Source organism: Rhizobium sp. SVR5-2C, assembly GCF_056755115.1.
Genome location: NZ_JBNDHT010000005.1, coordinates 1 through 55,971, shown reverse-complemented (window position 1 = coordinate 55,971; position 55,971 = coordinate 1). Strand labels below are relative to the sequence as shown.

The 55,971-nt window shown below is 61.2% G+C and carries 49 protein-coding genes and 4 pseudogenes; 27 read left to right on the top strand and 26 right to left on the bottom strand.

All coding sequences use genetic code 11. From position 1 onward, the window contains the following. Nucleotides 1-70: 70 nt before the first annotated feature. Nucleotides 71-1,027 carry a choline ABC transporter substrate-binding protein gene (locus ACPYOI_RS02620; protein WP_481422513.1) on the bottom strand — a complete coding sequence of 319 codons (957 nt, stop codon included), beginning with the start codon at nt 1,025-1,027 and terminating at the stop codon, nt 71-73. A gap of 237 nt (nt 1,028-1,264) precedes the next feature. Between ACPYOI_RS02620 and ACPYOI_RS02615 the strand changes: the two genes are divergently transcribed. The 3 genes from ACPYOI_RS02615 (at nt 1,265) to ACPYOI_RS02605 (ending at nt 4,313) form a co-directional block, all read left to right on the top strand. Then, a complete protein-coding gene (locus tag ACPYOI_RS02615; protein ID WP_481419111.1) occupies nt 1,265-1,867 on the top strand; it encodes a thymidine kinase in 603 nt (200 codons plus the stop codon). A 51-nt stretch (nt 1,868-1,918) separates the two neighbouring features. Then, the gene (locus ACPYOI_RS02610; protein WP_481419112.1) at nt 1,919-2,992 is read left to right on the top strand and encodes a hypothetical protein; all 1,074 of its coding nucleotides are present in this window, start codon (nt 1,919-1,921) and stop codon (nt 2,990-2,992) included. 190 nt (nt 2,993-3,182) lie between these two features. Continuing rightward, nucleotides 3,183-4,313, top strand: a complete 1,131-nt coding sequence (locus ACPYOI_RS02605) for a DUF2333 family protein (RefSeq protein WP_481419113.1) — start codon at nt 3,183-3,185, stop codon at nt 4,311-4,313. Nucleotides 4,314-4,380: 67 nt separating this feature from the next. Here ACPYOI_RS02605 and ACPYOI_RS02600 read toward each other — a convergent pair whose 3' ends face one another. Continuing rightward, a complete protein-coding gene (locus ACPYOI_RS02600; RefSeq protein ID WP_481419114.1) occupies nt 4,381-5,106 on the bottom strand; it encodes a helix-turn-helix transcriptional regulator in 726 nt (241 codons plus the stop codon). Between the two features lie 144 nt (nt 5,107-5,250). Further along, nucleotides 5,251-5,712, bottom strand: coding sequence for an Lrp/AsnC ligand binding domain-containing protein (locus ACPYOI_RS02595; RefSeq protein WP_481419115.1), 462 nt, complete (start codon nt 5,710-5,712; stop codon nt 5,251-5,253). A 112-nt stretch (nt 5,713-5,824) separates the two neighbouring features. Here ACPYOI_RS02595 and putA point away from each other — a divergent pair, with 112 nt between their 5' ends. Together putA and ACPYOI_RS02585 are read left to right on the top strand one after the other, a co-directional pair. After that, nucleotides 5,825-8,944, top strand: a complete 3,120-nt coding sequence (gene putA / locus ACPYOI_RS02590; protein WP_481422512.1) for a bifunctional proline dehydrogenase/L-glutamate gamma-semialdehyde dehydrogenase PutA — start codon at nt 5,825-5,827, stop codon at nt 8,942-8,944. A gap of 250 nt (nt 8,945-9,194) precedes the next feature. Beyond that, nucleotides 9,195-10,865, top strand: coding sequence for a formate--tetrahydrofolate ligase (locus tag ACPYOI_RS02585; RefSeq protein WP_481419129.1), 1,671 nt, complete (start codon nt 9,195-9,197; stop codon nt 10,863-10,865). An 83-nt stretch (nt 10,866-10,948) separates the two neighbouring features. Here the strand turns inward: ACPYOI_RS02585 and ACPYOI_RS02580 are convergent, their stop codons facing one another. Next, nucleotides 10,949-11,827, bottom strand: a complete 879-nt coding sequence (locus ACPYOI_RS02580) for an extensin-like domain-containing protein (RefSeq protein WP_481419117.1) — start codon at nt 11,825-11,827, stop codon at nt 10,949-10,951. A 291-nt stretch (nt 11,828-12,118) separates the two neighbouring features. Here ACPYOI_RS02580 and ACPYOI_RS02575 point away from each other — a divergent pair, with 291 nt between their 5' ends. The 3 genes from ACPYOI_RS02575 to ACPYOI_RS02565 all read left to right on the top strand — a co-directional run bounded on the left by ACPYOI_RS02575 (nt 12,119) and on the right by ACPYOI_RS02565 (nt 15,502). Beyond that, nucleotides 12,119-14,308: an anthranilate synthase gene (locus ACPYOI_RS02575; RefSeq protein WP_481419118.1), complete on the top strand. Its 2,190-nt coding sequence runs from the start codon at nt 12,119-12,121 to the stop codon at nt 14,306-14,308. Between the two features lie 261 nt (nt 14,309-14,569). Then, nucleotides 14,570-14,809 carry a hypothetical protein gene (locus ACPYOI_RS02570; protein WP_481419119.1) on the top strand — a complete coding sequence of 80 codons (240 nt, stop codon included), beginning with the start codon at nt 14,570-14,572 and terminating at the stop codon, nt 14,807-14,809. Between the two features lie 3 nt (nt 14,810-14,812). Next, nucleotides 14,813-15,502: a DUF2161 domain-containing phosphodiesterase gene (locus ACPYOI_RS02565; protein WP_481419120.1), complete on the top strand. Its 690-nt coding sequence runs from the start codon at nt 14,813-14,815 to the stop codon at nt 15,500-15,502. Nucleotides 15,503-15,524: 22 nt separating this feature from the next. On the opposite strand, the gene ACPYOI_RS02560 is transcribed toward ACPYOI_RS02565, so the two are convergent. Together ACPYOI_RS02560 and ACPYOI_RS02555 are read right to left on the bottom strand one after the other, a co-directional pair. Next, nucleotides 15,525-16,205, bottom strand: coding sequence for a GNAT family N-acetyltransferase (locus ACPYOI_RS02560; RefSeq protein ID WP_481419121.1), 681 nt, complete (start codon nt 16,203-16,205; stop codon nt 15,525-15,527). Further along, nucleotides 16,202-16,687 (bottom strand): MarR family winged helix-turn-helix transcriptional regulator, encoded by a 486-nt coding sequence (locus tag ACPYOI_RS02555; RefSeq protein ID WP_481419122.1) that lies wholly within the window; start codon nt 16,685-16,687, stop codon nt 16,202-16,204. Before ACPYOI_RS02555 ends, ACPYOI_RS02560 begins: the two co-directional genes overlap by 4 nt. A gap of 199 nt (nt 16,688-16,886) precedes the next feature. On the opposite strand from ACPYOI_RS02555, the gene emfA reads away from it, so the two are divergent. The 3 genes from emfA to ACPYOI_RS02540 all read left to right on the top strand — a co-directional run bounded on the left by emfA (nt 16,887) and on the right by ACPYOI_RS02540 (nt 18,783). Next, the gene (emfA, locus tag ACPYOI_RS02550; protein WP_481419130.1) at nt 16,887-17,801 is read left to right on the top strand and encodes a CDF family cation efflux transporter EmfA; all 915 of its coding nucleotides are present in this window, start codon (nt 16,887-16,889) and stop codon (nt 17,799-17,801) included. Beyond that, complete coding sequence (queF, locus tag ACPYOI_RS02545) at nt 17,802-18,266, top strand: preQ(1) synthase (RefSeq protein WP_168830449.1); 465 nt, start codon at nt 17,802-17,804, stop codon at nt 18,264-18,266. A gap of 64 nt (nt 18,267-18,330) precedes the next feature. After that, on the top strand, nt 18,331-18,783 hold the full coding sequence (locus ACPYOI_RS02540) for a hypothetical protein (protein ID WP_481419123.1): 453 nt from the start codon (nt 18,331-18,333) through the stop codon (nt 18,781-18,783). Nucleotides 18,784-18,786: 3 nt separating this feature from the next. Here the strand turns inward: ACPYOI_RS02540 and ACPYOI_RS02535 are convergent, their stop codons facing one another. Both ACPYOI_RS02535 and ACPYOI_RS02530 read right to left on the bottom strand, forming a co-directional pair. Next, nucleotides 18,787-19,551 carry a DUF2076 domain-containing protein gene (locus ACPYOI_RS02535; protein ID WP_481419124.1) on the bottom strand — a complete coding sequence of 255 codons (765 nt, stop codon included), beginning with the start codon at nt 19,549-19,551 and terminating at the stop codon, nt 18,787-18,789. A gap of 101 nt (nt 19,552-19,652) precedes the next feature. Next, on the bottom strand, nt 19,653-20,375 hold the full coding sequence (locus ACPYOI_RS02530; RefSeq protein WP_481419125.1) for a hypothetical protein: 723 nt from the start codon (nt 20,373-20,375) through the stop codon (nt 19,653-19,655). 159 nt (nt 20,376-20,534) lie between these two features. Here ACPYOI_RS02530 and ACPYOI_RS02525 point away from each other — a divergent pair, with 159 nt between their 5' ends. Continuing rightward, nucleotides 20,535-21,122, top strand: a complete 588-nt coding sequence (locus ACPYOI_RS02525; RefSeq protein WP_168830452.1) for an ATP-dependent Clp protease proteolytic subunit — start codon at nt 20,535-20,537, stop codon at nt 21,120-21,122. A 295-nt stretch (nt 21,123-21,417) separates the two neighbouring features. Continuing rightward, nucleotides 21,418-22,437 (top strand): hypothetical protein, encoded by a 1,020-nt coding sequence (locus tag ACPYOI_RS02520; protein ID WP_481419126.1) that lies wholly within the window; start codon nt 21,418-21,420, stop codon nt 22,435-22,437. 120 nt (nt 22,438-22,557) lie between these two features. Here ACPYOI_RS02520 and ACPYOI_RS02515 read toward each other — a convergent pair. Beyond that, nucleotides 22,558-23,975: pseudogene (locus ACPYOI_RS02515) on the bottom strand (pyridoxal phosphate-dependent decarboxylase family protein). 183 nt (nt 23,976-24,158) lie between these two features. On the opposite strand from ACPYOI_RS02515, the gene ACPYOI_RS02510 reads away from it, so the two are divergent. Continuing rightward, the gene (locus ACPYOI_RS02510; protein ID WP_481419128.1) at nt 24,159-25,343 is read left to right on the top strand and encodes a benzoate/H(+) symporter BenE family transporter; all 1,185 of its coding nucleotides are present in this window, start codon (nt 24,159-24,161) and stop codon (nt 25,341-25,343) included. 324 nt (nt 25,344-25,667) lie between these two features. After that, on the top strand, nt 25,668-27,383 hold the full coding sequence (gene leuA / locus ACPYOI_RS02505) for a 2-isopropylmalate synthase (protein WP_481420067.1): 1,716 nt from the start codon (nt 25,668-25,670) through the stop codon (nt 27,381-27,383). Nucleotides 27,384-27,431: 48 nt separating this feature from the next. Here leuA and ACPYOI_RS02500 read toward each other — a convergent pair. Further along, nucleotides 27,432-27,918, bottom strand: a pseudogene (locus ACPYOI_RS02500) (winged helix-turn-helix transcriptional regulator). Here ACPYOI_RS02500 and ACPYOI_RS02495 point away from each other — a divergent pair. Beyond that, nucleotides 27,917-28,882, top strand: coding sequence for a quinone oxidoreductase family protein (locus ACPYOI_RS02495; RefSeq protein ID WP_481420066.1), 966 nt, complete (start codon nt 27,917-27,919; stop codon nt 28,880-28,882). The pseudogene ACPYOI_RS02500 and the gene ACPYOI_RS02495 overlap by 2 nt on opposite strands. A gap of 5 nt (nt 28,883-28,887) precedes the next feature. Here ACPYOI_RS02495 and ACPYOI_RS02490 read toward each other — a convergent pair whose 3' ends face one another. The 3 genes from ACPYOI_RS02490 to ACPYOI_RS02480 all read right to left on the bottom strand — a co-directional run bounded on the left by ACPYOI_RS02490 (nt 28,888) and on the right by ACPYOI_RS02480 (nt 31,466). Next, nucleotides 28,888-29,733, bottom strand: coding sequence for an anti-sigma factor family protein (locus ACPYOI_RS02490; protein ID WP_481420065.1), 846 nt, complete (start codon nt 29,731-29,733; stop codon nt 28,888-28,890). A 2-nt stretch (nt 29,734-29,735) separates the two neighbouring features. After that, the gene (locus ACPYOI_RS02485; protein WP_481420064.1) at nt 29,736-30,239 is read right to left on the bottom strand and encodes an RNA polymerase sigma factor; all 504 of its coding nucleotides are present in this window, start codon (nt 30,237-30,239) and stop codon (nt 29,736-29,738) included. Between the two features lie 318 nt (nt 30,240-30,557). Beyond that, complete coding sequence (locus ACPYOI_RS02480; RefSeq protein WP_481420063.1) at nt 30,558-31,466, bottom strand: metallophosphoesterase family protein; 909 nt, start codon at nt 31,464-31,466, stop codon at nt 30,558-30,560. An 86-nt stretch (nt 31,467-31,552) separates the two neighbouring features. Between ACPYOI_RS02480 and ACPYOI_RS02475 the strand changes: the two genes are divergently transcribed. Further along, nucleotides 31,553-32,014, top strand: a complete 462-nt coding sequence (locus ACPYOI_RS02475) for an NUDIX domain-containing protein (RefSeq protein WP_481420062.1) — start codon at nt 31,553-31,555, stop codon at nt 32,012-32,014. Nucleotides 32,015-32,017: 3 nt separating this feature from the next. On the opposite strand, the gene ACPYOI_RS02470 is transcribed toward ACPYOI_RS02475, so the two are convergent. After that, complete coding sequence (locus ACPYOI_RS02470) at nt 32,018-33,007, bottom strand: glutathione S-transferase family protein (RefSeq protein WP_481422511.1); 990 nt, start codon at nt 33,005-33,007, stop codon at nt 32,018-32,020. Between the two features lie 208 nt (nt 33,008-33,215). Between ACPYOI_RS02470 and ACPYOI_RS02465 the strand changes: the two are divergent. Beyond that, nucleotides 33,216-33,784 (top strand): annotated as a pseudogene (locus ACPYOI_RS02465) (GNAT family N-acetyltransferase). A gap of 81 nt (nt 33,785-33,865) precedes the next feature. After that, entirely contained in the window at nt 33,866-35,179 is a 1,314-nt protein-coding gene (locus ACPYOI_RS02460; protein ID WP_481420027.1) for an MFS transporter, read from the top strand. A gap of 10 nt (nt 35,180-35,189) precedes the next feature. On the opposite strand, the gene ACPYOI_RS02455 is transcribed toward ACPYOI_RS02460, so the two are convergent. From ACPYOI_RS02455 to ACPYOI_RS02435, 5 genes are read right to left on the bottom strand one after another with little or no spacing between them, the layout of a single operon-like run. Next, nucleotides 35,190-35,609 (bottom strand): GNAT family N-acetyltransferase, encoded by a 420-nt coding sequence (locus ACPYOI_RS02455; protein WP_481420026.1) that lies wholly within the window; start codon nt 35,607-35,609, stop codon nt 35,190-35,192. A gap of 4 nt (nt 35,610-35,613) precedes the next feature. Next, entirely contained in the window at nt 35,614-37,683 is a 2,070-nt protein-coding gene (locus ACPYOI_RS02450; RefSeq protein ID WP_481420025.1) for a hypothetical protein, read from the bottom strand. A gap of 1 nt (nt 37,684) precedes the next feature. After that, nucleotides 37,685-40,498, bottom strand: coding sequence for a DUF4159 domain-containing protein (locus ACPYOI_RS02445; protein WP_481422510.1), 2,814 nt, complete (start codon nt 40,496-40,498; stop codon nt 37,685-37,687). After that, nucleotides 40,495-41,415: a DUF58 domain-containing protein gene (locus ACPYOI_RS02440; protein WP_168830468.1), complete on the bottom strand. Its 921-nt coding sequence runs from the start codon at nt 41,413-41,415 to the stop codon at nt 40,495-40,497. The genes ACPYOI_RS02445 and ACPYOI_RS02440 overlap by 4 nt, the downstream gene beginning before the upstream one ends. Before the next feature lie 13 nt (nt 41,416-41,428). Beyond that, nucleotides 41,429-42,439, bottom strand: a complete 1,011-nt coding sequence (locus ACPYOI_RS02435; protein WP_481422509.1) for an AAA family ATPase — start codon at nt 42,437-42,439, stop codon at nt 41,429-41,431. A gap of 161 nt (nt 42,440-42,600) precedes the next feature. Between ACPYOI_RS02435 and ACPYOI_RS02430 the strand changes: the two genes are divergently transcribed. The 3 genes from ACPYOI_RS02430 to ACPYOI_RS02420 are packed head-to-tail and all read left to right on the top strand — an operon-like array spanning nt 42,601 to nt 45,118. Continuing rightward, nucleotides 42,601-43,221 (top strand): DUF1285 domain-containing protein, encoded by a 621-nt coding sequence (locus ACPYOI_RS02430; protein ID WP_481417744.1) that lies wholly within the window; start codon nt 42,601-42,603, stop codon nt 43,219-43,221. Beyond that, entirely contained in the window at nt 43,218-43,868 is a 651-nt protein-coding gene (locus tag ACPYOI_RS02425) for a CoA pyrophosphatase (RefSeq protein ID WP_481417743.1), read from the top strand. The genes ACPYOI_RS02430 and ACPYOI_RS02425 overlap by 4 nt, the downstream gene beginning before the upstream one ends. Further along, a complete protein-coding gene (locus tag ACPYOI_RS02420) occupies nt 43,865-45,118 on the top strand; it encodes a CCA tRNA nucleotidyltransferase (protein ID WP_481417742.1) in 1,254 nt (417 codons plus the stop codon). The genes ACPYOI_RS02425 and ACPYOI_RS02420 overlap by 4 nt, the downstream gene beginning before the upstream one ends. On the opposite strand, the gene ACPYOI_RS02415 is transcribed toward ACPYOI_RS02420, so the two are convergent. The 3 genes from ACPYOI_RS02415 to hemF all read right to left on the bottom strand — a co-directional run bounded on the left by ACPYOI_RS02415 (nt 45,119) and on the right by hemF (nt 46,704). Further along, nucleotides 45,119-45,304 (bottom strand): DUF1059 domain-containing protein, encoded by a 186-nt coding sequence (locus ACPYOI_RS02415; RefSeq protein WP_168830473.1) that lies wholly within the window; start codon nt 45,302-45,304, stop codon nt 45,119-45,121. Nucleotides 45,305-45,413: 109 nt separating this feature from the next. Further along, nucleotides 45,414-45,686 carry a hypothetical protein gene (locus ACPYOI_RS02410; protein ID WP_168830474.1) on the bottom strand — a complete coding sequence of 91 codons (273 nt, stop codon included), beginning with the start codon at nt 45,684-45,686 and terminating at the stop codon, nt 45,414-45,416. A 103-nt stretch (nt 45,687-45,789) separates the two neighbouring features. Continuing rightward, nucleotides 45,790-46,704 (bottom strand): oxygen-dependent coproporphyrinogen oxidase, encoded by a 915-nt coding sequence (hemF, locus tag ACPYOI_RS02405; RefSeq protein WP_481422508.1) that lies wholly within the window; start codon nt 46,702-46,704, stop codon nt 45,790-45,792. A 175-nt stretch (nt 46,705-46,879) separates the two neighbouring features. Here hemF and ACPYOI_RS02400 point away from each other — a divergent pair, with 175 nt between their 5' ends. Next, nucleotides 46,880-47,140, top strand: a complete 261-nt coding sequence (locus ACPYOI_RS02400; protein WP_168830476.1) for a hypothetical protein — start codon at nt 46,880-46,882, stop codon at nt 47,138-47,140. A gap of 3 nt (nt 47,141-47,143) precedes the next feature. Here ACPYOI_RS02400 and ACPYOI_RS02395 read toward each other — a convergent pair whose 3' ends face one another. The 3 genes from ACPYOI_RS02395 to ACPYOI_RS02385 all read right to left on the bottom strand — a co-directional run bounded on the left by ACPYOI_RS02395 (nt 47,144) and on the right by ACPYOI_RS02385 (nt 50,350). Continuing rightward, nucleotides 47,144-48,790: a Na/Pi cotransporter family protein gene (locus ACPYOI_RS02395; RefSeq protein WP_481417740.1), complete on the bottom strand. Its 1,647-nt coding sequence runs from the start codon at nt 48,788-48,790 to the stop codon at nt 47,144-47,146. A gap of 206 nt (nt 48,791-48,996) precedes the next feature. Beyond that, nucleotides 48,997-49,458, bottom strand: a complete 462-nt coding sequence (locus tag ACPYOI_RS02390) for a tRNA (cytidine(34)-2'-O)-methyltransferase (protein WP_481417739.1) — start codon at nt 49,456-49,458, stop codon at nt 48,997-48,999. A gap of 118 nt (nt 49,459-49,576) precedes the next feature. Further along, a complete protein-coding gene (locus ACPYOI_RS02385; protein ID WP_481417738.1) occupies nt 49,577-50,350 on the bottom strand; it encodes an adenylate/guanylate cyclase domain-containing protein in 774 nt (257 codons plus the stop codon). Between the two features lie 384 nt (nt 50,351-50,734). Here ACPYOI_RS02385 and ACPYOI_RS02380 point away from each other — a divergent pair, with 384 nt between their 5' ends. Then, a complete protein-coding gene (locus ACPYOI_RS02380; RefSeq protein ID WP_481417737.1) occupies nt 50,735-52,591 on the top strand; it encodes an ABC transporter ATP-binding protein in 1,857 nt (618 codons plus the stop codon). A gap of 66 nt (nt 52,592-52,657) precedes the next feature. Here the strand turns inward: ACPYOI_RS02380 and ACPYOI_RS02375 are convergent, their stop codons facing one another. After that, on the bottom strand, nt 52,658-52,888 hold the full coding sequence (locus tag ACPYOI_RS02375; protein ID WP_168830483.1) for a CopG family ribbon-helix-helix protein: 231 nt from the start codon (nt 52,886-52,888) through the stop codon (nt 52,658-52,660). A gap of 162 nt (nt 52,889-53,050) precedes the next feature. Between ACPYOI_RS02375 and ACPYOI_RS02370 the strand changes: the two genes are divergently transcribed. The 3 genes and pseudogenes from ACPYOI_RS02370 to ACPYOI_RS02360 all read left to right on the top strand — a co-directional run. After that, nucleotides 53,051-54,940 (top strand): ABC transporter ATP-binding protein, encoded by a 1,890-nt coding sequence (locus ACPYOI_RS02370; RefSeq protein WP_481417748.1) that lies wholly within the window; start codon nt 53,051-53,053, stop codon nt 54,938-54,940. Nucleotides 54,941-55,186: 246 nt separating this feature from the next. Then, entirely contained in the window at nt 55,187-55,765 is a 579-nt protein-coding gene (gene petA, locus ACPYOI_RS02365; protein WP_481417736.1) for a ubiquinol-cytochrome c reductase iron-sulfur subunit, read from the top strand. A 14-nt stretch (nt 55,766-55,779) separates the two neighbouring features. Next, nucleotides 55,780-55,971, top strand: a pseudogene (locus tag ACPYOI_RS02360) (cytochrome b); the annotation flags it as partial.

Here is a 55,971-nt window from a genome sequence, read left to right as displayed (position 1 = left end):
TCCAAAAAGAGCAACAGATCGCAATGAGGATGGAAACGGGGCAGAATCCGCTGCCCCGTTTGCGTCATCGTCAGAGACCGAGGCTTTTCTTGACGGCCGCAAGGCCATCACCGCTGCCATCGCGCGTCTTGACACCAGAGAGCCAGGGCTCCAGCGCCGATGGATTGGCCTTCAGCCATTCCGTCGCCGCTTTCTCCGGCTCTTCGCTGTCATTCATGATCTTGCCCATGATCTGGTTTTCCATGTCGAGCGTGAAAACCAGGTTCTTGATCAGCGCGCCGGCGTTCGGGCAGTCGCCGAAATAACCGGCCCGGACATTGGTGAAGACCTTGGCGCCGCCGAAGTCGGGGCCGAAGACGTCGTCACCGCCAGCGAGGTAGGTGAGCTTGAAGTTGCTGTTCATCGGATGGGGCTCCCAGCCGAGGAAAACCACTGGCTTGCCTTCCTTATCCGCCCGGGCGACCTGGGCCAGCATGCCCTGTTCGGAGGATTCGACCAGTTCGACGCTCTTCATGTCGAACATGTTCTTGTCGATCATGTCGAGGATGAGGCGGTTTCCGTCGTTGCCGGGCTCGATGCCGTAGATCTTGCCGTCCAGGTCATCCTTGTGGGCGGCGATATCCTTGAAGTCCTTGATGCCGAGTTCAGCGCCCTTGGCGTTGGTCGCGAGCGTGTACTTCGCGCCGACCAAGTTCGGGCCGTAGGATTCGACCGATTTGTCGTCGAGGAAGGGACGGACGTCCTTTTCCTGGGTCGGCATCCAGTTGCCGAGGAAGATGTCGATGTCCTTGTTCTTCAACGACTGGTAGGTAACCGGTACCGACAGAACGGTGACCTTTGGCTCATAGCCGAGGCCCTTCAGGACGACGGAGGCGGTTGCAGTGGTTGCCGTGATGTCCGTCCAGCCGACGTCCGAAAAACGGACGGTGGAGCAGCTTTCAGGATCGGCGGCGAATGCGGCTGTCGCGACGGAGAGGGCAGCGACGGCGGTAGCGGTAATGAGTTTGAATGCGTTTGTTGTTTTCATTTTAGACTCCCAGTCCTACGTTCCCAAGCCAAGCACCAATAGCCGACATTTACAAGCGATCTCAGCGCGTTTGCGGCGGATTGGGCACCCCGAATGCGACGTGCCGCAATTTTTCGTGAGAATGCCTGTCCTCTACGCTCTCCTGAAATTTCCGTCTCCGGATTTTCTGTGATTATCGGTTCTGCCGTCTTTCCTTTGGCGATTCGAGCACTCAAGAAGCAAGGCTCGGAGAAAACGATGGCAAAACTCTATTTCAACTACTCGACCATGAACGCCGGCAAGTCGACGATGCTGCTGCAGGCCTCCTATAATTATCAGGAACGCGGCATGCGTACCGTTCTGCTGATCGCCGCCTTCGACGAGCGTACCGGTAAGGGCATCATCGGCTCGCGTATCGGCCTGGAAGCGAGCGCCATTCCTTTCGAAGGACATACCGATCTCTTCGCCCTCATCAAGCGACTGAGCAGCGAAGGCGAGCCGATCGCCTGCATCTTCGTCGACGAAGCGAATTTCATGACGCGCGAGCATGTCTGGCAACTCGCCCGCGTGGTCGATCGGCTGAATATCCCGGTGATGGTCTACGGGCTTCGAACAGACTTCCAAGGCAAGCTGTTTCCGGCTTCCGAAGAACTGCTTGCGATCTCGGACGAGATGCGCGAGGTGCGCACCATCTGCCATTGCGGCCGTAAAGCGACGATGGTCGTGCGGCTCGACGCCGAGGGAAAAGTTGTTCGGGAAGGCGCGCAGATCGACGTCGGCGGCAATGAGAAATACGTATCGCTCTGCCGCCGGCATTGGGATGACGAAATGAACGGCGAATGGCTTGCCGAGGCCGTTTGAGTTCGGCGGGCGAGCCGCTAGACTGACAGCGGAGATTCTCTGGAGAGATTGGTGCGCAAAGCATCCTCGTTCGACAATCAACTTGAAGCAGCCGATGCGCTTGCCTCGGCGCTGCACGCTGACGCGGCCGCATGCGCAGCCTTCGTCGAAGACTTCGCGCGCAACGGAGCGCCATCGGGCGAAGAGGCGTTTCCCGAGCAGCAGAGCCGGTTTCAGGCTTTTGCCGCAACTCAGGCGAAGTTCGACGCAGGGCTCGGCGAAATCGTGGCTGGCCTCGACCGGATGGCCGCCGATGTCTTCGCGGACCTCGACAGCTTTCGCGGCCTGACCTCGCGCGAGAGGCTGATGGGCCGGTTTTCCCGGCAACGCATGTGGCGCCTGCACAGTCAGCGTGTGCGCGAAGCGCCTGTCATCGAACGGCTTCTCGATCTGCTGTCTAAATCCAATGCCGCGTCCGGATTGGCCCGCAGCCACCGTGAATTTGCCGTTACCTGCCAGAAGGCAACGGAGGACGCCCTTACCAGTATCGTCGAGCAGCGCCGGCGTCTTGTCGACGAGATCGATGTCGCGCGGTTGCGCATGAAGGACCTGAACGCGAAGGCGCTGACGACGCAGGGACGCATCGGCGTTTACGGCGGCAGGGCCGAATGGGAGCGGATGGAGGAGGAGCGGCACTCGCTCAAAGCAGAGGCTGACAGGATCTCTGAAGAAGAGCGGAAAATGCGCGACGAGAGCCAGCGCCGCCAGCGTTTCATTACGATGTTCCAGGCCTTTGCTGACACATTGAACAGCCAGATCGGCCTTTGCAATGCATTGGTCCGCAAGCTGTCGATCGATACTGAAGAGCGGCTGATCGTCTACCGCGCGCAAGTCGACACGAATGTTCCCGGATCGAAAGCTAAAATAACGCAAGAGCTGTTTCCGCATATCGCCGGGCCGATTGCTCTGTTCGAAAAAGGCATGCTCGTTCCCGAGGATATCGGACTGCGCAAGTCGGCGGCGGATGCGGCATTCAGCAAGAAGTTTGCGGCCTTTGCCGAAAGTGACGATTCGGCCCAGGCGCCGATTATCGATCTGACCCGGAAGTCCTCTTGGCCAAGATTGCGTTTCCTGCGTCCCTGGTGACTGCAGAGGAAATCTTGTTCCATGAACTTATGCAGCAGCGAGGCCATTGGACGTGGCGGGTCGAACATGATCCGATCTCGCCGGCGACGTGGTGGCCCTAAAAATTTCTCCTTCATGTTGTGCTCGAACGGGCAAACACATATGTGAATGCAGGACTTTCTGACGTTCGCCAGATTTTTGGGAGAGGGGCATGCTCGATCGGATCGCCGGTTTCTTCAGGCTTATCGGCCGCACGATCGCCCGCTGGTTCAGCCTTCTTGCCGCTTGGGCGTTCTGGCCTTTTCTTGCGGCGCACGGCTGGTACCAGCGTCGGACATGGATGATCCGGATCCCCATCATCGCGCTCGTGGCGCTGCTGGTCGCCCTTTACGGCTATTTCATCTGGCAGACCCAGGTTTGGACGAATTTCGATCCGTCCTTCGTCAATCAATACCGTCTTTCCGAGCGGAAGGTTCCGGCCGGACAGGAACTGCCGGTTGCCGACGGCGCGCCTGCGACCGGAGCTAAAACCTGCCAGCGCTCCGCTATCGTCGATGTCACGGCCGATCTTACCGACTTTAACGTCAATCAGAATGCATGGATTTCTTCCATGCTGCTCTACCGGCTTGGCTTTTTCGGCGTCGACTGGGATCACACGCCGTTTCTCGACAACAAGGCGTCTTTCCAGCGTGGCGTGAATCAGGCCGTGCGCCGGACGTCGGCCGAACTCGTCGATGCGCTGGGCCGCGTGCGGGGCACCTCCGGTATCAACAACGATCTGCAGAGCGCCCGCGGCAACCTGCAGTTCGACGAATACAGCTGGTATTTTGGTTTCAATCCGTTCGGACCGAAGACGCCGACTCCGAGCTATTACCGCTCGGCCGTCCAGAGCCTGCGGAAATTCAATACCGATCTTGCCAGCTGCAATGCAGTTTTCGACGGCCGCGCGGACAACCTCATCCAATTCATCGACCGCATTGCCAACGATATCGGCGGGACGTCCGACCTCCTCGCGGAGCGCTCGGAGAACCATAATCGCGGCTGGTTCGATACGCGTGCCGATGATCGCTTCTGGTTCGCCTACGGGCAGCTCTATGCCTATTACGCTATCCTTTCGGCGGCGCAGGCGGATTTTTCGCAAGTCGTGGCGGAACGCAATCTCGGCGCGATCTGGGCCGCCACGATGAAGCAGTTCCAGGCGGCGTTGCGCATTCAGCCGGCGATCATTTCCAATGGCAGAGAGGACGGCTGGATCATGCCGAGCCATTTGGCGACAATGGGCTTTTATATCCTGCGGGTGCGGTCGAACCTCGTGGAAATCCGTTCGGTTCTCGATCGCTGACAATGCGGATGGAGGTGCTTCTGGGCATTCGCAGGTGACGCCTGCGTCTCCCGCTGCTTGCGCCTTCTCAGTCGATGAGCTTCGACCGGATGGCCTTTGCGACCAGTTGGGTGCGGTTCACGCAATCAAGCTTCTTGATGGCATTCGTCATGTAGGCGTTTACGGTATGGTCAGAGAGCGCGAGGATCTGGCCGATTTCAACCGACGTCTTCCCCTGGGCGGTCCAGCGAACAACTTCGAGTTCGCGTGTCGAAAGGGCGACGTGAGCGTAATCTTCGTTGCGCTTGACGACGTTGTAGGCATCGAGCGCGTGGAGTGCGATCATCGCCAGTTCATTGATCTCGCTCTGGCTGAACGATGTCCGCTCGCCGGACAGCCAGAAGACCAGCCGCTTGCCATCTGCCGCATTCAACGGGAACATGATGCCCGCAGTCATTTTGTGCCGGAGCATCAGGGCGCGCAGTTCGGGCGGAAACGACTGAGTGACTACGGGATCAGAGAGATGCCAAACCTGCGGGACGGCGGATTCCCGCACCTTCGCCGCAAAAGAGCAGGCGCGCAGCATGTGACCATGATCGAAGTCTCTAAGGTACGCGCCCGGTAAAGATGTTTCTATAATCAGCGGTTTTAAAAAAAGGTCCTCGGCCGAGGGAGAATTCATCAGTGTGCAGTGCGAAAAACCGAATGCGCCGGCAATCCTGTGCAAGGCTTGGTTAAAAAGCGCACGCGTTCGCACAGCGGCCAATTCCGCTGATAAAACCGACTGCCTTTCAGAGGTAGTCATGTAAGACATAATGCGCCCTGCCTTGCCTTCATGTTACCGCTATCAAATACGTTAATTGCTATACATACTAGCCTGAATTGATCTAATAAGCTCTGATTAATTCGAAGTGTTAAGAATTAATCACAGTATTACACGTATAGGTTGTTTTTAAGATTATACAGGTAGCAGCCCTGCGGATTTTACTTCTTCCATGACCGCATAAGTATGCGTTTCCCGGACGCCGGGGAGCGGCAGAATCACTTCCGAAAGAAACTGGCGGTAGGCCTCCATGCCCGCGACGCGTGCCTTGACGAGATAATCGAAGCCGCCGGCGACCATATGGCACTCCATGACATCGTCCGAGCGTTTCACGGCGGCTGCGAAGGCGTCGAAGACATCGGGCGTCGTGCGGTCCAATTTCACCTGAACGAAGACCAGAAGGGTGCGGCCGAGTTTTTCCGGCGACAGGACGGCCATGTAGCCGGTAATATAGCCGTCACGGGTGAGACGCTTGACGCGTTCGGCCGTCGCGGTAGGCGAGAGGCTTACGCGATCGGCAAGTTCGGTGTTCGAAAGGCGGCCTTCCTTCTGCAGAGCGCGAAGAATCTTGCGGTCGAGGCGATCGAGTTCTTTCATTTTTCACCGCCTTTCGACTGGTCGGTAGCTGAATAAAATTTGCTGACCCATCTATTTAGTGAAAAACCCTGCGAATGAACAGCTATGTTGCGGATATCACGGAGAACCCCTCATGAATTTGCAGATTGCCACGGAGAATTCCCTGTTCAACGCTCCATTTGCCGGTGACGATGACCGCTTTCTGCACGCCTTCAGCGAAAGGCTGCAGTTCAGCGCCGCCGAAGACAAGGCGATCGACAAGCGCGCCAGCGACATGATCAAGGCGATCCGCAACAATGCCGGCTCGATGGGCGGCGTCGAGGATTTCCTCCGCGAATACGGCCTTTCGACGCGCGAGGGTCTGGCACTCATGGTTCTCGCCGAAGCGCTGCTGCGGGTTCCCGATGCACTGACGCAAGACAAGCTGATCGAGGACAAGCTGAAGGAAGGCGGCTGGAGCGAACACGAGGGCAAGGCCGACAGCTGGTTCGTTTCGGCCTCCGCCTGGGCGCTGGGCGTTTCCGCCCGTATCCTGCGCCCCGGCGATACACCGGAAGGGGTCGTGCGCGGTCTCGTCAAGCGCCTCGGCCTGCCCACGGTTCGCAATGCGACGAAGCAGGCGATGCGTTTCCTCGGTCATCATTTCGTACTGGGCGAGACGATCAAAGACGCGCTAAACCGCGCTGCAAAGAGCGAGGAGAAGGGCTATCGCCATTCCTTCGACATGCTGGGCGAGGGCGCGCGCACGGCGGAAGATGCCAAGCGATATTGGCAATCCTATGCGAAGGCCATCGAGGCGATCGGTACCTGGATGGCGAAGAACGCCAAGTCCAAGGAACTGCCGGACCGCATGGGCATCTCCGTCAAGCTCTCGGCGCTGCACCCGCGCTATCTTGCGACGCACCGCGATCGCGTGATGAAGGAGCTGGTGCCGGATCTTCTGAAGCTCGCGCAGATGGCCAAGGCGCATCAGTTGAATTTCACCGTCGACGCAGAGGAGGCCGACCGCCTGGAGCTTTCGCTCGACGTGATCGCTGCCGTATTCAGCGATCCCTCGCTCGACGGCTGGGATGGTTTCGGCCTCGCGATCCAGGCTTATCAGAAGCGCGCCACGGCGGTGATCGACTATATCGATGCGCTCTGCGCCAAGCTTGGCCGCCGCATGATGGTTCGTCTCGTCAAGGGCGCCTATTGGGATACGGAAATCAAGCGCGCGCAGGAACGCGGCCTCGAAGACTATCCTGTATGGACGCGCAAGCAGGCGACGGACCTTTCCTATCTCGCCTGCGCCAAGCAGATGCTCGACAAGCGCGCCCGCATCTTCCCGCAATTCGCAACGCATAACGCGCTCACCGTTTCGACCATCCTGGAGCTCGCCGGCGAGGACCGCACCGGATTCGAATTCCAGCGCCTGCACGGCATGGGCGAGACGCTTTACAATCATCTTCTGGACAGCAACGACCGCATCGCCTGCCGCATTTATGCGCCGGTCGGCGGCTATCGCGATCTGCTTGCCTATCTCGTCCGCCGTCTTCTGGAAAACGGCGCAAACTCTTCCTTTGTGGCCATGGCCGGCGACAAGAATACGCCGATCCAGGCGCTGCTCGAGCGTCCGGCCGCGAAGCTGCAGCTTGAGACCGGCGCCAGCACGCGCAACAGCAAGATCCCGATGCCGCTCGGCATATATGGCAAGCGGAAGAACAGCTCAGGCCCTGAGTTCGGCCATCGCGAGACTTTGGAGAAGCTGATGAGCAATCTTGGCAAGGAAGCCGCTGCGATCTCGGCAGCGCCGCTCATCCCCGGCGTGTCCCCGGCAGGGACGGAGACGCCGGTGATCTCGCCGTCCGATCATTCGCAAAAGGTCGGCTCGGTGCGGAATGCGACGGCGGCCGATGTGGACAAGGCCTTTGCCGTTGCCGCCAAGGCGTTCAAGAGCTGGTCGCGCACGCCGGTCGAAGCTCGCGCCGCGGCACTGGAGCGGATGGCGGACCTTTTGGAACAAAACCGCGATCGGCTGCTGACGCTGCTTGCCGCCGAAGCCGGCAAGACGCTCGATGACGGCGTCGCCGAAGTCCGTGAGGCGGTCGACTTCTGCCGCTATTATGCGGCCGAGGCCCGCCGCCAGTTCGGCGCGGTCGCGAAAATGCCGGGACCGACCGGCGAGGACAATCGCTATCTTTGGCGGGGCCGTGGCGTCTTCGCCTGCATCTCGCCGTGGAACTTCCCGCTTGCCATCTTCCTCGGCCAGGTCTCGGCGGCGCTCGTTGCCGGCAATACTGTCATCGCCAAGCCTGCGCCGCAGACGCCGCTGATCGCCTATGAGGCGGTCAAGCTCTTTCACCAGGCGGGCATCCCGCAGGATGCGCTTCTGTTCGTTCCGGGCGGCCCGGAGGTCGGCTCCGCGATCACCGCGCATCCGGCGCTCGGCGGCGTAGCCTTCACCGGCTCGACCAAGACGGCCTGGGCAATCAACCGGGCGCTTGCTGCCAAGGACGGGCCGATCGTACCGCTGATCGCGGAAACAGGCGGGCTCAACGCTATGATCGTCGATGCGACCGCGCTTTCGGAGCAGGTGGCCGACGACGTCATCCTCTCCGCCTTCCGCTCGGCCGGCCAGCGCTGCTCGGCGCTGCGCCTGCTTTTCCTGCAGGAGGACGTCGCCGAGAACATGACGCAGATGATCGAGGGTGCGGCCCGCGAGCTGGCGCTCGGTGATCCGAGCCTCGAGACGACCGATGTTGGCCCGATCATCGATGACAAGCAGAAGGCGATGCTCGAAGCGCATATCGAGGATATGAAAAAGACGCAGAAAGTGCGTTACGCAGGCAAGGCGCCTGCGGGCGGCACGTTCTTTGCGCCGCATATCGTCGAGCTCGACAAGTCTTCGGCGCTGACAAAGGAGGTTTTCGGTCCCGTTCTGCATATCGTCAGGTGGAAGGCGAAGGATTTGCCGAAGGTGCTGGAGGACATCCAGGCATCCGGCTACGGCCTGACGCTCGGCGTCCACAGCCGCATCGAGGCAACGATCCGAACCGTCACCGACGCGCTCGATACCGGCAACGTCTATGTCAACCGCAACATGATCGGCGCGGTTGTCGGGACCCAACCGTTCGGCGGCTCCGGTCTTTCCGGCACCGGCTTCAAGGCAGGCGGTCCTGCCTACCTGCAGCGCTTTGCGCAGGAGCAGGTGATCTCCGTGAACACGGCGGCAGCAGGCGGCAACGCCAGCCTGATCGCCATGGGCGACGGCTGAAGCTGAGGCGAAGACACTCCCCTGGGAGGGGAGTGTCTCCTCTGGCTTTTCATTCCGCTCTTCGACGTATTCTTGCTAATCGCGCGTGCCTCCCTGCTGCGGCAAGCGCTACGAGCACTGTCTTTCCGGAATTTTCCTGTGCTTCAACGCTGCTAGCCGCTTTTGGCCCAGCGTTGGCCTCTTGTTTCCGCTCTGCGGATAAGGTCATGCTCCGGCAGAGATAAAAGCCCTGGGGGATACCGGCGTGGCCATGAAATCCGACATCGAAATCGCTCGTGCGGCGAAGAAGAAACCGATTTTCGAGATCGGCGCGGCGCTCGGCATTCCGGCGGAGCATCTCGCCCCTTATGGTCACGACAAGGCCAAGGTCAGCGCGCAATTCATCGCGGCGCAGGCGCAGAAGGATGATGGCAAGCTGATCCTTGTGACTGCCATCAACCCGACGCCGGCAGGCGAGGGGAAGACGACGACCACGGTCGGCCTCGGCGACGGTCTCAATCGCATCGGCAAGAAAGCCATCGTCTGCATCCGCGAAGCGTCGCTCGGGCCGTGCTTCGGCGTGAAGGGTGGCGCGGCTGGCGGCGGCTATGCGCAGGTCATCCCGATGGAAGATATCAACCTCCATTTCACCGGTGACTTTCATGCGATCACGTCGGCGCACAACCTGCTCGCCGCGTTGATCGACAATCATGTCTACTGGGGCAACGAGCAGGACATCGACCTTCGCCGCGTCACCTGGCGGCGGGTGATGGACATGAACGACCGGGCGCTGCGCGAAATCGTCTCTTCGCTCGGCGGCGTTGCCAACGGTTTCCCGCGGCAGAACGGTTTTGACATCACCGTCGCATCCGAGGTGATGGCCATCCTCTGCCTCGCTACCGATCTCGAGGATCTCGAAAGGCGTCTTGGTAACATCATCGTCGCCTACCGGCGCGACAAGACGCCGGTCTATGCGCGCGATCTGAAGGCGGATGGCGCCATGGCGGTGCTTTTGAAAGACGCAATGCAGCCGAACCTCGTCCAGACGCTGGAGAACAATCCGGCCTTCGTTCACGGCGGACCGTTCGCGAACATCGCCCATGGCTGCAACTCAGTGATTGCGACGAAAACGGCGTTGAAGCTGGGGGATTATGTCGTGACCGAGGCGGGTTTCGGAGCCGATCTCGGTGCGGAGAAATTCTTCGACATCAAGTGCCGCAAGGCGGGATTGAAGCCCGACGCCGCGGTGATCGTTGCCACTGTGCGCGCGCTGAAGATGAACGGCGGCGTCAAGAAGGAGGACCTCGCGACGGAAAACGTCGCCGCACTGGTGAAGGGCTGTTCGAACCTCGGGCGGCATCTCGCGAATGTGCGGAAATTCGGTGTTCCCGTGGTGGTCGCGATCAACCATTTCGTTTCGGACACGGAGAAGGAAATCGCCGCCGTCAAGGAATATGTCTCGCGCCACGGCGCTGAAGCGATCCTCTGCCGCCATTGGGCGGAAGGCTCGGCCGGTATCGAGGAGCTTGCCGAGAAGGTGGTGGAACTGGCGGAATCCGGCCAGGCGAAGTTCGAACCGCTTTATGCCGACAGTGCCTCTCTGTTCGAAAAGATCGAGATCATCGCCTCGAAGATCTATCACGCCGGCGAGGTGACGGCGGACAAGGCAATCCGTGACCAGCTCATCGCCTGGGAAGAGCAGGGTTACGGCAGTCTGCCGGTCTGCATGGCGAAGACGCAATATTCCTTTTCGACCGACCCCAATCTTCGCGGCGCGCCGGAAGGTCACATCGTGCCGGTGCGGGAAGTGCGGCTATCGGCGGGCGCCGGTTTCGTCGTCGTCATTACCGGTGAGATCATGACGATGCCGGGTCTACCCAGATCGCCATCCGCCGAGCGGATATTCCTGAACGATAAGGGGTATGTCGAGGGGCTGTTCTAGGCTCGTCGGCGGCCCAGACAAAGACCAGCGGCTTCATCCGCTGATTCACCTTGCGGCTTCAAGCTGCTGCCATCGCTTGCGTATTAGTGGCAATAGCGAAACCCTCCCTTTCGCTGCAGCACGTCCATGTGGAAGTGCGTTTCATGCGCGGCGTCGCTTTCCGGGTCGAGCACGGTCGAAAAATAGAGACAGCCGGAGGCGCTGACCGTGCGCTGGAAGGCGCCCGCGAGGGTCGAGTCTTCACGGCGCGGTTTCACAGCGATGTCCTCGCCCTTTTTGAAACTGAAGCTTGCGATATCGATGGCGTTGCCACGCGCGTGTTCGGAGATCTTTCCGGCGAACGCACCGTTGCGGAGGCGGCAGATATATGAAGAGGCCTGGTTGATCGTGGTGATTTCGCCCTGTTCCTTTGCGGCGACGGCGGCCGCCGGAATGACGCTTTCCTTCATCCAGCGCGCAAGCGCTAGAGCCGCCTGGCAACGCAGCGTCGCCTCGGGCTTCACCTTGATGCCGGGAAGCGCCTCGGAAAGAGTGATCGGCTTGTCGATACCGCAACCGTGGCCGTCATCGATGCGGGGAATGTCCTTGAAGACGGCGCCGATCGCTTGCAGTTCCTTCATGCATTGCGAATGATCGGCATCGCTTTCCGGTTCGATGGTGAGGTTCTGGGCCTCAAGCGTTCCGGGAGCCGGCGGACCGAACTTCTCCGGCTTTTTGCCCTCCGGCTTCGCTGCCTCCCCTTGTTTTTCATCTTGAGCTGCAGATGGCTTCGCGGGCGCAGGGCTGGGCTCGTTTGCGGTGGGTGGCCTTGGTTCAGGAACGGGCGCACTCTCGCCAGGCGCCGCGGCCTCGCCTTCGACCTGTGGCTTGACTTGTGGAACGGGACCCTTTGCGGGGAGACTTGCGCCGGTCAGGGCAAACAGCGCTGCGGTTGCCGCTGCTATTGCGTTCAGGTTTTTCACGCCTTCAACCGTCCGTGGTTGCCATCGGAAAGGGGGCAACGCATGGAGGGTGGATTTCGTTGCAATCACCCAGTGTTTTCTTGAAATTAGGCCCCTTGCGCTTGGCCGGATCTCAGGCTAACAATTCCGCCCATGAAGAAGTCCTTGAACATTGCAGCATGGTGGTGGGCTCGCTGAGGCGGCCTCGACCAATCGTGTCCAAAGACGACGAGTGAGCCGCCCGGAAAACGCCAGGCGGCTTTTTTGTTTTCAGGCCGCCTGTCGTCCGGGCCCCGATAACGGAGTGGAACAATGGTAACGATCCTTCGGGATGATGGAGCGGAAATCTACGAGACGCGGGGCGGCGTCACCGTCACGCGGCAGCGCCGGGCGATCCCCTATGCCGATGCCGTGCTATCCTATGTCGACAAGCTCGACGAACGCCGCGGCGCGGTCTTTTCCTCCAATTATGAGTATCCGGGACGTTACACGCGGTGGGATACCGCCGTCGTCGATCCGCCGCTCGGCATTTCCTCGTTCGGCCGCGATGTCTGGATCGAGGCCTACAACGAGCGCGGCGAAGTGCTGCTAGGCTTCGTGACGGAGCGGCTGAAGACGGTGCGCGAGCTTGAGCTTGGCGCCTCCACCGCCCGTCGTCTCGATCTCAAAGTGAAGCTGCCCGACCGGGTGTTCACCGAGGAGGAACGCTCGAAGATGCCGACGGTCTTCACCGTTCTGCGCGCGGTGACCGATCTCTTCTATTCGCAGGCAGATGCCAGCCTCGGCCTTTACGGTGCCTTCGGCTACGATCTCGCCTTCCAGTTCGACGCGATCAACCTGAAGCTCACGCGTCCATCCGACCAGCGCGACATGGTACTTTACCTGCCGGACGAAATTCTGGTGGTGGACAATTATTCCGCCAAGGCCTGGATCGATCGCTACGATTTCGAGAAAGGCGGCGTGACGACCGAGGGCAAGAAGGGCGACATCGCGTCGGAGCCATTCAAGCAGACCGACGCGATCCCGCCGAAAAGCGATCACCGTCCGGGCGAATATGCCGAGCTCGTCGTCAAGGCGAAGGAAAGCTTCCGCAAGGGCGACCTCTTCGAGGTCGTGCCGGGACAGAAGTTCATGGAGCGCTGCGACAGTAAGCCTTCCGACATTTCCAAGCGGCTGAAGGCAATCAATCCGTCGCCCTATTCCTTCTTCATCAATCTCGGAAATCAGGAGTACCTCGTTGGCGCCTCGCCGGAAATGTTCGTGCGCGTCTCCGGCCGCCGCATCGAGACCTGCCCGATATCAGGCACGATCAAGCGCGGCGACGACCCGATCGCCGACAGCGAGCAGATCCTCAAGCTCCTGAATTCAAAGAAAGACGAATCCGAACTGACCATGTGCTCGGACGTTGATCGCAACGACAAGAGCCGCGTCTGCGAGCCGGGGTCGGTCAAGGTGATCGGCCGTCGGCAGATCGAGATGTATTCGCGGCTGATCCACACGGTCGATCATATCGAGGGACGGCTTCGTGACGACATGGATGCCTTCGATGGCTTCCTCAGCCACGCATGGGCTGTCACCGTCACCGGCGCGCCGAAGCTCTGGGCGATGCGCTTCATTGAAAGCCATGAGAAGAGCCCGCGCGCATGGTATGGCGGGGCGATCGGCATGGTCGGCTTCAACGGCGACATGAACACCGGGCTGACGCTGCGCACCGTGCGTATCAAGGACGGGATCGCCGAAGTCAGGGCAGGGGCGACCCTGCTCAACGATTCCGATCCGCATGAAGAAGAAGCAGAAACCGAACTGAAGGCCTCCGCCATGCTTTCCGCCATCCGCGATGCCAGGGCCGGCAACGCCGGCAAGGTGAGCCGCGACGTCGCTGCCGTCGGCAAGGGTGTCAACATCCTGTTGATCGACCACGAAGACAGTTTCGTTCATACGCTCGCCAACTACTTTCGCCAGACGGGCGCGACGGTCTCGACCGTGCGCACCCCCGTTCCGGACGAGATTTTCGACCGATTGAACCCCGATCTCGTCGTGCTGTCGCCGGGGCCGGGCAATCCGAAGGATTTCGACTGCAAGGCGACGATCAAGAAGGCGCGGGCGCGCAACCTGCCGATCTTCGGCGTCTGCCTGGGCCTTCAGGCTCTGGCCGAAGCCTATGGCGGGGAACTGCGCCATCTGGCGGTGCCGATGCACGGCAAGCCCTCGCGCATCCGCGTGCTCGAGCCCGGCATCGTCTTCTCCGGCCTCGCCAAGGAAGTCACCGTCGGACGCTATCACTCGATCTTTGCCGATCCCTCGACGCTGCCGCGTGAGTTTATGATCACGGCGGAAAGCGAAGACGGCACGATCATGGGCATCGAGCACACCAAGGAGCCGGTCGCGGCGGTGCAGTTCCACCCGGAATCGATCATGACGCTCGGCGGTGATGCCGGCATGCGGATGATCGAGAACGTCGTGGCGCATCTGGCGCGCAAGGTGAAGACGAAGGCGGCTTGAGGCGAGGGGCGGGGCCTTCCCGCTCTTGAAGTCCCACACCCGGAGCCCCCTCATCCGGCTGCCGCCACCTTCTCCCCCAGGGGAGAAGAGATATGCCGCGCCGCCTCGTGTTCCCTTCTCCCCAGCGGGGAGAAGGTGGCGGCAGCCGGATGAGGGGGGCTACTTGCTCTTCCTCGCAATTTCCAGCAATCCGCCGCCTAACCGGTTGACTTCCCGTCCCAAATCAGAACATTTCAGGAACGATGAATAAGGAATGTCGTCGTGGCCAATGCTGAGAAGTTTATCGTCCTTCCCTACCGCAAGACCCGGGGCAATCTGGTGCCGGGCGAGATGCGCCAGGCATCGAACGCCGTGAGTGCGGAGAAGATTGCGAACGCCATGGCCTCGCGCTTCGTCGGTGTCGCTGCCTATGCTGTCATCGTCGATGAGGAGTCCGGCGATATGTCGTCGCCGCGGCTGCTGGTCCGGCATGGCGAAATTGCCGATCTCAACCCTGCATAACCGATGGAAACGTCGCTCTATCTACCGGCCAAAGGCTTTCTCGAAGCGGCGGGCTATGTCGTCAAGGGTGAGATCGGCGGATGCGATCTCGTTGGCCTGAGCGAGGGAGAGCCGCCTGTCGTCGTGGTCTGCGAGCTGAAGCTCAGCTTCAATCTCGAGCTTGTCCTGCAGGCGGTCGATCGGGCGGCGATGAGCGACGAAGTGTGGATCGCTGCGCGCGTTTCCGCCAAAGGACGCGGGCGCGAGGCGGACAAGCGCTATCGCGATCTCTGCCGTCGGCTGGGGATCGGCATGCTCGGCGTCTCCGATGCCGGTGAGGTCAGTGTCATCGTCAGCTCCGTTTCGCCGATGCCTCGCACCAATCCGAAGCGCCGTTCGCGTCTCGTCAGGGAACATCAGCGGCGCCGCGGCGATCCTGCCGTCGGCGGCAGCACGCGTGCGCCTGTGATGACCGCCTACCGCCAGCGGGCGCTGATCTGCGCCGCTGCCCTCCAGCAGGGGTTGGTCAGGCCGCGCGATATGAAGGCGCTGGCGCCGGATGCCGGGAAGATCCTGCTCGGCAACGTCTATGGCTGGTTCGAGCGGCAGGACAAGGGCGTCTACGCCTTGACGCCCTCAGGCGAGGCGGCGCTCATCCGCTGGCCGCAGAGCGTCGGTGTCGCCGGCGGCAACGTATCGGACGCGGTAGACTAATGGCCTGAGCGTCGGATGCGGGCTAGTCCTGGCGCTTGACGATCCTGAGGTTCATCTCCGAACGCAGTTCGAAGCCAAGCTTCCGGTAGAGCCCAATGGCGCCAGTATTCGTCGCATAGGCGTGCAGATAAGCCGTCGCGCCGGTCGAGGCGATATGGCCGGCGACGAAGCGAAAGAGCAGGGTGCCGAGGCCGCCCCCTTGGAAATCAGGATGGGTACAGAGACCGCTGAGCTCGGTGAAACCCGTCTGCCGCAGCCGCTGGCCCGCCATGGCGATCAAGCGACCATCGCTTTTGATGCCCCAGAAGGTGCCGAGCCTCTGTGCACCTGATGTGAAGGGTCCGGGCTTCGTTAGCATGGCGAGCGCGAGCATCTCCTCGGCATCGGCTTCGGTAAGCGGAGCGATGCGAGGGTCGGAGACCGGTTCATGCGGCGCCTTTGCGACCATCTGCACAAGCGTGGCTTCCAGAATGATGTCGAGGCTGTCAGGAATTGCGATCGGTCCGGCTTCCACGAGCGCCATGGCATCGTCCGGTTTCGGAAGCTTCGTCAGCGCCTCGAGGCTTTCAGGGCTTGCGTCCGCTGACGCGGCAAAGGGTACGATCGTGGGCGGATAGCGCCTTGCGAGCGGGCTCCCTTCGGCAAGGCCGGCATGCGCCGTCTCCAGCGCGCTCCAGATCGGACGATCGAGAATATGTGTCATTTCCTCCCCTCGGGCGCACGGCGCGCGAGAGGCGCTTCCGCCAGCCCATCTTCGATTGCGGCCAACTGATCCAGGATCGGTCCTTCAAGGGCGCCGCAGAGATCGGTGACGGCGGCTGCGATGCGCGGCCAGACTTCAGTCTTCGAATAGTCGACGAGCCCTTGACCCTTCGCCGTCAGCGACACCAGCCTGCGGCGCTGATCGTCCGGGGCAGGCTGCATGTCGACGAAACCGAGTTCGAGGAGTTGGCTGACGGTCCGCGTCGCGCCCGGCTGGGTGATGCCGACCGACTGGGCGAGTTCGCCGACCGTCAGCGGCCCAGCCCGGTCGATCGCTGCTAGGAAAGGGTATTGCCCCGCCTGGATGCCGAGACCCGCTTCTTCGATGATCTGCTGCGTATCGGCTTGCAGGCGCTCGCCGATGCGGCGCAGCCGGCTGCCGAGAGTGAGGAATCCGGATGCTCGCACGATGTCTTCGATCACAGTCCGCTCCATTTGCATGCGCATTTATATAACGTGTTATATAAATTGCCAGTCTAAGTTTGCAAGCATTGACCTTTGACAAAACACCGATCCTTCCCCATATCACCGGCATTGGCCGCCTGCGCGATTCTCGCGCGGGCGGTTTTGCGTTTGAATGGGCTAAGTGCTGCAATTCATTCGCATCCGCAGAGGGATCGAGATGGACGGACAAGGCAATCTCACGGTACAGCGGCTGGCCTTTTGGGGCATTCCGCTGTCACTCGGCGTCATGGGCCTGAAGATGGTGGCCTGGTGGGTGACGGGGTCGGTCGCGCTGCTGTCCGACGGGCTTGAATCGACCGTCAATGTCGTTGCTGCCTGCATTGCCTACTTCGTCATCCGCTATGCGCAGAAGCCGGCGGATCACGACCATCCGTTCGGGCACCACAAGGCCGAATATCTTTCGGCGGTCACCGAAGGCGCGCTCATTGTCGTCGCGGCGCTGATGATCGTCAACGAAGCGATCGGTCATCTGGCCGCGCCGCGCATGCTCGATGCGCCGGTGCTCGGTCTTGCGATCAATTTCGGAGCCGGCGTGATCAATGCCGTATGGGCTCGTTTGCTCATCCGCACGGGCCGGAAATATCGGTCGGCGGCCCTTGTTGCCGACGGCCAGCATATCATGTCGGATGTGGTAACCTCCGTCGGCGTGCTCATTGGCCTGCTTCTGGTGATTGCGACCGGATATGCGATCTTCGACCCGGTGCTTGCGATCCTGGTCGCCATCAACATTATCTATCAGGGCTGGAAGGTGATCTCGCATTCGATCGGCGGTCTGATGGATCAGGCGGTGGAGCCAGAGGAGGAAGAGGCAATCAAGCAGGCGATCGCCACGCATGCGGCGGGATCGATCGGCGTTCACGACCTGAAGACCCGCCGGGCAGGATCTGTCACCTTCGTTGATTTTCATCTTGTGGTTCCGGCTGCAATGCCGGTAAGGCAGGCACATGATATCTGCGATCGCCTTGAAGATGCCATCCGCGCGGTGCATCCGGGCGCCAGCATTGCCATCCACGTCGAGCCCGAGGGCGAAAGGGCCCATGGAATCCGCGTCAAAGTCGTAAGGGACGCCTAAATGCCGAAGACCGATGTTTCCAGCCTTTCGATGCTGGGCACGCAAACCGAAACAGCCAAGTCGCCGGAAGAGGCGGTGCTGGAAAAGGTGCCGTCGAACCATCCCGGCACCGAGTACGTGGTGCGCTTTACTGCGCCGGAGTTCACCTCCCTATGCCCGATGACCGGGCAGCCGGATTTCGCCCATATCGTCATCGACTACATTCCGAACGAATGGCTGGTCGAGTCGAAGTCGCTGAAGCTCTTCCTGCATTCCTTCCGCAACCACGGCGCCTTCCACGAAGATTGCTCGATCTATATCGCCAAGCGTCTCGTCGAACTGCTCGATCCGAAGTGGCTCCGGATCGGTGCTTACTGGTATCCGCGCGGCGGCATTCCGATCGACGTCTTCTGGCAGACGGGCAAGCCGCCGGAAGGTGTGTGGCTGCCCGACCAGGGTGTTCCGACCTACCGCGGGCGTGGGTGAGTTTGCGCTCGGCGCTGGCCTGCTGGCGACTTGCTTACTTGCCATCGGCGGCTATGCTGTATGAATGAAATTCGCTCAGTTGAAATCCATCGGCCATAATATCGCCGACTCGCTCGCGAGTGGCGTCGGCCTTATGATTGGTCTCTACGAGGTAGATGTCTTTGGCGAAGCGGCGGATAGTTGCGAAGGTTACATCCTTGTGGATTTTATTGCTGGAACGTCTTGTGGCGCTCCCGCTTCGGCCAGTTTGGCTAAAGCGATCACCCTCTATGCACAAGCATTGGATGGGCTCTGTCTGCGGCATGGGCTGAGCGCCCACGCGTTCCAAGAGTTAACTGCGCGCTACTCACTCGGTGTTCATGGTGCCAGGTTTGTTGTAACCGTCGCAGATCAAAATGGGCGCCGCTCGACCGATGAATATCTCGGTGTTCCGGGCGCGCGCCCCAGGGAGCTAGATACAATGGGGCGAGTTCGTACAAAACGGCATCGAACGCCCGGCAGCGATGCGCAGCGCTAAGACTTAGACGTCGTAACTGTCGTCGCCGGACTGATCGTCGGCGAAGTCGTCGTCATTGTTTCCGTCGTTGTTGTAGTCAGCCTGCCGGATATCGCTGTCGTTGTTGTCGTCGGTAGCCTGCGGATTCTGGTCGCCGTAGTAGTTATTGATGGTGGTTTCCTCCGCGGGGGCACTGGCGTTGCCAAGGGGATTGCTGCCGGAAAAAGGCGAGCCCCAGCCGAGCGACGACATGTGGTTGCCGAAGATGCCGCTCAGCGAATTGGCAAGCAGCATGCCGCCCGCCACGCCGGCCGCGGTGCCGAGAGCGCCGCGAAGGAAGCTGCCGCCCGCCGAAGGCGCGCCGGGTTGCGGGTTCCATGGGCCGCTCGGCGGCGGCTGCATCGGACGGGCGTTTTCGTCATAGCCGCGATCCGCATAGGCCTGGCGGGGGGCGTTCCCCCAGGGTCCCGCGGTCTGCGCCGGCGGTTGCGCCTGGCCGGTACCGAAGATCGAGCTTAGGAAGCCGCCGCCCTGTTCGGCTTGGTGATGCTGGCTTTCCCCGGCCTCGAGCTGGCGGACACGCTCTTCGAGTTCCTTGATGTGCTTGGCGGCCGCCTCGAGACCCTTTTCCTGAACGATGACGGCCTGCGCCAGGTAGTATGGCGCATAAGGTTGCTCGCGCACTTGCTGATCAACGAGGGTCTCGGCTTCGCGGTCCCGCGGCGTCGCGGCGGCGGTGCGGACCCTATCGAACAGGCCCGTAAGCAATTGGCGTTCTTCCGGTGACATGGTTGTCTCCTTTGTGTTCGTGCGGACGTGACCGTGAGGATGAGGTAGGAACGGATTCGGGCTTTTCAAAGCCGAAGTCCCGTTACATTTCAGTAAGGTGCCTACGACCGGGCCCAGACACGCAGAGGGCCGAGCAACGCAAAGCCGAGTTCCAATGCGTCGTCCAGATCATCGCCGTGTTCGTAGCCGACGATCGGGAGACCAGGAAAGATTTCGAACGCTTTTTGCAGCAAGCCGGCCCGGATGGTTTTCTCTCTTTTCTTGAAGGCAAAGATGTTCGAATGGCCGACCACGTCCGCGTGGCGGTTGAGAATGCCACCGCCGCAAAGCGCGTCGCTTTCGAAGGCTGCGAGGAAGACGATATCCGGCTCGCTGAGCAGCGCTTCGAGGAAGATGTGCGGCGTCGGCGATGCCGCGCCGGCGCCCCAGGCTCTCTCCCAATCCTGCAACTCGTGCGCCGTGGCGATCCGTTTCCAAGTCAAAGGTTGTTCCTGGGCAACGGGGATCTGATCCGCCCCAATCCCTATCCATTCGGCCTCGAACAGAACCTCGAACCCAAGGGGTGCAAGGTCAAGCGCGGCGTAGCTGTCCTTGACGCTCCATTCACCCTTTCGCGAGCGGACGAGCACGGCGATCGCTTCTTCCTGCTCGCTCGCCGTGTCGCTGCCGGTGAGCGTGACGACGTCCGGATAAAAGGGTGGCGTGCCCTGGCGGTGGAGCCAGAGTGTAGCGGAAAACTCGCCGGGTGAGCCCCGTGCCGCGCAGATGGCATTGCACCAAAGAGCATTGTTGCGGACGGCGGCGCGTAGCAATTCGGATGTCATGTTTTCCTCCGATCGGCCCCCGTGATAGAATGCGAGGATATCGCGGGTTTGTCATAAGAATATCTTCACCCGATCCGGACCTTGTCTTTTTCCTGCATTGTTTTACCCATTGAGTCGCACTATGTGCGAGGAACCGAATTGGACGTAAGAGAGGTTCGAATGTACGAAGAAGAAGAACAGGACGAAAAGACGAAGGAACTGCCGCTCGGCAAGGAAACGGAGGCGAATCTTTTCAAGTCGCGTTCGATCTTCATCTACGGACCGATCAATCAGGAACTGGCGCAAAAGGTCTGCTCGCAGCTCGTGGCGCTCGCCGCAGCCAGCGACGATGATATCCGTATCTATGTCAGTTCGCCGGGCGGTCACGTGGAATCCGGCGATTCGATCCACGATATGGTCAAGTTCATCAAGCCGAAGGTCTGGATGATCGGCACGGGCTGGGTCGCTTCTGCGGGCGCATTGATTTATGTCGCCGCGCCAAGGGAACGCCGCCTTTGCCTGCCGAACACGCGCTTCCTGTTGCACCAGCCGTCCGGCGGCACGCGCGGCATGGCGTCCGACATCGAGATCCAGGCTCGCGAAATCATCAAGATGAACGAGCGCCTGAACAAGATCATGGCAGCGGCAACCGGCCAGCCCTATGAAAAGATCGCCGCCGACACCGACCGCGATTACTGGCTGTCGGCGGACGAAGCCAAGGGTTACGGCTTGGTTTCCCGTATCATCACATCGCAGAGCGAAATCTGATCGCAAGCTTTCATTGAAAGCAACGCCCCTGTTTGCTACCGCAGACAGGGGCGTTTTTATTGGCGGGAGAATACGCGTCCACGCTGGTCTTCTCGCGTGCAATTTCTATCGATGCAACTTCGATGCAAGTTTGGCGCAGGGTGGGCGCCGTATCGTTGCGCCTGTAAGTTGTTCATTCGATAGTTAATGCCGCGCCGTTCAGTTTCTTTTTCATTTTTTGATTTTCAGTCCGTGCCGGATGACCGGCGGAGCAAGCGCGGCAATCAACCAGGCCGGGGGCCGAAAAGGGGGTTGCATGACCAGTGCAGACGGAATTTCGACGCGACGTGATCCATACCAATTTGCGGTGCGGCCGCCCTCTCCACCGAAGATCGACGCCGAACAGGCCTCCTCCCAGGGAGCCGAAAAGCAGGAGCATACTTCTGAAAAAGATAAGGTTCCTGCGGACGTTGTGGGCGCCTCGACCCTCAGGGATGCCGCGGCGCGCTGGCAGGCGATGGCAATCCGCATCTTGCTCGGCGGCGGCGGGGACGACACGTTGAGCGGCGGTGCGAACAGCGCGGTCGATGCCGGAGGCGGTAACGACACGATTGACGTTTGGGAGCACAGCAGCGTCGACGGCGGAGACGGTGGCGACTCCATCCGAGCCTGGTCTGAGAGCAAGGTGCTCGGCGGCGCGGGCGACGACCAGATCGACGTCTGGAGCGAAGGCGACGTCGATGGCGGCGACGGTGACGACAGCATCAAGGCATGGTCGGACAGTCGTGTTTTGGGCGGCGCTGGCAATGACATGATCGACGTCTGGTCTGGCAGCTACGTGGACGGCGGAGCCGGCGACGACGATATCGCGGCATGGTCCGAAACCGACGTCTACGGCGGAGCCGGTGATGACGTTATCAGTGCCTGGTCGGACAGTCGCGTCGATGGCGGCGAGGGCAATGACGTCATTGCGGTGCATTCAGACAGCGTCGCGATCGGCGGAAAGGGCGATGATGACATCAGGTTGGGTCCGGATGCCACCATGCAGTTCTCCGCCGGCGACGGCAAGGATACGGTCCGCATGTTCGTCGGCGGCCAGATCCAGTTCGGCGAAGGCCTGTCGGCGGATAAGATGCGCGTCACCTACGAGAATGGCGATACCATCATTTCTTTCGAGGGCAACGAGACCGACAGGATTACGCTCAAATCCATGATCGGGTCGGTAACGCTGACATTCGCCGATGGAACGACGCAGGAGATCACAAGGGCCGGCGAGCCGTTGAATGCGGAGCTTCATGACGCTTCGGGGCTCGTGAGGGCCTATCACGGAAACTGAGGCCTGCCGGTTTTTCTGGTTTCCCCGATCATCACGTCGTAGAGCGAAATCTGATCCGAGCCTTCAGAAGCGCCCTTGCTTGCTCATCGCAGGCGAGGGCGCTTTTTGTGCGCGGCCTATTCAAAGTTGGAGCTGGCGGCGCGCGCTGCGATAAGCGTCGATGATGGCGTCGGCAGCTCTTGCTGCTTCCGTCAGATCGGTTTGGTAGTTGGTGACAGAAATCCGCATGACCTGCTGTCCTCGCCATAATGCTCCGCCGCAGAATGCGGTTCCATCCCGCTGAAGGGTCTTGATCGCCGCTTGAGTAAGGCTGTCGCCATGCTCCTCGTCGCCAAAGCGAACGATGAGTTGGTTGAGAACGACCTCGTTGAGAAGGGCAATCCCTGGCTCCTGCGACAGGCGGCCGGCCAGAAGGGCGGCAGACTCGCAGGCCTGGTCAACGAGTGCGCGGATACCGTCGCGGCCGAAATGCTTGATCAGGGCCCAGGTCGCGAAGCCGCGCGCTCGGCGTGACAGTTCCGGCACGTAGTGAGACGGGTCACGCTCGCCGTCATTCGTGAGAGGTAGATAGCTTGCGGCGATGGTCATCGCGCGGCGGTGAGCCAACTCGTCGCGGACGATGGCATAACCGCAATCATAGGGCGCCTGCAGCCATTTGTGGCCGTCAACCGCCCAGCTGTCCGCCCCATCAACGCTGGCGGTAAGGTGCCGTTTGTTCGGCGATGCCTGAGCCCACAAGCCGAAGGCACCATCGACATGCACCCACGCCTGCTTGCTCCGGGCAAGCTCGATCAGTTCGGCGAAGCCGTCGCAGGCGCCGGTGTTGATCTGCCCTGCCTGCAGAATCGCAATGCAGGGACCATCGACGGAGGAGATTGCTTCAGAGAAGGCTTGCGGAAGGATTTTACCCTGATTGTCCGTTGCGACGCGCAGGACGCGGTCACGGCCGAGTCCCAGGAACTGCAGCGCGGAAAAGACCGTCGTATGCGCATCGTCGCCGATCAGCACGGATATCGGCGGAGCTCCAAAAAGGCCGTTTGCCTCAACGTCCCATTTGGCGGCATGCAGGACCGCGCCGCGCGCTGCGGCAAGACATGTAAAGTTCGCGACCGTCGCGCCGGTGACAAAGCCGACCGAACTTTGACGCGGTAGGCCGAGAAGCTCGAGCAGCCATTGTGCGGCTGTCGTTTCTGCCGCCGCACTTGCCGGCGAGGCTGCGTGGTTGCCGGCATTCTGTCCCCATGCGCTGGTCAGGAAGTCGGCGGCGACACCCATCGGATGCGAACCACCGATGACCAGCCGAAGAAACGCGGGCCGGTCATGCTGTGCAATCCGGGCTCTGCCTTCAGAGCGAGCTGGTCGAGCACACCGTCCATTGCCATCGGTTGCTCCGGCAATGGCTCTGCAAAGGCCGTGACAGCAGTGGCGTAGTCGAAGGACGGCCGCTGCAGGCGAGTGCCGGCCTCATCGCGAAAGCGCGCCGCAAGCGTCGCGGCCTTCACGAAAAGCGCTTCGTTCCCTTGAGCATCTTTCGTCATGTGCCCTCCAAAATGTCGCCAAGCTGAACGATCCGAACATACACCTTCGCCGAAGAGATGTCGCTCAGGAGGGGGCAGCCTGCGGGCGAGCCACGATGCGCGACCGAATACCAGGGAACTACACTTGCGCGACTCCTGCCGATAATGCTCCATGGCCCCATCCCTGCAGCCACGAGTCTCGTCATGCTTAAAGACTTTTCCGTCCAGGCCCTGTTCATGGGCGTGCTCACCGCCTTCGTCGGTTTTGCCAGTTCGTTCGCCGTCGTGCTGCATGGATTGCAAGCGGTGGGTGCGACGGAGGCCCAGGCAGCTTCAGGTCTCATGGCGCTGTCGATTTCGATGGGGGCATGCGCGATCCTTTTGAGCGCCGTGACCAAGCTCCCGGTCAGCATAGCGTGGTCGACGCCGGGGGCAGCGCTTCTTGCCAGTACCGGGGCGATCGAGGGTGGGTTCAATGCAGCCGTCGGTGCCTTCCTGATCTGCGCGGTGCTGATCGTCATCGCCGGCCTCTTCAAGCCGCTGGGGCGGGCGGTCGCCGCAATTCCGGCGGCACTCGCCAATGCCATGCTTGCCGGGGTGCTGCTCGGGTTGTGCTTTGCGCCGGTAAAGGCCATCGGCTTCAACCCGCTGCTCGGGCTTCCCATCGTTCTGACATGGATCGTCGTGGGTGCATTCAAGCGGCTCTGGGCTGTCCCCGCCGCGCTCGTCGCTTTCGTGCTCGTGTTGACATTCGGCGTCGAGATCCCGGAGGGCGCGCTTGCTTCGCTCGGACGGTCGCTGGTGCCGACCGTCGAGATCGTTCATCCGGTCTTCAATCTTGCCGGCTTCGTTTCGATCGCGCTGCCGCTCTTCATCGTCACCATGGCCTCGCAGAATATTCCGGGCATAGCGGTGCTGAAGGTCAATCATTATGATCCGATGCCTGGCCCGCTCTTTGCCGTCACCGGTTTCTTCTCGGTTCTTTCCGCGCCCTTCGGCGGCCACGCTGTCAATCTGGCGGCGATCACCGCGGCAATGTGCGCAGGGCAGGACGCTCATCCGGATCCGAAGCGCCGCTATTGGGCTGCCCTGATCTCCGGCGCCGGTTATGTGGTGCTGGGCCTGCTTGCCGGCGTCGTGACGGCGTTCGTGGCGCTGGCGCCGCCGATCCTGATCCAGGCGGTTGCGGGTCTTGCGCTGGTCGGCGCCTTCTCGGGTTCGGCGATGGCGGCCTTCCAGGCGCCGGAATCGCGCGAGGCGGCGGCGATCACCTTCCTTGTAACGGCGTCCGGCGTTTCCTTTGGCGGCATTTCCGGCGCTTTCTGGGGGCTGGTCGCCGGCGGGCTGATGCTGGCATTGTCCCGCGCGGTGCAAGCGGCGAAAAAATAGGCGGGGGTTGCCAGCTTATTGTTCGGCGGCTATAAGCGCGGTCATGAAGATCACGGGTGCAAAGATTTCCGATACGATTGTCCAGGGGCGCGTTGCCCTGCGTGACAATACGCGCGCCCTGACGTCGCTTCTTCTCCTCGGCCTTACGCGCGGTTGCCGGGTTCGTTGAGGAGCGCCCGGCGGCCGAAAGCCCGCCAGGTAATCGCTCCTCGCGACTGATCCCTTTAGAACCAAGATAGACCAATAAGGTCCGCATTTGCTGTCGCCAAGCTCGCTACGATGGGCTAATAGGCGGGGCAAGATGCCGGGACGAGGAAGAAACGAATGGACGCGAAGACGCAAAATCCCGCAAAAGGCATGCAATCCGCCGCGGTGAAATACCGCCCCTATCCGCAGGTGAACATTCCCGACCGCACCTGGCCGACGAAGACGATCACCAAGGCCCCGGTATGGTGCTCGGTCGATCTGCGCGACGGCAACCAGGCGCTGGTCGACCCCATGGGCCACGACCGCAAGGCCCGCATGTTTCAGCTACTGCTCGACATGGGCTTCAAGGAAATCGAGATTGGTTTCCCTTCCGCCTCGCAGACCGATTTCGATTTCGCGTGCTGGTGCGTGGAGCAGGGCAATGTGCCCGACGACGTGTCGCTGCAGGTGCTGGTGCAGTGCCGTCCAGAGCTGATCACCCGTACGTTCGAGGCGCTGGAAGGCGCGAACCGTCCGATCGTCCATTTTTACAATTCCACCAGCGAGTTGCAGCGCCGCGTCGTCTTCGCCAAGGATGTTACCGGGATCAAGCAGATCGCCGTTGATGCGGCGAAGATGATCTCCGACATGGCGGCGAAGGCCGGCGGCGGCTATCGCTTCGAATATTCGCCGGAAAGCTTTACGGGCACCGAACTCGAGGTGGCGCTGGAAATCTGCAACGCCGTCATCGAGGTGATGAAGCCGACGCCTGACAACAAGCTGATCATCAACCTGCCGTCTACCGTCGAGATGGCGACGCCGAACGTCTATGCCGATCAGATCGAGTGGATGTGCCGCAATCTCGACAATCGCGAGAACCTGATCGTCTCGCTGCATCCGCACAACGACCGCGGCACCGGTATCGCGGCCGCCGAACTGGCATTGCTGGCGGGCGCCGATCGCGTCGAAGGCACGCTCTTCGGCAACGGCGAGCGCACCGGCAACGTCGACGTCGTTACCATGGCGCTGAACATGTTCACGCAGGGCGTCGACCCGGAACTCGACTGCTCGAACATCGTGCGGATGAAGGAAGTTTTCGAATATTCCAACCAGATGCCGATCGGCGAGCGCCACCCCTATGTCGGCGAACTGGTCTACACGGCCTTCTCCGGCTCGCATCAGGACGCGATCAACAAGGGGATGAAGGCGGCGCAGGTCGCCAATCATCCTGTCTGGGAAGTGCCGTACCTGCCAATCGATCCCCGCGACGTCGGCCGCTCCTACGAGGCGATCATCCGGATCAACTCGCAGTCGGGCAAGGGCGGTATCGCCTATATCCTGCAGCAGGACTATGGGCTCAATCTGCCGCGCAATCTGCAGGTCGAGTTCCGAGAAGAAATCCAGCGCATTACCGATGAAGAGGGCAAGGAGCTGCCGTCGCGCCGCATCTACGACCGCTTCATCGAGCGCTACGTGACGCAGCCGCAGGGCCGCATCAAGTTTGTCGATCACCACACCTATGCCGATCCGGAGCGCAAGGGGCAGCGCATCGTTGCCGCCGAGATCATCGACAAGGGTGAGACGAAGCGCATCGAGGGCAAGGGCAACGGCCCTGTCGATGGCTTCATCAACGCGCTCTCGCACTATCTCGGCATCGAAATGTCGGTCGAGGACTATTCGGAGCATTCGTTGCAACACGGCTCGAATGCTGCCGCTATCTCTTATGTCGAAACATCCTATCCGGGTGGCAAGCTGTTCGGCGCCGGCATCAGCACCAATATCGTCGGCGCCTCGCTCGAGGCGATCGTATCGGCGGCAAACCGCGTGCTGGATGTGAAGGCCGGTAAAAACTGATCTGAAGATGCTGCGCAGCGGGCTTTGTTCGCTGCGCATCTTTGCCGCTCAGGCGGCGATAGTTTCCGTGCGCGGGCGAACGATGCAATCGGCAATGTCCGCCATATCGTCCTGCGCTTCGGCATGGCGCTGGCCCCATTTGCAGAGCGCCAGCAGCACCGGTTCAAGCTCCAGTCCGAGATCCGTCGCGGTGTATTCCACGCGTGCGGGGACTTCCGCGAAGATCTCGCGCGTCACCAGCCCGTGCTCTTCCATTTCGCGCAGCTGCTGAATCAGTACCTTCTGGGTGATCTCCGGCATCATGCGCTTGAGCTCCGAGAGGCGCTTCGGTCCGCTGAAGATGTAATAGAGAATGACCGGTTTCCAGCGCCCGGCGATGACCTTCAGAGCGCGCTCTACCGGCAATTTCGGCAGTCTTTTGATCGGTTCCGCCATGGTCACCTCCTGGTGGGTATGGCACGAAAGAGTGTGTATTTTTCCCATCGAGCTTACGGGTAAAGCGCTGCTCACGCCATTCAAACGTGAGGTCTGTCATGAAAGCGGTGCGCTTTGACCATTTCGGTCCCCCTGAGGTTCTCAAAATTGTCGAGGTGCCGAAACCGGTGCCCCGCCGAGGTGAGGTCCTGGTTCGCGTCCATGCCGCGGGCATCAATTTTTTCGAAGTGCTGATGCGCGCGGACCGCTATGCCGTGACACCGGAATTGCCGATGATCCCCGGCGTTGAAGCCGCAGGCGTCGTCGAGGCGATAGGCGAGGGCGCCGATCTCGCTCTGCTCGGCTCGCGCGTTGCCGTGCCGCTCTTCACCCTGGGACGGGGCGAGGGATACGCGGAGTTCATCGCAGTGCCGGGTGCGTCGGTGATCAACATTCCCGACGCATTGTCGTTCGAGGCGGCGGTAGCGCTGATGGTCCAGGGGCTGACCGCTCTGCACATGATTCGCCAGGCTTCGCCGCGGGGCAAAACCGTCCTTGTCCACGCGGCGGCCGGCGGTGTCGGGTCGCTGCTGGTGCAATTGGCAAAGCGCGAGGGTGCGTCGTCGGTCATTGCGACAGCAAGCAGCGAGAAGAAGCTGTCTGTGGCTCGTAGGCTCGGGGCGGATGCCGCGGTGGACTATACCGCCGAGGGCTGGCAGAAGGCCCTCAGTGACGGCACGCCTGTCGATCTGATCTACGACACGGTCGGCGGCGAGATGACGCGCGCTTCCCTTGCAGCGCTTGCGCCGGGCGGAGAGCTTGTCTTCGCGGCACTGGGCCGCTTCAGTCTCGAGGCCGCTGACCTGAACGCCATGTTCGGCAAGAACCAGTCGCTGAGGGGATTTGCGCTGCTGCCTTTGCTGCCCGCGACGCTGGAGGGCGACCTCTCCACGCTGTTTTCGCTTGTGGTTTCGGGCGCACTGACGATCCCCGAGGGGGCGAGCTTCCCGCTTGAGAAAGCCGCCGAAGCGCATCGCGCCATAGAGGGCCGGAGCGTTAGCGGAAAGGTGGTGCTTGTGCCTTGAAAGGCTCAGATCGCGGTCGCGACCTCCATCGCGATCTGGCTGAGCGAGGCTTCTGCGGACGGGCCGACGAGGACGTAGGATGTCCCGGCATTGTGCCAGGTGACGAGGCCGATCTCGTCCCTGATCGTTTCCTTGAAGTCCTCGCTGTCCGGTGGCTGGGAATCCTTCCGGAAGCAGATCGAGATGAGGTCGCCGTCCGCGCTTGTATAGACCAGCTGACCGACCGGCCGGCCGTCACCGAGTAGCACGCGGGCGCCCTGGAACGTCCAGCCTTTGTTGGCCAGGTCCGGCACACGAAAGGCGACGCCGACCGTGGAGGTCAGCCAATTGGAGATCTCCTCGGCCTGCGTCGAGGGAATCTCGACGATATGCCGCGGCTGGCGGATCATCAGCCGCTGGTAGGCGGTGACGTCGTTCAGCCAATCCTTGGTGTTCGTGTTGTCGGCAACGGGCTGCGACCCGTCGCCGCGAACGAGGCCGGCAGGAGTCGTTCCCATGAAATAGCCTATGCCGCAGCCGACGACGAAAAGGATGATGGCGGCTGCCAGCGCCTGCGGTCCGCTCGGTGTGAGCTTCATTGCCGGGCGGGTGGCTCGCGGCGCCACGGGCGCCTTGGGCAGCTGAACGCTCTTGATCGAGCGGACGAGTGCCAGCGGAACCGGCTCCTTCAAGATATCCTCCAGGCGGCGGCGCCCGAAATCGGCACCGTGACGGAGCTTGTCGTAAAGCCGGCGCGCACCTTCGTCTGTCGCAATGCGTTGTTCCAGCTCGTGCTTCTGCTCCGGCGTCGTTTCCCCGTCGAGAAGAGCGGTCAGCTGGGCATCAAGCGGCAGTTTCTTGAAATCGGGCAAAGTCAGTACCTGTGAGGATAATTGTCGGCGAGACTCGCAAAGTGAAGCCGTGCCGCGGCAAGCTGTGCCGGAACGCTGCTTGCAGGAATGCCCATGATGTCGGCCGCCTCCTGATAGGTGTGGCCTTCGTTGACAAGCAGGAACACGCTTGAAATGCCTTCGGGCATTTCGGCGATCATTTGATGTATGGCGTCAGTATCGGCAGTGGCTGCGCGGTCTCGCACGGCATCGCGGATATCCGTGACGTTTCCCTTGGAAGCCGGCCGCGCCTTGCGCTTGCGTCCGTCATCGTTCCATTGCTGGCGGGCTAGCGTGTAAACCCAGCTTTCAAGCCTGCCTTCGCCCTTCCATTGGTGGCTCTTTGCCACCGCTCGCTGACAGACTGCCTGCACGAGGTCATCGGCAGCAGCCGCATCGCCTGCAAGTGTCATCGCGAAACGTCGCAACCGCGGCAGCAGACCCACCAAGTCGCGTCTGATATCAATGGTCGTTACAGGCTGACGCATGTCTCATTTCATGAAATGTCGGGCGAAGCACCCGGCGTGGCTAAGCTTTTTATATCGCGTATGTGATCTTTATGAAACAAATTTGCACTGCTTCGCAAGCTTAAGCCAGCGCAATCTTGGAATTCTCAAGGGGTTTCCACGCGGCCGTCGGCGATGTCGCGTTTCAATAGGTCCGATGTCCGTTCAGGCTTTGCGGGAGCTTGGTAAGCTCAGCTGCCTTCGCCGCCACGGCCACCGATTTCATGTGCGGGCTGACGGCCATAGCGGCTGCCTCAGAAAGCGAATCAAAACACTGAGAAACCGATTCCGCTCGTTCCACTAAGCCTTGAAAATATCTACACCATTTTGGAAAACGCCGTCACCCATGTCGTTTAAGCTGAAGCGCTCGCCCGTCAATTCCCATGCGCCAGGGGAACCGTCGATGCTGAAGAGATTATAGGCGGCGCGGGGTTTCAGGCCGCCGGGTCCCTGGGAAGCCGAAGCAATTCCGACGACTGGCACGGGTGCCGTCTGGCCCCGCAGCCAATGGAGCGTATTGAGATGCGTATGGCCATGGATCACCAGTTCCGCGCCGCCTGTCGAAACGACGGCAGCGAAACGCCGGATGCCGATCATGCGTTTATAGAAGGATGTGGCGCCGCGGATCGGCGGATGATGGATCATGACCACGCGAAAGAGGCCGGCCTCGCCGGCGGCGCGCAGGATGTTGACGGTTTCGCGCGCCTGCCTCTGGCTGAAAAAGCCGCTGGCAGCAAAAGGCGGTGTGGCGACGGCAGTCGAGCAGCCGATGAGCGCCACTTTGTCGCGGACACGCAAATAGGGAAAAATGTGCTTGTCTTGCCTCCATTCGGCGGGAGCCAGATCGCCGCGGACATAGTCATACCAGGCCCGCATGGATTTCTCGTAGGCGCCCGGAACATAGGCGTCGTGATTGCCCGGTACGATGGAGGTTTCAACCGGGTCGCCGAGAGCGCGCAGCCAGGCGGCGGCGGAACGGATCTCGATTGCGCTTGACAGGTTCACCAGATCGCCGGTCACGGCGAGGTGGTCCGCATGCCGGTCGCGGATGTCTTCCAGCAGAACATCCAGCGTGCCGCCGAAAAGGTGCTTGCGCCTGCTGCGGTGCCAGTTCACAAAGCCGGTAATGCGCTTCGAGAAAAGCTCGCGGAAGGAAAGATTGGGAAGTGGGCCGAGGTGAATATCCGAGATATGCGCGAGCTTGAACATGCTACGACACATAGACCAGGATGGTTACAAATCAAACACATCGGATGGAACGAAACGGTGAAAGCAGAGTGATGAGGCCCACGGGGATGTCCTGGAAATCCAAGCTCCTGATGCGGTTTGTGCATGTCTACTTCGCATTCGCACGCGGCATGACGATGGGAGTGCGGGCGGCCTGCTTCGATGCCTCGGGACGGATTTTTCTGGTGCGGCATAGCTATGTTCCGGGCTGGCATATGCCTGGCGGCGGGGTGGAGCGCAACGAGACCGCCGAGGCGGCGCTGGTCAAGGAACTGCGCGAAGAGGGCAACCTCCGTGTCATCGGCAAGGCGCAGCTCTTCCACGTCTATTACAATCAATCGGCGAGCCGCCGTGACCACGTTGTCTTCTACCGCGTCGATGTCGAGCAGACGGCGCCGCGTGCGCCGGATCGCGAAATCGTCGAGTGCGGTTTCTTCGCCGTCGATGCCCTCCCGGACGGCACGACCGACGCCACCCGGCGCCGGCTCAGGGAGTTGAACGGCGATGAGCCCGCCGCTCATTATTGGTAGGATTCAGGCGGCTGCGGCGAGTTTCGCGCGGCCGTGTGGTTGGTCGAGGTCGAGAGCCGGTCCAACTGGGACGATGCCCGTCGGATTGATCGTCTTGTGGCTGCGGTAATAATGCTGCTTGATATGCTGCAAGTTCACCGTCTCCTTCACGCCCGGCGTCTGATAGAGATCGCGCAGGTAGCCGGAGAGGTTCTGGTAGTCTTCGATACGGCGGATATTGCATTTGAAATGGCCGACATAGACCGGATCGAAGCGCACCAGCGTCGTGAACAGCCGCCAATCGGCCTCCGTCAGCCGGTCGCCGAGCAGATAGCGGCTCGTGCGAAGCCGCTCATCCAGCATGTCCAGCGTTTCGAAAATCTTGACGACGTTCTGCTCGTAGGCTTCCTGCGTCGTCGCAAAGCCTGCCTTGTAGACGCCATTGTTGACGGTGTCGTAGACGATCGCATTCAGCGCATCGATATCAGCCCTGAGATCGGCAGGATAGAAATCCGCCTTCGAATCCGTCAGGCCGTCGAAGGCGCTGTTGAACATGCGGATGATCTCGGCGGATTCGTTGTTGACGATGGTACCGTTTTTCTTGTCCCACAGCACGGGAACGGTGACGCGGCCGGAATAATGCGGGTCGGCCTTCCGGTAGATTTCCCAGAGGGTCTTTGCGCCGTAAAGCTGATCGCCGGTGGCGCCGTCGCCGACTTTGAATTCCCAGCCGTTTTCGGCCATCAGCGGATCGACGACCGATACGGAGATGATATTCTCAAGCTTCTTCAGCTTGCGGAAGATCAGCGTGCGGTGCGCCCAGGGGCAGGCGAGTGACACGTAGAGATGATAGCGGTCGGCCTCGGCCTTGAAACCACCGGTGCCTGTCGGTCCCGGCTTTCCATCAGCCGTGACCCAGTTGCGAAACTGAGAGGCTGCGCGCTTGAAATGGCCCTTCGTTTCTTTCGTGTCGTACCAGACGTCCTGCCAGACGCCGTCAACCAGCATGCCCATTATATTCCTCCAGAACTCGTCGTTGGAGTGAACATATCGCAGGCGGCCCGGCTTTGCAGGGTGCAAAGATTGAACAGTGCGTCACACTGTCTTTTGGGATGATTTCATTTTGCGTTGGACGAGGGAAATTTTTCCTGCTATCGGCCTTTTCACATTCGCTCAGGAACCCGATTTTGATGCACGCAACCAGAAGCCTGCGACGACGCTGATGCTCCCGAACGCCCAAGGGCGTGCTCGAGAACCCATCGCTTCTGTCTATCCGGTTTCTGTCTCATCATGCACAAGCACGATCTGGTCTACCTCACTGAGGATGCGTCTCATGACGCAGCTATCGAACACATCAACGAAGAAGCATTCGGTCCCGGCCGGCATACACGTGCTGCCGCCCGCATCCGCGAGCAGGGGCCGCACGATCTGTCGCTCTCCTTCATCTGCACCGATGACGGCGAGACGATCGCTTCAGTGCGACTGACGCCCGTCATGGCAGGGGCTGTGAAAGGGCATCTGCTCGGGCCGCTCGCCGTGCGGCCTTCGCACAAGAATATGGGCATCGGACGCGAACTGGTGCGGATCGCGGTGGAGGCTGCGAGGCGCAGGGGGTCGGAGGCCGTCATTCTCGTCGGCGATCCGCCGTACTATTGCCCGCTTGGCTTCGAGAAGGTCGCCTATAATGCGCTTGCGTTTCCCGGCCCGGTCGATCCCGCCCGCGTTCTCGTCGTGCCGATTGCCGAAGGTACCCATCAGCGTCTCAAGGGCACAATCGGCTGGCGCGAATAGGCTATTTGTTCTATCAAGTCACTGATTTTCCATGAGGCCCGCCATGGGTCAGGTTTCGTCAGCTCTAACAGAGGCGGCAGCATGGGCGGAATTTCAATGGACGAGGCGCTGGATCGTGCCGGAACCGGTGCCTTTCAACGGCGGTTGATGGCGATCTTCGGGCTCGTCTGGGCGGCCGATGCCATGCAGGTCCTTGCCGTCGGTTTCACGGCCGCCTCGATTGCCGCCACGTTCCAGTTGACCGTACCGCAGGCGCTGCAGACCGGAACCCTGTTCTTCCTCGGCATGCTCATCGGCGCCGTGGTCTTCGGCCGGCTCGCCGACAGGATCGGACGGCGCAATGTGCTGATCCTGACGGTCGGATGCGATGCCTTGTTCGGCACGCTCTCGATCTTCGCTCCGTATTTCGCCAGTCTGCTGGTTCTGCGGTTCCTGACCGGGGTGGCCGTCGGCGGTACCTTGCCGGTCGACTATTCGATGATGGCGGAGTTCCTGCCCGCAAAGAATCGCGGCCGATGGCTGGTGGCGCTTGAGGGATTCTGGGCGATCGGCACGCTGATCGTCGCCCTTGCCGCATGGGCTGCCAGCGTTGCGGGCGTTACAGATCCCTGGCGTTATATTTTCGCGGTGACGGCGGTACCGGCGATCCTCGGAATCGGACTGCGATTTTTCGTGCCGGAATCACCGCTCTACTTGTTGCGAAAGGGCCGCGCCGAAGAAGCCAAGGCGATCGTCAACCGCATGCTCAGACGTCACGGCAAGCCGGAGCTTGGTGCCGCCGACCAAATCGTGCCGGCGCCGCATGCCGCTGCCGAAGGCCTCTTTACCGCCTCGCTTCGCCGCCGGAGCCTGATGATCCTGGCGATCTGGTTCCTCGTTTCGGTTTCCTACTACGGCGTCTTCACCTGGATGCCCGCAAAGCTTGCCGGCGACGGCTTCGGCTTCGTGCGCGGTTATGGCTTTCTGGTATTCGTGGCGCTCGCCCAGATCCCCGGCTACGCGCTTGCGGCCTATGGCGTCGAGAAATGGGGCAGGCGGCCGACGCTGGTCGGCTTCTGCCTGCTTTCTGCAGCGGGATGCCTGCTCTTCGTGCTTTCGCCTGACGATATGCTGATCGGAGCATCGCTGCTGATCATGAGCTTCGCCCTGCTTGGGACATGGGGTGCGCTCTATGCCTATACGCCGGAACTTTATCCGACGGCATCGCGCGCCACCGGCATGGGTGCGGCAGGCGCCATAGCACGGCTCGGCGGCCTTATTGCCCCGTCACTGATGGCATTAGTGGTATCGCAGGGGCTCGGGGTTGCGATCGGGCTCTTTGCGGGGTTTCTGATCGTCGCGGCCATCGCGGCGCTCGCGATCGATACCGAAACGCGGCAGGTCTCGCTCGCCTAGGCTCCTGACCCTAAGCGAGACTCTTGCGCAGGAACGTCCGGCTCCGACCTTTCGGAAACTCCGGCAATTCGCCGAAGATCTCGTAACCCGCCCGCTGGTAGGCGCGGAGCGCCTGAGGATTGAAGGTATCGATCCAGGCGCCGTGACAGCCGCGGGCTTTGGCCTCTTCCTCGGCGTTGGCAAGGATCTTTCCGGCCAAGCCTTTGCCGCGCTGGGTCTCCGGGATGTACAGGTTCTGCGTGAAGAGCCAACCCCAGGCGGTATAACCGGAAAGCCCGCCTGTTACCTTGCCGTCCGTGTCGCGGATGAGGAGGGCAAGCGGCTGACGTTCCGAAGGGCCGACGTCCTCAATGTTGAAGGCGCCGAGCGCGTCCTGGATGGCGGCAAGCTCTTCCGGGGAGGGCGATCCAGTCAGTTCGAATTCCGGCATGGCCTCATCGCCCTTCGCGCCACCACATGGCGCCGAAGGCAAGCAGCAGCACACCGACGCCGGCAAAGCCGGCAAAGAGCGGCAAGGTATTGATGCCCTTCAGGACGGTCTCGTTCGTCAGCTTGATCTGCATGCGGTCGTTGTCGGCAACGCGAATCTGGCCGCGGACCGGCAGGATCGGCGGAACCTCGACCGCTCCGCTCGCATCCGAAACGCGGGCAACAAGGCCGCGCGTCTTGCCGGCGATCGGCTTCAGCACGTCACCGGTCGAAATCATCGCCTTGAATTCCGGCGCATCGACCGCGCCGACATGGACGAGCGTCATGAGGTCGCCGTTGCGGATCTCGAAGAGGCCGATCTCGTCCATCTTCTTCTCGGCCTTGAAGAGACCGGGTTCGGATTGCGTCAGCGGCAGCGTTTCCGTCCTGCCAGAAGGGTATCGGATCGTGGCGTCGCCCGGATTGTCGCCGAGCGTCTGGCGGGTGATCTCAAGCGTGCGGCCGGAGGCGCGGGCCGTCAGAGCCTCTTCTTCGAGAGCCGGTTCCTTCATCAGCCAGTGGGCGATGCGGCGATAGAGCGAGACGTGCGGACCGCCGCCCTCGAAGCCGCGGGCCCAGAGCCAGCCCTGGTCGGAGAGCAGCATGGCGACGCGGCCCTGGCCGGCGCGGTTCAAGACCAGCAGCGGATGATTGTCGGCGCCGACCATCACCGTCTGGCCTTGCGGCGGTTCAACATCGACGCTACGGAACCAGCGGCCCCAATGCGGCGGCTCGTCGGCGGAACCATCGAGGCCGCGCGTAACGGGATGCTTTCGGCCTTCCTCGGAAAGGCGCGGATAAAACGCCTTGTCGATCATCCGGCCGGTCGGCTGCGCCGGAAGTACGGACGCAAGTGGCGTCAGCGCAATCGAATCCTGACCGGCATGTTCGGGACCTGCGGCAATCAGCAGCGCGCCGCCGTTTTCGACATATTGGGCGATGTAATCATAGTAGAGGATCGGTAGCACGCCGCGGTGCTGGTAGCGGTCGAAAATGATCAGGTCGAAGTCCTTGATCTTGTCGACGAACAGTTCGCGCGTCGGAAAGGCGATCAGCGAAAGCTCGTTGATCGGCGTGCCGTCCTGCTTTTCGGGCGGGCGCAGAATGGTGAAGTGGACCAGGTCGACAGAAGCGTCAGACTTCAAAAGATTGCGCCAGGCGCGTTCGCCGGCATGCGGCTCGCCGGAGACCAGAAGTACACGCAGGTTTTCGCGGATGCCGTCGATGACATGGACGGCGCGGTTGTTTGCCTCCGTCACTTCACCCGGCAGCCCGGCAACCGAGAATTCCAATACGTTGCTGCCGCCGCGCGCAACCCTGAAGGAAAACGGCGTATCCTGACCCGGAGTCGCTTGCAGCGTGGCAATCTCGTCGCCATTCAGCTTCACGGTGATCTTGGCCGTATCGCCGGGGCTCGGGCCATCGTCGAAAACGCGAAGGACTAGTTGCTGCTCTTCGTTGACGATGCCGAAGCGCGGCGCCTTGATCACCTCGATGCGGCGGTCGAACTCGTTGGGCTTGCCGGTGATGAGGCCATGGATCGGCGCGTCGAAGCCAAGCGCCTGGTTGATCCCCGGCACATCATGCACCTGGCCGTCCGTGAGCATGATCGCGCCGCCGATACGCGCCGGAGGCACGTCGGCAACGGCAGCCGACAGCGCCGTGAACAGACGGGTGGACGGTGTGTCGGAATCTTCCGGTTCGGTGACATCGACGTATCGCGGCTCGATATTCGGGAAGCGCGCGAGGCGATCCTTGAGCTGCGCCAGCGCATCCTCGGTCACCTTGATGCGGTCCGGGGTCTGCTGGCTCTGGCTGCGATCGACGATGACAGGAACGATCGTCGAAAGCTGGTCGCGGTCTTCCTGCATGAGGAGCGGGTTCGCGAGCGCTGCCAGCAATGCGAGGGCCGCCAGCGTGCGGATCCAGGCGCCACGGATACCGCGCCAGATCGCGAAGGCTGCGACCAGCACAACCACAGCCGCCAGTGCGGCAAGGACCGGCCAAGGAAGGAAAGGCGAAAAATCAAGCGTCATGTCACTGTCCCAGCCGTTCGAGGAGCGCTGGGATGTGGACCTGATCGGTCTTGTAGTTGCCGGTCAGCATGTACATCATGATGTTGACGCCCGCGCGGTAAGCATATTCGCGCTGCATCTCATCCGGCGGAACGGTCGGCAGCATCGGTACGCCGTTCTCATCGACCGCCCAGGCCCCGGCAAAATCGTTGCCAGTAATGAGGATCGGTGAAACACCGTCGGCGGAGGCGGTGGATTTCGGGTCCGAAGCACGATTGTCCTGCCGTGACTCGATCCAGAGGGGACTTCCGCTATAGCGGCCCGGGAAGCTAGACAGCAGATAGAACGACTTTGTCAGGACGTGGTCGGAAGGAACCGGCTCGAGCGGTGGAATGTCTAGGTTTGCAAGGATCTGCTGCAGGCGCTCGCCGTTGGCGCTTGTGGCGCCGCCATTGTCGTCCAGCGCCGTGAATTGGTCCCGCGTGTCGAAAAGCACGGTGCCGCCAGCGCGCATATAGGCGTCGATGCGATTGATCGCAGCCGCGGATGGCATCGGCGCGGAGGCGGAAACCGGCCAATAGATGATCGGATAGAAGGAAAGCTCGTCCTTGGTGAGATCGAGGCCGACCGGCGGCGCGGGCTCCAGTGTCGTCCGGAATGTCAGGAACTCCGTCAGGCCCTCGAGACCGCGCTCGGAGATATTGTCGACATCCTGCTCGCCGGTGACGACATAGGCGAGATGTGTGTTGTCCAACCGCTGGAAAATCTGATCGTCACCGGGCTTGGAGTCATCGGCGCGACCATCGAGCGGTTGCAGGAAGAGGGCAGCGCCGATCGCGACGGCAACGAGCGCTGCAGGGCGGGCCGCCGAGCGCAGGCGCGAGAAAGCGCCGCCCATGAACATCACGATGAGGCTGTCTGCCAAGAGCAGCAGGAAGGCGATGAGGAAAAGCGCGGGCTTGGCGGACCAGGTCTCACCGCCGATCAGGCCCTGCCGGACGAGATTGGCGCCAGCCATGTCCAGCGGCTTCAGTTCGGCATTATTCGGCAATACATTCAACGCGGTAAAGCCGTCTTCTGAACCATAGAGTCCGGGCGGGTTATCGAAGCTGGAAATGGGTTCAGCCTTTGCATTCGGGATGAGCGGGCGGGCGGTGCCCGTCTCCGTCGTCAGCACGCCCTTTGCCGTCAGCAGCCGGAAGGGCGGCAGCGCTTCGGCAGTCGACGCCGCGCCGGCTTCGGAGGTCACACCGCCGGAGCGGGAGAGCTGGACAATACGCCTGAGCATCTCGACGAAATTACCGGAAATCGGGAGGTTGGACCAGGTCGCCTCGGCGCTGACATGGAAGAGCACGATACGACCGGCGTTGATCGGCTTGGTCGTCACCAGCGGGGTGCCGTCAGCAAGGCTTGCCCAGGTACGCTCGGCAAGATCGGGCGTCGGCTCGGCGAGAACCTGGCGCTTGACGGTGACATCCGTCGGCTTGGCCATACCGGCGAAGGGACCGAAATTGGGAAAGTCCGCAAGCGGCTGTGGTTCGGCCCAGGAAAGCGAACCGCCAAGCGCGCGCTCGCCCTGCCGCAGCGTCACGGGCACAAGCGGATCGTCAGCCGGGGCGGCGGCCAGGCGCGGGCCTGCGAAGCGGATCAGCGTGCCGCCATTGGCAATCCAGCGCTGCAGCGGCTCATAGGTTTCCTGCGGCAGGCGGCCGATATCCGCCATGATGATGACCGAGGGATTCTGCGACAGCAGGTCAGGAATGGCGGTCGCGAGATCGGGCGTATTCGGCTGGATCAAATCGGCATAAGGCTGCAAGGCGCGCTGAATGTAATATAGCGGGGAGAGAAGCGGCTGGAAGTCATCGCCCGCTTCGCCTGAAAGCAGGACGACGCGGCGGCGCTTGAAGCCGTCGTCGAGAAGCTGCACTGCGCCTGCCGTCGCGTGGGCGTCGATACTGACGCGGGCGAAATCATTGCGCATCTCGAAGGGGGCGGCAATCGAGCCGGTGGCGACCGATTGCCCAGGCTGGAAGTCGACAGTGCCGGCGGCAATCGGGCGGCCCTGCGCATCTTGCGCCGTCAGGGGCAGAGAGGCGGCACCAGTGCTGTCCAGGCGTGTTGCGGTCACGGTCATCGCGTCCGCGGCATTCGTGGCGCCGGTAATGGCAATTGTCTGCGTCGCGTCGCCTTCCACGAGCCGGAACTCGGCCGGCTGCAGGTCGGCCAGTTGACGGACGGTCGCATCATTTTCCTTTGCCGCTGCTCCATCGGAAAGAAATGCGAGGGTGCCTGGTTTCGTTCCATTCAGCGCTACCCGCAAAGCTTCGAAGGCACGCCCGCGATCGGGAACAAGCGGCCGCGGCTCTGCGGCGCGAAGCTTGTCGCGGGCAGCCGTCGCGGTCCCGGGCACCGCATTGTTGGTCGGATCGGCGGTAAACGCGACCGCAACCGGGATACCTGCGGACTCGGCCTCGTCGATCAGCGCCTCGGCGGTCTGGACGCGGCGTGCCCAATCGGGTGCCGTGGCCCAGCTGTTATCGACGAAGAGCACCAACGGGCCGCCGCCGGCGAGCGAAGTGGCGCGGGGATTGAAGACCGGGTCGGCGATGGCGAGGATCACGGCGGCGGCAAGAAGCATGCGCAGCAGCGTCAGCCACCAGGGGCTTTGGGCCGGCGTCTCCTCGCGCTTCAGCACGGTCGCCAGGATTCTCAGCGGCGGAAAATACTCCGATTTCGGTCGTGGCGGCGTGAGCCTGAGCAGCCACCAGATGATCGGCAGCGCCACGAGTGCGCCAAGAATTGCTGGATAGGCGAATGCGAAGGGAAGTCCGCTCACAGCTGCCCTCCGTGCGTCGCCTTGGCCGGCATGCCGGAGAGATACATATGAACCGCAACCAGCGCTTCGGATGCCAGATGGTCGGTGCGGTGAGTGACGAATGTCCAGCCGAGATGGCGGAGTGATTGGCCGAGGCCGTCGCGGCGCGCGAGATAAGCGCGGCTATAGGCTTCGCGGATGTGTTCCGCGCGGCCGGACACCAATCTTGAGCCGGTTTCCGGATCTTTGAATTCGGTGCGTCCGGTATAGGGGAAGAGCTCCTCGGCAGGATCGGCGATCTCGACCACATGGCCGCGAAGACCACGCCGGGCAAGCGGGCCGAGGCGTGCCATGATCGTCGGCGCGTCGTCGAGGAAATCGCCGATCAGAACGAGATCGCTCGAGCCGCGGATCATGCCGATTTCCGGCAGGCCGCCGGCCAAGGGGGCGTGCATCAGCGCAGTCGCGAGCCGCTCGGCGGCATTGCGGGCGGAGATAGGCTCCATCACGCCAGGGCAGCCGATGCGCTCGCCGGAGCGGGCCAGGATTTCAGCAAGAGCCAGCATGATAACGAGCGCGCGGCTCTCCTTCGAGACGCTGCCGAAGGTCGACTGGTACATCATCGACGGCGACATGTCGGCCCAGAGCCAAATGGTGTGAGCGGCTTCCCATTCGCGTTCGCGAACATAGGTGTGATCGTCGCGGGCTGAGCGGCGCCAGTCGATGCGCGACAGGCTTTCACCTTCGGTATAGGGGCGGAACTGCCAAAAATTCTCGCCTATGCCGCGCTTGCGGCGGCCATGCCAGCCGGCGATCACGGTGTTGGCGATGCGCTTGGCTTCGACCAGGCAATCCGGCACCAGAGAGGCCCGTTGTCTTGCACGGGCAAGGGCATCGCTGCCTGGTGTCGGATTGACGATCTGTCCGATTACTGCCACGCGTCCGGCTTCCTTATCCCTTGGCCTGCTTGACCAATCCGGCGATGACGTCGCGGACGGACATGCCTTCGGCACGGGCGACGAAGGTGAGCGCCATTCGGTGTTCGAGAACGGGTTCGGCAAGCGCGTAGATATCATCGATCGACGGCGCGAGACGGCCCTCGTAGAGCGCCCGGGCGCGGGCGCAGAGCATCATCGACTGGCCGGCGCGCGGGCCGGGGCCCCAGGCGACATGCTTGTCGGTCGTGGCGTTGCCCTGGCCGGGGCGGGCGGAACGCACCAGATCGAGGATTGCGTCGACGACCTTGTCGCTCACCGGCATCTGGCGAATGAGCTTCTGGATCTCCATCAGCCGCCCGGCGTTGAGCACGGCTTTCGGCTTTGTTTCGCTGAGGCCTGTCGTTTCGAGGAGGATCTGGCGCTCGGCCGCGAGTTCCGGATAGTGCACGTCCACCTGCAGAAGGAAACGGTCAAGCTGCGCTTCCGGTAGCGGATAGGTGCCTTCCTGCTCAAGCGGGTTCTGCGTGGCGAGAACGTGGAAGGGCGCCGGCAGGTCGTATCGCTGGCCGGCGATGGTGACATGGTATTCCTGCATGGATTGCAACAGCGCCGACTGCGTACGCGGCGAGGCGCGGTTGATTTCGTCCGCCATGAGCAACTGTGCGAAGACCGGGCCCTTGACGAAACGGAAGGAACGGCGGCCGCTGTCATCCTGATCCATGACTTCGGAGCCGAGGATGTCCGAGGGCATCAGGTCCGGAGTGAACTGGATGCGGTTCGCGCCAAGGCCGAGCACTTCGCCAAGCGTCGTCACCAGCTTGGTCTTTGCAAGCCCAGGGACACCCACCAGAAGCGCATGGCCGCCGGAAAGAACGGCGAGCAACGTATTTTCAACGACGCTTTCCTGGCCGAAGATCACCTTGGAGATTTCTTCGCGGATAAGGGCGATATCGGCAAGCGCCCTTTCCGCGGCGGCGATGATTGCCTTTTCATCGAGGCTGTCTTCGGTCTGCATCATACCCATTAGGCATCTCCAACGGCTGGATCATTCGTCGCGAATCGGCTGATTTTACGCCAGTTGTTCATACCCGATAGAGTTATGAAGATGTTACGGGCTGACAAGTTCGCTTCAAATGACTATCTCGTGACTGATCCTTCTCGTTAAAAGCAAACCGGGACAGAACGATGGCAGCGCAAGAGATCAGGGCGAGCGAAGATGCCGCAGGGCTGGCCGCGCTGATTTCGCGCGCCGCTGGCGAAACGGGCGGGAAGCGGGGGCTTCCACCCGTCGAGAAGTGGAATCCGCCCTTTTGCGGCGATATCGACATGGAAATCCGCGCCGACGGCACCTGGTTCTATATGGGCACGCCAATCGGCCGCGCGCCCTTGGTGCGCCTGTTCTCGACCGTTTTGCGCAAGGATGACGACGGCAAGACCTATCTCGTGACGCCTGTCGAAAAAGTCGGAATCAGCGTCGTCGATGCACCATTCGTCGCCGTCGAGATGAGCGTCTCCGATCGCGGCGGCGATCAGATGCTGACATTCCGCACCAATACCGGCGATGTCGTAGAAGCCGGAAAGGAGCATTCGCTGCGCTTCGTGATCCATGGCGAGAACAGCGAACTTAAGCCGTATTTGCATGTCCGCGGGCGCCTCGAGGCTTTGGTGTCGCGTGCGGTCATGTACGAACTTGTGGAGACCGGAGAAGTCAGCATCATCGAGGGCAGGGACATGTTCTGCGTCCGGTCCGGCGGCTGCATCTTTCCCGTCATGCCGGCCGACGAACTGGATGCGCTTTCCCGATGAGCGATGCACTGACCAAACGCTATCCACGCTATTCCGCTGCCGAATTTCGCCGCCGGGCGCTCAATCAGACCGGCGGTCCGGTTGATCACTCCTGGCGGGATCACGGCGATCACATCCTCAACCCGGATATCGTGGCGATGGTGGAGAACTTGCATCTTCGCGATGCTGCGGTGCTGGTGCCGGTTGTCGACACCGGCGATGACGCGCGCGTGATTTTCACCAAGCGCACGGCAAACCTGCGCAAGCATTCCGGGCAGATCTCTTTCCCCGGCGGGGCAATTGATCCGACCGACGTTTCACCGGAAATGGCTGCGATCCGCGAGACGCAGGAAGAGATCGGGATTGCGGGCGCGTTCGTCGAGACGGTCGGGCGCCTGCCGCATTATCTTGCCGCGACCGGGTTTCGCATTACCCCTGTGCTCGCCGTGGTGAAGCCCGGCTTCGAGCTCCAGCTTAACCCGCGGGAAGTCGACGACGTCTTTGAGGTGCCGCTTTCGTTTCTGATGAACCCGGACAATCACACACGCGACCGACGCGAGGTCGAAGGCATCGACCGGCATTTTTACCGTATGCCCTATGAAGGCTGGATGATCTGGGGCATCACCGCGGGCATCGTCCGCACACTTTATGAGAGGCTTTATGAATGACCAGCCTTGCTGATCAAGCATGGTTCGAGGATCCCCGCCTTCAACGCGTCTTTGCATTGCTGAACGCAGACGGCGGGGAAGGGCGCGTCGTCGGCGGGGCGGTGCGTAACAGCCTGATGGGGCTGCCGGTCAGCGATATCGACATCGCGACGACGCTGACGCCGGATGCGGTGATCGAACGGGCGAAGGAGGACGGTGTCAAAGCAGTCCCGACCGGCATTGCGCATGGCACGGTGACGCTGGTGATCGAGGGAAAACCATTCGAAGTGACGACGCTGCGCACCGACGTCGAGACCGACGGGCGTCGCGCGAAGGTTGCCTTCAGCACGGACTGGCAAGCGGATGCCGAACGGCGCGATTTGACGATCAACGCGCTCTACATGAATTCCGAAGGTAAGGTCGTCGATCTCGTCGGCGGGCTTGCGGATGTCGAGAAGCGCAATATCCGGTTCATCGGTCATGCAGCGACGCGCATCGCCGAAGATTACCTGCGCATCCTGCGCTTCTTCCGGTTCTTTGCCTATTACGGCTCGGGCCGGCCGGATGCGGAGGGCCTGAAAGCCTGTGCAGCGGCGCGCTCGAAGCTCAGTACGCTTTCGTCCGAACGCGTCTGGTCGGAGCTTCGCAAGCTGCTTTCCGCCGAAGATCCCGGCAGGGCGCTGCTCTGGATGCGACAGGTCGCGGTGCTCAATGAAGTCCTGCCGGAAACGGAGAAATGGGGCATCGACGCCATCCCCGCTCTCGTTTCGACCGAAAAGGCCCTTGGCTGGTTACTGGATCCGCTCTTGCGGCTCGCCTCGATCGTTCCGCCGGATGCCGAGCGGCTCGAGAAGATGGCGGCACGCCTGAAACTCTCAAATGCCGAAGCGGCCTATTTCAGAGCCTGGGCGGCGGCTCCGGCCGTCAATGACGAAATATCGGCCGCAGCCTTCGACCGGCTGCTCTACCGCAACGGTGCTGAAGGTATCGTGACGCGTCTGAAGCTCGCTCTGGCTGTTGCTCGCGGCAAGGCGGAGGGTGACATGAATGAGATGAGCCGGTCGGCAAGGCTCGGTAAGCTCCTGGATCATGCTCTGGCGTGGAAGAAGCCGCAGTTCCCGATCGGCGGCGGCGATGTCATTTCCAAAGGCATTCCGGCGGGGCCGCGCGTCGGCGAGGCACTGGCGAAGCTTGAGAACCAATGGGTGGAAGAGAATTTTGCCGCGGACCGGGCGACCCTGCTCGCCCGGCTGAAGGACCTTCCGAGGTGATCAGGCGGCAGTCGCTTCGTCGCGGATGCGGGCCTTGATGTTGTCGACCATGTTTTCGCGAATGGTTGTTTCACCATGGGCGGTTTTCATATGCTCGATCGCGCGGCGGACGATTTCGGCGTCTTCGTTGGCGCGTGTGTGCCAAGAACAGCCCGGAACAAGCGTACCACATTCGAAAAGTCGCATTGTCTACTCCTTTGTCCGGAAGATGACAGAATGATAGCGCTGTCTTCAATGTACGAAACCGGGAGAAAGTTCCAGCCGACGACGTGCGCCGGCCGGTAACACATACGGATTACTCCGGCATGGCCCAGGCGCGATAGCAGTCGGATGACTCATACGGTGCATTTGACGCTGCACTTTCGCGCATCTTTTCTTGCAATTCTTCAAGTGATTTTCCGGCAGCGAGCTGGAGTCTCACCTGTTCGATGAAGCAGCATAGGGGCAGATCAGAGCCGCTTTTTGCCCTCATTTCTTCGGCAATACGGCTCAGGAAGTCCGGCATTTCGATTGCTCGTGCTGACTCCCGAACATCCGCAGATGCTGGTGAGCCGCTTTGTATCGTCATGACAACCCTCCTCCGATTGTTACGCAACACACTCCTAATTTAACACTCGTTCACGCTTCTTGAAGGCCTTGAAATGTATTTTTACCTGTACACTAGCGTACAGTCACGGCCACCGGACAACTGGGGGCATCGAAGACAGGATGGATTCGATGTTGCCGCCGGTCTTCAGTCCGAAGATTGTACCGCGATCATAGAGCAAATTGAACTCAACATAGCGGCCACGCCTGATCAACTGTTCGTCACGATCGGCTTCGCTCCACTCCTTGTTGAAGTTTAGGCGAACGATTTTGGGATAGACCATGGCGAAGGCGCGGCCGACATCGCGCGTGAAAGCGAAATCGGCATCCCACCCGCCGGCCTCGGGGCTGGAATGCAGCCAGTCGTAGAAGATGCCGCCGACGCCGCGCGGCTCGTTGCGGTGTTTCAGGAAGAAATACTCGTCGCACCACTTCTTGTAGACGTCGTAATCTGCGACGGCCAAGTGGCTGCGGCAGGCAATTTCCATTGCCTTGTGGAAGAGCCGGGTATCGTCGTCATCCTGCGTGCGGCGGTTTTCGAGAACGGGCGTCAGGTCCGCACCGCCTCCGAACCAGCGGCTGGAGGTAACGACCATGCGGGTATTCATGTGTACGGCTGGCACGTTGGGGTTCACCGGATGGGCGATCAGCGAAATCCCCGAGGCCCAGAAGCGCGGGTCTTCGCTGGCGCCCGGCATCTGGGCGCGCAGATCCGGCGCGAATTCGCCGTAAACGGTCGAGGTATGAACGCCAACCTTCTCGAAAACGCGGCCATGCATCATCGACATCCGACCACCGCCGCCAGCGCCATTTTCGCGCGACCATTCCTTGCCGACGAAACGGCCCGGTTCCTGGTCTGAGAGAGGGCCGGTCAGCTCGTCTTCCAGCTCCTCGAAGGAGGCGCAGATGGTGTCGCGCAATCCTTCGAACCATGTGCGAGCGGCAGTCTTCTTTTCTTCGATATCGTCCGGCAGGCCGATCGGCAGTTCTGGTCGTTCCATCATTACCCCCGCGTTCGCTAGTATGGCGTAGCGACTCGATCACGTCTGATCATGAACTCGTGGTAACAGCTGCACCGGCGTCCCGCCAGCAGGCGGAAGGACGCAGTCGAGGCGGGGAAGATTCGACTCGCAAATTAGTACTTTCAATACTACCTTCGGGCTGGAGGTAGCTTTCATGGCTAAAATCCCGGGACCTCCGTCGTTTGACGGCTTGAAGCGCAGGATCGAACGGCATCGTGCGGAAGGCTCTGCCCGGAAGGGCGATCACTTCGTGCGCGAGACATATCGGCTTGGTTTGCTCGATGCGCGGGCAAAGGCTCGCGAATGGTTTGCCGAATACCCGAAGGCGGCCTACTGGACCGAGGTCGAAAGCTGGCGGCAGCTGGACAACGACCAGATCGAATTCACGATGCGCCGATTGCCTTCCGCCGACTGATCGTCATTCCGCCGGCGTACGCAGACGGCTTTCGATCAGCAGCCCGCTTTCGTCGAGAATGGGGTGAGCGACCGAGATGATATGGGCGTTGATACGCTTCAGGTCGCGCAGCATGTCGAGATGCAGGGAGCTCGTCTGCAGGCTGTCGGCATGGCCTTCGCGCAGCCTTTCGAGGTGTCGTTCGGCAGATTGCTTCTCCATCCTGCGCACCTCGACCTTCACTTCCATCATCTGCTTGGCGAGATTGAAATCGCGCGTCACGAAGATCGTTTGCGCGATCCGCAAGTTGTCGATCGTCAGGTGGAAGAGTTTCTTCAGTTCCCGATACCCATCTTCGGAGAATCTGAGGCCGAGTGAAGCCTTTTTGGTGATTTGCGGCAGCAGGCCTTTTTCGATGATGTCGCCGATATGTTCGAGGTTGATCGCGTAGTCGATGATAACGATCGAGTGGCGGGCATTCTCTTCGCTCAACCCTTCGCGACCGAGCTTCGAAAGGTAGATCTTTACCTCCTGCTGCAGGCTGTCAACGCGCTTTTCGAGCCCGGGAAGCTCCTTGAGCTTTGTCAGATCGTTCTGCTCGAAGGCCTCGGAAGCGCGCATCAGCATGCGTTCAATGAGGTCACCGACGCCGAGCACTTCGCGGGTCGCGCTGGCGAGCGCCACCACGGGCGCCGATAGCTCGTGCTCGTCAAGATATTTGGGTGCGTTGTCGGTCTGCGCTTCTTCCGGAACTAGATACAGCATCAGCCGCGACAGCAACCGCGAGAAGGGCCATGCGAGGGCGGCAAGCACGAGGTTGAAGCCGAGATGAGCATCGACCGGCAGCTTGGCTGGGTCAAGCGGCAGCATTTCCAATAGTTCACCGGCGTAACCGGCAAGTGGAAGCGCTATCACGCAGCCGGCGGCGCGGATGATCAAGTTGCCAAGCGTGACCCGCTTGGCGGAAGCGGGCCCGGAAAGCGACGCGACGACCGGCGGAATTGCGCCGCCAAGATTGGCACCCAAAACCAGGACGATGACGAGGCCGGCCGAGAGGATGCCGGTCGATGTCAGAGAGAGGATCAACACGACGGCGGCGAGACTCGATGAGGAGATGAAAGCAATGCCGGCTGAGAAGGCGAGCGCTACCGGCCAGGCATTGTCGAGCAGGCCGATGAAAGCCGCGAGTGCTGGAGATTGGCGCATGGGTTCAGTCGCGCCGCTCAGGAGATGCAGCGACAACAGCATCAAGCCGATTCCGATCAGGGCGGTGCCGCCGCCCTGCCGGTTAGTCGAGCCGCTGCGATAGAGCACGATGCCTGCGAGGATGACGAGCGGGGATAGCCACTCGATGCCGGTAGCGACAATCCAGGCAGTCACCGCCGTGCCGACATTGGCGCCGAGCAATACGATCTGCGCCATGCGCGGCTTCACCAGTTCGCGCTCGACGAACGAGGCGACCATCAGCGCCGTAGCCGTCGAACTCTGCAATGCTACCGTAGCGACAAAGCCTGAAACGAAGGAGCGCAATCCGCTGCGCGTACCGGTCGCCAGACCCGTCCTGAGCCGCGCTCCGAAAGCCCGCGAAACGCCGTCCTTCACCTGCGCGAGGCCGAACAGCAGCAGCGCCACTGCGCCGAACAGGTTTATCATGACGATTGTGGATTCCATTCTAGGCGGTCTTTTTCTTCTCGTTCGCGGCCGGTGCAAAGCTGTGCAATCTGAGTTTCAGCACATTGCCATTTCGAGGAAATTCCGGCCTGGATGCTGATTTTTGATTGTCCGGCTAAGGATAATACGCCTGTTCTGCGATATCACAATGCCGTTTGTGACGTATCGCAACGACACTTCTACATGTGTCTCGAGAAGGGCGAAAATCAACTCCAGGCAGTCTGCCGCATGGCTTCGCCGACGATCATCGCGGCGGAAACCGCAACGTTGATCGAGCGTTGCCCCTCGACCATCGGGATCAGGACCCGGGCATCGGCTTTGTCGTGAACGTGATCCGGAACGCCTGCGCTTTCGCGGCCGAAAAGCAGGATATCGGTCGGCCGGAACGCGAAGTCGGTATATCGGTCCGTTGCCTTGGTCGAAGCGAGAACGATGCGGCGGCCGGTGGAAGCGCGCCATTCGTCGAAACGGTCCCAGCTGACATGGCGGGTCAGCGCGGCCGCTACGATGTAATCCATGCCGGCACGCTTCAGATTGCGATCGGAAATATCGAAGCCTGCCGGCTCGATGATGTCGACAGCGATCCCGAGGCAGGCCGCAAGCCGCAGGATTGTACCGGTATTGCCGGGGATATCAGGTTGATAAAGAGCCAGTCTGAGATCAATCATCCGGTGCACCGCCTACTGCTTTGCCGAGGAGCCGTAGTGTAACTATGGTCCCGACGCAACTGGGGCGCCAATTACGCACATCCGGTTCCCCTGGAAGAAAGCCGGAGGACGCAGCAGCTCAGCTCTTGACCAGCACCCGCGCCTGCACCTGTTGTTCTATGCCCTTGAGCACGAGCAGGCGCTCTTCCGCTGCGCCCGCGAGGTCCGGGGCGTGGGTAGCCGTCTCTGATGACAGGAGAATCTCGCCGGCGGCGGCCTGAGATTCCAGCCGCGCAGCCAGATTGACCACACCGCCGATCGCCGTGAAATCGCTGCGAAAGCTTGAAAACTCGCCGATCTGGACATCGCCGGTATGGATGCCGACACCGACGCCGAGTCTGCGGCCTGCCAGTCCGTCGAGGTCCGGATTGAGACAGTTCAGAGCTGCTGCACAGGATCGCTGTATGTCGAGCGCTGCCATGATCGCCGCGCCGGCGTGATCCTTTCTGACGATCGGAAAATTGAAGATCGCCATCAGGCCATCGCCCATCTGTTTGTTGACGATGCCGTCGTGTGCCCAGACCGCCTGTGCGCAGCGATCCTGAAAGAGGCTGACGATCTCGCTCAGTTTGACCGCTTCGATGCGCTCCGACAGGTCCGTAAACCCCCTGATGTCAGCAAACAGGATGGTTGCATTGGCGGTGATCTGACGCTGCTTCTTGACGTATTGAAAGGACCGTTCGCAGATCGTGCAGATATCGGGATTCATTTTGCTGCGAGTGATGCCGAATGCGCGGAAGGGCAGGGCGAGCGGGCCACGGATCGGGATGGGCACGCGCATCTGATCCCAGCAACCCCGGCAGATGCTGGCGTTGCTCTGATTGGCCGGCACAGGCGGAGACGCAGTTGTCATGTTCCGCAAGTTCTTCTGGCTGATAAGACCTATGGCTGCATAGCGACGAGCTTCTGATATTCTTTTGCTCTTGGCAACTGGCCGAATTGTTCCGGTTCGGCCAATTCCGGACTGGAAATTTCGATGGTTTCGCGTTATGAGTGCGCATCTTCAATCGCTAGCAGGGAGGCCAAGATGAACAATTTGCCACGTGTGCGCCTTCCGGCCGTGATGACCGGCGTCGCGATTCCGCGCCTCTAGTGCGCATATCTTCCTGAAATTCCACTTTTTTGATCCATTGCGCGGCCGTTGCGGCCTCGCCCCTTGAACGTCCGGTTCCCATATGTGCCCAAGCGTTGTTTGCGCAGGCCGGGAGGCGGAACGGTGAAGTTCCGGAGCATTTTCATGTTCAGCTGGTTTGAACAGCGATTGAATCCCTTTCCGAGCGAGGAGCCTAGTGTTCCTCCGAAAGGCCTCTTTGCCTTCTGCTGGCATTACACGAAGCCGGCGGCACCGTGGCTTGCAGCCATGGCGGTGCTGACTGCATTGATTGCAATCGGCGAGGTGATGCTCTTCCAGTTCCTCGGCGATATCGTCGACTGGCTGTCGCATGCCGACAAGGCGACATTCCTGCAGACAGAATGGCCGAGGCTCGCCTTGATGGCGGCTTTGATCCTGATCGGCCTGCCATTGGCGGCGGGGCTGGATTCCCTGATCATGCATCAGGTCCTGCTCGGCAACTATCCGATGATAGCGCGCTGGCAGATGCACCGCTTCCTGCTGCGCCACAGCATGACCTTCTTCGCCAACGAGTTCGCCGGACGCGTTGCGACCAAGGTGATGCAAACGTCGCTGGCCGTCCGCGAAACGACGATGAAGATCCTCGATGTCTTCGTCTATGTCGTCACCTACTTCCTGACGATGATCATCGTGATCGCGGCGGCCGATTGGCGGCTGATGATCCCGATCCTGATCTGGCTCGGTGCCTATGTCGGCATCGTCTCCTATTTCGTGCCGCGGCTCCGCAAGATCGCCGCACAGCAGGCGGACGCGCGCTCGATGATGACGGGGCGCGTGGTCGACAGCTATACGAACATTGCGACCGTCAAGCTCTTCTCGCATGCCGGGAGGGAAGAGGGCTATGCCAAGGCGGGCATGGGCGAATTCCTTGAGACGGTGCACCAGCAGATGCGTCGCGTCACGCTGTTCCACATGTCCGTCTATATAAACAACTGCGTGGCGCTCTTCGTTGTCTCAGGCCTGTCGATCTGGTTTTGGCTGAATGGTCAGATCTCTGTCGGTGCAATCGCCATCGCGATCGGCCTTGCGATGCGGGTCAACGGCATGTCGCAGTGGATCATGTGGGAGGTATCGGCACTCTTCGAGAACATCGGCACCGTTTATGACGGCATGGAGATGATGACGAAGAACCACGACATCACCGACAAGCCGGGTGCGCCGCAGATGGAGGCGAAGAAAGGTGCAATCCACTACGAGCGCATCCGCTTCCATTACGGCAAGGGCAACGGCGTCGTCGACAACCTGTCACTGGACATCAAGGCGGGCGAGAAGGTCGGTCTCGTCGGCCGCTCCGGTGCCGGCAAGACGACGTTGATGAACCTGCTGTTGCGCTTTTACGATCTGGAAGCGGGCCGCATCACCATCGACGGGCAGGATATTGCGGCGGTGTCGCAGGAAAGCCTCCGTTCGCTGATCGGCGTGGTGACGCAAGATACGTCTCTGCTGCATCGCTCGATCCGCGAAAACATCGCGTACGGTCGTCCGGACGCGACGGATGCGGAGGTGATCGAAGCGGCAAAGCGGGCGAATGCCTGGGAGTTCGTCGAAGGACTTGTCGACATGCAGGGACGCAAGGGGCTCGATGCTCAGGTCGGCGAACGGGGCGTCAAGCTCTCCGGCGGCCAGCGCCAGCGCATTGCGATTGCCCGCGTCTTCCTGAAGGACGCACCGATCCTGGTGCTCGACGAGGCGACATCGGCGCTCGATTCGGAAGTGGAAGCGGCGATCCAGGAAAACCTGTTTGCGCTGATGGAAGGCAAGACGGTGATCGCGATCGCCCATCGCCTTTCAACGCTGACCGAGATGGACCGGCTGATCGTGCTCGATAAGGGCCGGATCATCGAGACAGGCTCGCATGGCGATCTCGTCGGGCAGGGCGGCATTTATGCCGACCTCTGGAGCCGCCAATCCGGCGGCTTCCTAGCCGATCACTCGGAAGAAGCCGAGCAAGCGGCGGAGTAACAAATGAAAGGTCCTCCCAGCAAATCCGGGAGGACCTTTCGTTTCAAAATATTATTCAACGCCTGCTCACAGGCTATCGGCCCAGTCTCTAACCCTGTGGCGCTCCACCAGGACGAGGGCGCCTGCCCCTGCCATGGCACGGAGGGCTGTCAGGCGGCGCTCTTCCTCGCGGTCGAGCCATGCGGCGATCGCCTCACTGACAATGAAGTCGCGCGAGATACCAAGTTGTGCAGCGGTTTCGTCGAGCCTGCCCGCGAGCGGAAGCGGAATATGCGCTGCAAGCATCTTCGTTTCCATAGGGTATTTCTCCGTTAAGCGGCGATTGTACTCCGAGATTGGCACGAGGTCAGCGACATTCAACGCTAATGCCGTCGATGTTACCGAAAATTACCAAAATATAAGGTTGTATCTGCCTTGCATTCCCTTTGCCGTAGGGCCGTTTCAGCCTATATCGCAACGATGTTTCTGCGCCCGATACTCAATCTGTTTGAGAACTGGATCAACCCGTTCCGACCGCGCGACAATATTCAGCCGCCGCGTGCGACGGCCGGCTTCATCTGGTTCTACATCGGCCAGGCCAAATGGCCCTTCGTTGCGATGCTTATTCTCGGCGGCATGTCGGCGGCGATCGAGGCTGCATTGTTCTGGTTTGTCGGACGGCTGGTGGACATCCTGGGAACCGTCAAACCGGGCGTCGGCTGGAGCGAACTGCTTGCTGCACATGGCGCCGAGCTCTTCGGCATGCTGGGGCTGATCGGCCTCGTTCGCTTCGTTGTCGCCTTCCTGATCGCGCTGGTCGATCAGCAGGTGATCACGCCGGGCTTTTACAATCTCGCGCGATGGCAGTCGTATCTGCATGTGTCGCGACAATCGCTGCATTTCTTTCAGAGCGATTTTTCCGGTCGGATCGTGACCAAGGTCTGGTCGGCCGGTCAGGCAGTGGGCGACCTCGTGACCTCGCTCATGGAGAGCGTCTGGTTCGTCGGCATTTACGCAGCAACGACGCTGGTGCTCGTCGCGCGGCTGGACTTTTCGCTTGCGCTGGTTGTTCTTCTGTGGCTTTGCGCCTTTGGCGTGCTTGCCCGCTATTTCGTGCCGCGCATCCGTTATCACTCCCGCGAGACCGCTGAAGCCGCCTCCATGCTGAACGGTCGCATGGTCGATTCCTACAGTAATATCCAGACGCTGAAGCTCTTCGCTCGCCACGAAGAGAGCGACCGGTACATGCGTCAGGGCTTCGATATCTATCAGGAGACGGTGCTGCGCTTCACCCGGTTCATCACCGGCGTGCGCGCCTCGATGGCGCTGCTCTCCGGCCTGATGATCGTGACGATGACCGGATTGAGCGTCGATCTCTGGCTGCGCGGGTTGATCAGTTCCGGGGCCGTGGCCTTTTCGCTGGCGCTTGTTCTGCGTCTCAACTTCCTCCTCGGGCGCTTGATGACACAGTTCAACGGCATCATGCGCAATCTGGGCACCATCCAGAACGCTGCCGAAATGATTTCGCAGCCGCTTGGCCTCGTCGACCGGCCGGATGCCGCCGATCTCGTCATCAAGGAGCCCGGTATCCGCTTCGAAAACGTGACTTTCCACTACGGCCGCGGCAAGGGCGTCATCGAGAATTTCTCCCTGACGGTAGCGCCGGGCGAAAAGGTCGGGATCGTCGGACGCTCCGGCGCGGGCAAGTCGACGCTGGTCAATCTCTTGCTGCGTCTCTACGACCTGGAAGGCGGGCGCATTCTGATCGATGGCCAGGACATCGCCAAGGTCAAGCAGGAGTCGCTGCGCACGCAGATCGGCGTCGTCAGCCAGGATACGTCGCTGCTGCACCGCTCGGTGAGGGACAATATCCTTTTCGGCAGGCCCGACGCGAGCGAAGAACGGTTGATTGACGCTGCGCGACGGGCCGAAGCGCTCGAATTCATCGAACGGCTGCAGGATCAGCAGGGACGCAAGGCTTTCGAGGCGCATGTCGGCGAGCGCGGTGTGAAGCTTTCCGGCGGGCAGCGGCAGCGCATCGCCATTGCGCGCGTCATGCTGAAGAATGCACCGATTCTGGTGCTCGACGAGGCGACCTCGGCACTCGATTCGGAAGTGGAAGAGGCGATCCAGTCCAATCTCAGCCGGATCATGGAGGGCAAGACCGTGCTCGCCATCGCGCATCGCCTTTCCACCATTGCGGCGCTCGATCGGCTGATCGTCGTCGATGAAGGCCGAATCATCGAGGAAGGTTCACATGATGCCTTGGTGGAAAGAGGCGGGCTTTATGCCGAGCTTTGGGCCCGCCAGTCGGGCGGTTTCCTCGGAGCCGGCGAGGATATGGGGGCGCGCGAGGCACGCGCGATATAGGAAGACGCCTCCGCAATGACGCCTCGATCCAAGGACGCTAGCGGGGCTGCCTTAAAAAATTCATCTAAGATTACGGCGACATTGAGTCTCATCCCCTTGTGAAGGCTGGACATAATTTGCGTTCACGCTTAGAACGCGCGGTGAGGGGTGGAGAATCTATGGCCGAACTGCGTCAATTGCGATTCGCCGCCGCCCAAAGGGGGCAGGGCGGAATTCCGCCAAAATTGCGCAGAGGATGGTTAAGACGTGAGCGAGTACGAAACGACTAGCGAGGCTTCAAGCGAGCCCACGCGCCGTGATTTCCTTTATCTCACCACTGGTATGGCAGGCGCTGTCGGCGCCGCCGCGGTCGCATGGCCGTTCATCGACCAGATGCGGCCGGATGCCTCCACACTGGCCCTTGCCTCCATCGAAGTCGACGTCGCGAGCCTCGAGCCCGGCATGTCGCTGACCGCCAAGTGGCGCGGGAAGCCGATTTTCATCCGCAACCGCACTCCCGAGGAAGTGAAGGCCGCCGCCGACGTTCCGATGGCGGACCTTAAGGACCCGGTTGCTCGTAATGCGAACCTGCCTGCCGACGCCCAGGCTACGGGCGTCGACCGTTCGGGCGGCCAGGGCAAGGAAAACTGGATCGTCATGATCGGCACCTGCACGCATCTCGGCTGCGTTCCGCTTGGTCAGGCCGGCGAATACAATGGCTGGTTCTGTCCCTGCCATGGTTCGGTCTATGACACCGCCGGCCGTATCCGTAAGGGTCCGGCGCCGCAGAACCTGGCGATTCCGACGTTTGCATTCGTGTCCGACACTAAAATTAAGATCGGTTGAGGGGAGACTGATACATGAGTGGCCATTCCAGCTACGAGCCATCAACCGGCCTGGAAAAGTGGATCGATGCGCGCCTTCCGCTGCCGCGCATGGTTTACGACAGCTTCGTTGCATATCCGGTGCCGCGCAACCTGAACTATGCCTACACCTTCGGTGCGGCGCTCTCCGTCATGCTGCTCGTTCAGATATTGAGCGGCGTGGTACTC

Excerpts from the sequence above, each read along its gene's own strand:
- ACPYOI_RS02620 (WP_481422513.1), bottom strand. The coding sequence starts at position 1,027 with ATGAAAACAACAAACGCATTCAAACTCATTACCGCTACCGCCGTCGCT.
- ACPYOI_RS02615 (WP_481419111.1), top strand. The coding sequence starts at position 1,265 with ATGGCAAAACTCTATTTCAACTACTCGACCATGAACGCCGGCAAGTCG.
- ACPYOI_RS02605 (WP_481419113.1), top strand. The coding sequence starts at position 3,183 with ATGCTCGATCGGATCGCCGGTTTCTTCAGGCTTATCGGCCGCACGATC.
- ACPYOI_RS02600 (WP_481419114.1), bottom strand. The coding sequence starts at position 5,106 with ATGTCTTACATGACTACCTCTGAAAGGCAGTCGGTTTTATCAGCGGAA.
- ACPYOI_RS02595 (WP_481419115.1), bottom strand. The coding sequence starts at position 5,712 with ATGAAAGAACTCGATCGCCTCGACCGCAAGATTCTTCGCGCTCTGCAG.
- putA (WP_481422512.1), top strand. The coding sequence starts at position 5,825 with ATGAATTTGCAGATTGCCACGGAGAATTCCCTGTTCAACGCTCCATTT.
- ACPYOI_RS02585 (WP_481419129.1), top strand. The coding sequence starts at position 9,195 with ATGAAATCCGACATCGAAATCGCTCGTGCGGCGAAGAAGAAACCGATT.
- ACPYOI_RS02575 (WP_481419118.1), top strand. The coding sequence starts at position 12,119 with ATGGTAACGATCCTTCGGGATGATGGAGCGGAAATCTACGAGACGCGG.
- ACPYOI_RS02565 (WP_481419120.1), top strand. The coding sequence starts at position 14,813 with ATGGAAACGTCGCTCTATCTACCGGCCAAAGGCTTTCTCGAAGCGGCG.
- ACPYOI_RS02560 (WP_481419121.1), bottom strand. The coding sequence starts at position 16,205 with ATGACACATATTCTCGATCGTCCGATCTGGAGCGCGCTGGAGACGGCG.
- emfA (WP_481419130.1), top strand. The coding sequence starts at position 16,887 with ATGGACGGACAAGGCAATCTCACGGTACAGCGGCTGGCCTTTTGGGGC.
- queF (WP_168830449.1), top strand. The coding sequence starts at position 17,802 with ATGCCGAAGACCGATGTTTCCAGCCTTTCGATGCTGGGCACGCAAACC.
- ACPYOI_RS02540 (WP_481419123.1), top strand. The coding sequence starts at position 18,331 with ATGAAATTCGCTCAGTTGAAATCCATCGGCCATAATATCGCCGACTCG.
- ACPYOI_RS02535 (WP_481419124.1), bottom strand. The coding sequence starts at position 19,551 with ATGTCACCGGAAGAACGCCAATTGCTTACGGGCCTGTTCGATAGGGTC.
- ACPYOI_RS02530 (WP_481419125.1), bottom strand. The coding sequence starts at position 20,375 with ATGACATCCGAATTGCTACGCGCCGCCGTCCGCAACAATGCTCTTTGG.
- ACPYOI_RS02525 (WP_168830452.1), top strand. The coding sequence starts at position 20,535 with ATGTACGAAGAAGAAGAACAGGACGAAAAGACGAAGGAACTGCCGCTC.
- ACPYOI_RS02520 (WP_481419126.1), top strand. The coding sequence starts at position 21,418 with ATGACCAGTGCAGACGGAATTTCGACGCGACGTGATCCATACCAATTT.
- ACPYOI_RS02510 (WP_481419128.1), top strand. The coding sequence starts at position 24,159 with ATGCTTAAAGACTTTTCCGTCCAGGCCCTGTTCATGGGCGTGCTCACC.
- leuA (WP_481420067.1), top strand. The coding sequence starts at position 25,668 with ATGGACGCGAAGACGCAAAATCCCGCAAAAGGCATGCAATCCGCCGCG.
- ACPYOI_RS02495 (WP_481420066.1), top strand. The coding sequence starts at position 27,917 with ATGAAAGCGGTGCGCTTTGACCATTTCGGTCCCCCTGAGGTTCTCAAA.
- ACPYOI_RS02485 (WP_481420064.1), bottom strand. The coding sequence starts at position 30,239 with ATGCGTCAGCCTGTAACGACCATTGATATCAGACGCGACTTGGTGGGT.
- ACPYOI_RS02480 (WP_481420063.1), bottom strand. The coding sequence starts at position 31,466 with ATGTTCAAGCTCGCGCATATCTCGGATATTCACCTCGGCCCACTTCCC.
- ACPYOI_RS02475 (WP_481420062.1), top strand. The coding sequence starts at position 31,553 with ATGTCCTGGAAATCCAAGCTCCTGATGCGGTTTGTGCATGTCTACTTC.
- ACPYOI_RS02470 (WP_481422511.1), bottom strand. The coding sequence starts at position 33,007 with ATGGGCATGCTGGTTGACGGCGTCTGGCAGGACGTCTGGTACGACACG.
- ACPYOI_RS02460 (WP_481420027.1), top strand. The coding sequence starts at position 33,866 with ATGGGCGGAATTTCAATGGACGAGGCGCTGGATCGTGCCGGAACCGGT.
- ACPYOI_RS02455 (WP_481420026.1), bottom strand. The coding sequence starts at position 35,609 with ATGCCGGAATTCGAACTGACTGGATCGCCCTCCCCGGAAGAGCTTGCC.
- ACPYOI_RS02450 (WP_481420025.1), bottom strand. The coding sequence starts at position 37,683 with ATGACGCTTGATTTTTCGCCTTTCCTTCCTTGGCCGGTCCTTGCCGCA.
- ACPYOI_RS02435 (WP_481422509.1), bottom strand. The coding sequence starts at position 42,439 with ATGGGTATGATGCAGACCGAAGACAGCCTCGATGAAAAGGCAATCATC.
- ACPYOI_RS02430 (WP_481417744.1), top strand. The coding sequence starts at position 42,601 with ATGGCAGCGCAAGAGATCAGGGCGAGCGAAGATGCCGCAGGGCTGGCC.
- ACPYOI_RS02425 (WP_481417743.1), top strand. The coding sequence starts at position 43,218 with ATGAGCGATGCACTGACCAAACGCTATCCACGCTATTCCGCTGCCGAA.
- ACPYOI_RS02420 (WP_481417742.1), top strand. The coding sequence starts at position 43,865 with ATGACCAGCCTTGCTGATCAAGCATGGTTCGAGGATCCCCGCCTTCAA.
- ACPYOI_RS02415 (WP_168830473.1), bottom strand. The coding sequence starts at position 45,304 with ATGCGACTTTTCGAATGTGGTACGCTTGTTCCGGGCTGTTCTTGGCAC.
- ACPYOI_RS02410 (WP_168830474.1), bottom strand. The coding sequence starts at position 45,686 with ATGACGATACAAAGCGGCTCACCAGCATCTGCGGATGTTCGGGAGTCA.
- hemF (WP_481422508.1), bottom strand. The coding sequence starts at position 46,704 with ATGGAACGACCAGAACTGCCGATCGGCCTGCCGGACGATATCGAAGAA.
- ACPYOI_RS02400 (WP_168830476.1), top strand. The coding sequence starts at position 46,880 with ATGGCTAAAATCCCGGGACCTCCGTCGTTTGACGGCTTGAAGCGCAGG.
- ACPYOI_RS02395 (WP_481417740.1), bottom strand. The coding sequence starts at position 48,790 with ATGGAATCCACAATCGTCATGATAAACCTGTTCGGCGCAGTGGCGCTG.
- ACPYOI_RS02390 (WP_481417739.1), bottom strand. The coding sequence starts at position 49,458 with ATGATTGATCTCAGACTGGCTCTTTATCAACCTGATATCCCCGGCAAT.
- ACPYOI_RS02385 (WP_481417738.1), bottom strand. The coding sequence starts at position 50,350 with ATGACAACTGCGTCTCCGCCTGTGCCGGCCAATCAGAGCAACGCCAGC.
- ACPYOI_RS02380 (WP_481417737.1), top strand. The coding sequence starts at position 50,735 with ATGTTCAGCTGGTTTGAACAGCGATTGAATCCCTTTCCGAGCGAGGAG.
- ACPYOI_RS02375 (WP_168830483.1), bottom strand. The coding sequence starts at position 52,888 with ATGGAAACGAAGATGCTTGCAGCGCATATTCCGCTTCCGCTCGCGGGC.
- ACPYOI_RS02370 (WP_481417748.1), top strand. The coding sequence starts at position 53,051 with ATGTTTCTGCGCCCGATACTCAATCTGTTTGAGAACTGGATCAACCCG.